This window comes from Bacillus sp. FJAT-27986 (assembly GCF_001685035.1).
GTDB lineage: Bacteria > Bacillota > Bacilli > Bacillales > Pradoshiaceae > Pradoshia.
Genome location: NZ_MAYV01000017.1, coordinates 57,672 through 115,342 on the forward strand (window position 1 = coordinate 57,672; position 57,671 = coordinate 115,342).

General features: G+C 38.3%; 50 protein-coding genes and 1 pseudogene (1 of these 51 only partly in view). 18 read left to right on the plus strand and 33 right to left on the minus strand.

Going from position 1 to position 57,671, the window contains the following annotated elements; genetic code table 11:
- From A8L44_RS14815 to A8L44_RS14865, 11 genes are all read right to left on the minus strand, one after another.
- Nucleotides 1–586: the 5' portion of a DUF368 domain-containing protein gene (locus A8L44_RS14815; RefSeq protein WP_066108029.1), read on the minus strand. Its footprint begins 215 nt before the window's first position; only the first 586 of its 801 coding nucleotides appear in the window; its start codon is at nt 584–586; the stop codon falls past the left edge of the window.
- A gap of 221 nt (nt 587–807) precedes the next feature.
- Complete coding sequence (locus A8L44_RS14820) at nt 808–1,788, minus strand: quinone oxidoreductase family protein (protein WP_066108032.1); 981 nt, start codon at nt 1,786–1,788, stop codon at nt 808–810.
- A 19-nt stretch (nt 1,789–1,807) separates the two neighbouring features.
- The gene (locus tag A8L44_RS14825; protein WP_441294138.1) at nt 1,808–2,617 is read right to left on the minus strand and encodes an enoyl-CoA hydratase/isomerase family protein; all 810 of its coding nucleotides are present in this window, start codon (nt 2,615–2,617) and stop codon (nt 1,808–1,810) included.
- On the minus strand, nt 2,602–3,369 hold the full coding sequence (locus tag A8L44_RS14830) for an SDR family NAD(P)-dependent oxidoreductase (protein WP_066108035.1): 768 nt from the start codon (nt 3,367–3,369) through the stop codon (nt 2,602–2,604). Before A8L44_RS14830 ends, A8L44_RS14825 begins: the two co-directional genes overlap by 16 nt.
- Before the next feature lies 1 nt (nt 3,370).
- On the minus strand, nt 3,371–4,117 hold the full coding sequence (locus A8L44_RS14835) for a 2-phosphosulfolactate phosphatase (protein ID WP_066108038.1): 747 nt from the start codon (nt 4,115–4,117) through the stop codon (nt 3,371–3,373).
- 1 nt (nt 4,118) lies between these two features.
- Nucleotides 4,119–5,189, minus strand: a complete 1,071-nt coding sequence (locus tag A8L44_RS14840; RefSeq protein WP_066108040.1) for a phosphotransferase family protein — start codon at nt 5,187–5,189, stop codon at nt 4,119–4,121.
- Between the two features lie 32 nt (nt 5,190–5,221).
- Entirely contained in the window at nt 5,222–5,620 is a 399-nt protein-coding gene (locus tag A8L44_RS14845; protein ID WP_066108042.1) for an acyl-CoA thioesterase, read from the minus strand.
- A 134-nt stretch (nt 5,621–5,754) separates the two neighbouring features.
- Nucleotides 5,755–6,324, minus strand: coding sequence for a TetR/AcrR family transcriptional regulator (locus A8L44_RS14850; RefSeq protein ID WP_066108045.1), 570 nt, complete (start codon nt 6,322–6,324; stop codon nt 5,755–5,757).
- Between the two features lie 36 nt (nt 6,325–6,360).
- The gene (locus A8L44_RS14855; protein ID WP_066108549.1) at nt 6,361–7,971 is read right to left on the minus strand and encodes a long-chain-fatty-acid--CoA ligase; all 1,611 of its coding nucleotides are present in this window, start codon (nt 7,969–7,971) and stop codon (nt 6,361–6,363) included.
- A gap of 33 nt (nt 7,972–8,004) precedes the next feature.
- Nucleotides 8,005–8,784, minus strand: a complete 780-nt coding sequence (locus A8L44_RS14860; RefSeq protein WP_066108048.1) for an SDR family oxidoreductase — start codon at nt 8,782–8,784, stop codon at nt 8,005–8,007.
- Nucleotides 8,762–10,009 carry an acyl-CoA dehydrogenase family protein gene (locus A8L44_RS14865; RefSeq protein WP_066108049.1) on the minus strand — a complete coding sequence of 416 codons (1,248 nt, stop codon included), beginning with the start codon at nt 10,007–10,009 and terminating at the stop codon, nt 8,762–8,764. The genes A8L44_RS14860 and A8L44_RS14865 overlap by 23 nt, the downstream gene beginning before the upstream one ends.
- Before the next feature lie 187 nt (nt 10,010–10,196).
- On the opposite strand from A8L44_RS14865, the gene A8L44_RS14870 reads away from it, so the two are divergent.
- The gene (locus tag A8L44_RS14870) at nt 10,197–10,949 is read left to right on the plus strand and encodes a DUF975 family protein (RefSeq protein WP_066108052.1); all 753 of its coding nucleotides are present in this window, start codon (nt 10,197–10,199) and stop codon (nt 10,947–10,949) included.
- 104 nt (nt 10,950–11,053) lie between these two features.
- Here A8L44_RS14870 and brnQ read toward each other — a convergent pair whose 3' ends face one another.
- On the minus strand, nt 11,054–12,406 hold the full coding sequence (brnQ, locus tag A8L44_RS14875) for a branched-chain amino acid transport system II carrier protein (protein ID WP_373925501.1): 1,353 nt from the start codon (nt 12,404–12,406) through the stop codon (nt 11,054–11,056).
- 383 nt (nt 12,407–12,789) lie between these two features.
- Nucleotides 12,790–13,482: a GntR family transcriptional regulator gene (locus A8L44_RS14880; protein WP_066108055.1), complete on the minus strand. Its 693-nt coding sequence runs from the start codon at nt 13,480–13,482 to the stop codon at nt 12,790–12,792.
- A 937-nt stretch (nt 13,483–14,419) separates the two neighbouring features.
- Here A8L44_RS14880 and A8L44_RS14885 point away from each other — a divergent pair.
- Nucleotides 14,420–18,826 carry a S8 family peptidase gene (locus A8L44_RS14885; RefSeq protein WP_175354308.1) on the plus strand — a complete coding sequence of 1,469 codons (4,407 nt, stop codon included), beginning with the start codon at nt 14,420–14,422 and terminating at the stop codon, nt 18,824–18,826.
- Nucleotides 18,827–18,969: 143 nt separating this feature from the next.
- Here the strand turns inward: A8L44_RS14885 and A8L44_RS14890 are convergent, their stop codons facing one another.
- On the minus strand, nt 18,970–19,479 hold the full coding sequence (locus tag A8L44_RS14890; RefSeq protein WP_066108060.1) for a GNAT family N-acetyltransferase: 510 nt from the start codon (nt 19,477–19,479) through the stop codon (nt 18,970–18,972).
- A gap of 250 nt (nt 19,480–19,729) precedes the next feature.
- On the minus strand, nt 19,730–20,425 hold the full coding sequence (locus A8L44_RS14895) for a CPBP family intramembrane glutamic endopeptidase (RefSeq protein WP_066108063.1): 696 nt from the start codon (nt 20,423–20,425) through the stop codon (nt 19,730–19,732).
- Between the two features lie 87 nt (nt 20,426–20,512).
- Between A8L44_RS14895 and A8L44_RS14900 the strand changes: the two genes are divergently transcribed.
- Nucleotides 20,513–21,253 carry a MerR family transcriptional regulator gene (locus tag A8L44_RS14900; RefSeq protein ID WP_066108066.1) on the plus strand — a complete coding sequence of 247 codons (741 nt, stop codon included), beginning with the start codon at nt 20,513–20,515 and terminating at the stop codon, nt 21,251–21,253.
- A gap of 257 nt (nt 21,254–21,510) precedes the next feature.
- On the plus strand, nt 21,511–22,695 hold the full coding sequence (locus A8L44_RS14905; RefSeq protein WP_066108069.1) for a M20 metallopeptidase family protein: 1,185 nt from the start codon (nt 21,511–21,513) through the stop codon (nt 22,693–22,695).
- Between the two features lie 58 nt (nt 22,696–22,753).
- On the opposite strand, the gene A8L44_RS14910 is transcribed toward A8L44_RS14905, so the two are convergent.
- From A8L44_RS14910 to A8L44_RS14920, 3 genes are all read right to left on the minus strand, one after another.
- On the minus strand, nt 22,754–23,515 hold the full coding sequence (locus tag A8L44_RS14910; protein ID WP_066108072.1) for an SAM-dependent methyltransferase: 762 nt from the start codon (nt 23,513–23,515) through the stop codon (nt 22,754–22,756).
- A 220-nt stretch (nt 23,516–23,735) separates the two neighbouring features.
- Nucleotides 23,736–24,845: an NAD(P)/FAD-dependent oxidoreductase gene (locus A8L44_RS14915; protein ID WP_066108075.1), complete on the minus strand. Its 1,110-nt coding sequence runs from the start codon at nt 24,843–24,845 to the stop codon at nt 23,736–23,738.
- Nucleotides 24,846–25,183: 338 nt separating this feature from the next.
- Nucleotides 25,184–26,290, minus strand: a complete 1,107-nt coding sequence (locus A8L44_RS14920; protein WP_066108078.1) for an NADH-dependent flavin oxidoreductase — start codon at nt 26,288–26,290, stop codon at nt 25,184–25,186.
- A 462-nt stretch (nt 26,291–26,752) separates the two neighbouring features.
- Between A8L44_RS14920 and A8L44_RS14925 the strand changes: the two genes are divergently transcribed.
- Entirely contained in the window at nt 26,753–27,685 is a 933-nt protein-coding gene (locus tag A8L44_RS14925; protein ID WP_066108081.1) for an aldo/keto reductase, read from the plus strand.
- Between the two features lie 5 nt (nt 27,686–27,690).
- Nucleotides 27,691–28,203: a GNAT family N-acetyltransferase gene (locus A8L44_RS14930; RefSeq protein WP_077248170.1), complete on the plus strand. Its 513-nt coding sequence runs from the start codon at nt 27,691–27,693 to the stop codon at nt 28,201–28,203.
- Nucleotides 28,204–28,257: 54 nt separating this feature from the next.
- Here the strand turns inward: A8L44_RS14930 and A8L44_RS14935 are convergent, their stop codons facing one another.
- From A8L44_RS14935 to A8L44_RS14945, 3 genes are all read right to left on the minus strand, one after another.
- Complete coding sequence (locus tag A8L44_RS14935) at nt 28,258–29,892, minus strand: SulP family inorganic anion transporter (protein WP_066108084.1); 1,635 nt, start codon at nt 29,890–29,892, stop codon at nt 28,258–28,260.
- An 857-nt stretch (nt 29,893–30,749) separates the two neighbouring features.
- Nucleotides 30,750–31,877, minus strand: a complete 1,128-nt coding sequence (locus tag A8L44_RS14940) for a PQQ-dependent sugar dehydrogenase (RefSeq protein ID WP_077248171.1) — start codon at nt 31,875–31,877, stop codon at nt 30,750–30,752.
- Nucleotides 31,878–31,941: 64 nt separating this feature from the next.
- Nucleotides 31,942–32,376, minus strand: a complete 435-nt coding sequence (locus tag A8L44_RS14945) for a helix-hairpin-helix domain-containing protein (RefSeq protein ID WP_139063870.1) — start codon at nt 32,374–32,376, stop codon at nt 31,942–31,944.
- 154 nt (nt 32,377–32,530) lie between these two features.
- Between A8L44_RS14945 and A8L44_RS14950 the strand changes: the two genes are divergently transcribed.
- Nucleotides 32,531–33,121 (plus strand): undecaprenyl-diphosphatase, encoded by a 591-nt coding sequence (locus tag A8L44_RS14950; protein WP_066108088.1) that lies wholly within the window; start codon nt 32,531–32,533, stop codon nt 33,119–33,121.
- A 244-nt stretch (nt 33,122–33,365) separates the two neighbouring features.
- The gene (locus A8L44_RS14955) at nt 33,366–33,923 is read left to right on the plus strand and encodes an isochorismatase family protein (protein WP_066108091.1); all 558 of its coding nucleotides are present in this window, start codon (nt 33,366–33,368) and stop codon (nt 33,921–33,923) included.
- Nucleotides 33,924–33,974: 51 nt separating this feature from the next.
- Here A8L44_RS14955 and A8L44_RS14960 read toward each other — a convergent pair whose 3' ends face one another.
- Entirely contained in the window at nt 33,975–34,904 is a 930-nt protein-coding gene (locus tag A8L44_RS14960) for an EamA family transporter (RefSeq protein ID WP_066108095.1), read from the minus strand.
- A gap of 161 nt (nt 34,905–35,065) precedes the next feature.
- Here A8L44_RS14960 and A8L44_RS14965 point away from each other — a divergent pair, with 161 nt between their 5' ends.
- Entirely contained in the window at nt 35,066–35,548 is a 483-nt protein-coding gene (locus tag A8L44_RS14965) for a C40 family peptidase (protein ID WP_066108561.1), read from the plus strand.
- 130 nt (nt 35,549–35,678) lie between these two features.
- Here the strand turns inward: A8L44_RS14965 and A8L44_RS14970 are convergent, their stop codons facing one another.
- From A8L44_RS14970 to A8L44_RS14980, 3 genes are all read right to left on the minus strand, one after another.
- Nucleotides 35,679–36,368 (minus strand): class I SAM-dependent methyltransferase, encoded by a 690-nt coding sequence (locus A8L44_RS14970; protein WP_066108565.1) that lies wholly within the window; start codon nt 36,366–36,368, stop codon nt 35,679–35,681.
- A gap of 243 nt (nt 36,369–36,611) precedes the next feature.
- Nucleotides 36,612–37,646 carry a S66 family peptidase gene (locus tag A8L44_RS14975; protein WP_066108097.1) on the minus strand — a complete coding sequence of 345 codons (1,035 nt, stop codon included), beginning with the start codon at nt 37,644–37,646 and terminating at the stop codon, nt 36,612–36,614.
- A 349-nt stretch (nt 37,647–37,995) separates the two neighbouring features.
- Nucleotides 37,996–38,871 (minus strand): DUF1186 domain-containing protein, encoded by an 876-nt coding sequence (locus tag A8L44_RS14980; RefSeq protein ID WP_066108100.1) that lies wholly within the window; start codon nt 38,869–38,871, stop codon nt 37,996–37,998.
- A gap of 147 nt (nt 38,872–39,018) precedes the next feature.
- On the opposite strand from A8L44_RS14980, the gene A8L44_RS14985 reads away from it, so the two are divergent.
- Nucleotides 39,019–39,360, plus strand: a complete 342-nt coding sequence (locus A8L44_RS14985; RefSeq protein ID WP_066108103.1) for a DMT family transporter — start codon at nt 39,019–39,021, stop codon at nt 39,358–39,360.
- 2 nt (nt 39,361–39,362) lie between these two features.
- A complete protein-coding gene (locus A8L44_RS14990; protein ID WP_066108107.1) occupies nt 39,363–39,680 on the plus strand; it encodes a DMT family transporter in 318 nt (105 codons plus the stop codon).
- Between the two features lie 69 nt (nt 39,681–39,749).
- On the opposite strand, the gene A8L44_RS14995 is transcribed toward A8L44_RS14990, so the two are convergent.
- Nucleotides 39,750–40,643, minus strand: a complete 894-nt coding sequence (locus A8L44_RS14995; RefSeq protein ID WP_066108110.1) for a TetR/AcrR family transcriptional regulator — start codon at nt 40,641–40,643, stop codon at nt 39,750–39,752.
- Nucleotides 40,644–40,830: 187 nt separating this feature from the next.
- Between A8L44_RS14995 and A8L44_RS15000 the strand changes: the two genes are divergently transcribed.
- The gene (locus A8L44_RS15000; protein WP_066108113.1) at nt 40,831–42,342 is read left to right on the plus strand and encodes a DHA2 family efflux MFS transporter permease subunit; all 1,512 of its coding nucleotides are present in this window, start codon (nt 40,831–40,833) and stop codon (nt 42,340–42,342) included.
- An 18-nt stretch (nt 42,343–42,360) separates the two neighbouring features.
- On the opposite strand, the gene A8L44_RS15005 is transcribed toward A8L44_RS15000, so the two are convergent.
- From A8L44_RS15005 to A8L44_RS15030, 6 genes and pseudogenes are all read right to left on the minus strand, one after another.
- Nucleotides 42,361–43,899: an ABC transporter substrate-binding protein gene (locus A8L44_RS15005; protein ID WP_066108117.1), complete on the minus strand. Its 1,539-nt coding sequence runs from the start codon at nt 43,897–43,899 to the stop codon at nt 42,361–42,363.
- Between the two features lie 387 nt (nt 43,900–44,286).
- Entirely contained in the window at nt 44,287–45,909 is a 1,623-nt protein-coding gene (locus A8L44_RS15010) for an alpha-glucosidase (RefSeq protein WP_066108120.1), read from the minus strand.
- Nucleotides 45,910–46,110: 201 nt separating this feature from the next.
- Complete coding sequence (locus A8L44_RS15015; RefSeq protein WP_066108123.1) at nt 46,111–47,997, minus strand: FUSC family protein; 1,887 nt, start codon at nt 47,995–47,997, stop codon at nt 46,111–46,113.
- A 199-nt stretch (nt 47,998–48,196) separates the two neighbouring features.
- The gene (locus A8L44_RS15020) at nt 48,197–48,880 is read right to left on the minus strand and encodes a CAP domain-containing protein (protein ID WP_066108126.1); all 684 of its coding nucleotides are present in this window, start codon (nt 48,878–48,880) and stop codon (nt 48,197–48,199) included.
- A 675-nt stretch (nt 48,881–49,555) separates the two neighbouring features.
- Nucleotides 49,556–50,206, minus strand: a pseudogene (locus tag A8L44_RS15025) (nitroreductase family protein).
- An 85-nt stretch (nt 50,207–50,291) separates the two neighbouring features.
- A complete protein-coding gene (locus A8L44_RS15030; protein WP_066108129.1) occupies nt 50,292–50,747 on the minus strand; it encodes a nucleoside deaminase in 456 nt (151 codons plus the stop codon).
- A 453-nt stretch (nt 50,748–51,200) separates the two neighbouring features.
- Here A8L44_RS15030 and A8L44_RS15035 point away from each other — a divergent pair, with 453 nt between their 5' ends.
- The gene (locus tag A8L44_RS15035) at nt 51,201–52,103 is read left to right on the plus strand and encodes a cation diffusion facilitator family transporter (RefSeq protein WP_066108132.1); all 903 of its coding nucleotides are present in this window, start codon (nt 51,201–51,203) and stop codon (nt 52,101–52,103) included.
- Nucleotides 52,104–52,235: 132 nt separating this feature from the next.
- Here the strand turns inward: A8L44_RS15035 and A8L44_RS15040 are convergent, their stop codons facing one another.
- The gene (locus tag A8L44_RS15040; protein ID WP_066108136.1) at nt 52,236–52,826 is read right to left on the minus strand and encodes a methyltransferase domain-containing protein; all 591 of its coding nucleotides are present in this window, start codon (nt 52,824–52,826) and stop codon (nt 52,236–52,238) included.
- 407 nt (nt 52,827–53,233) lie between these two features.
- On the opposite strand from A8L44_RS15040, the gene qoxA reads away from it, so the two are divergent.
- The 5 genes from qoxA (at nt 53,234) to A8L44_RS15065 (ending at nt 57,580) form a co-directional block, all read left to right on the plus strand.
- The gene (gene qoxA, locus A8L44_RS15045) at nt 53,234–54,166 is read left to right on the plus strand and encodes a cytochrome aa3 quinol oxidase subunit II (protein WP_066108139.1); all 933 of its coding nucleotides are present in this window, start codon (nt 53,234–53,236) and stop codon (nt 54,164–54,166) included.
- 33 nt (nt 54,167–54,199) lie between these two features.
- Nucleotides 54,200–56,146 carry a cytochrome aa3 quinol oxidase subunit I gene (gene qoxB, locus A8L44_RS15050; protein WP_066108144.1) on the plus strand — a complete coding sequence of 649 codons (1,947 nt, stop codon included), beginning with the start codon at nt 54,200–54,202 and terminating at the stop codon, nt 56,144–56,146.
- On the plus strand, nt 56,143–56,739 hold the full coding sequence (gene qoxC / locus A8L44_RS15055) for a cytochrome aa3 quinol oxidase subunit III (RefSeq protein ID WP_066108148.1): 597 nt from the start codon (nt 56,143–56,145) through the stop codon (nt 56,737–56,739). The genes qoxB and qoxC overlap by 4 nt, the downstream gene beginning before the upstream one ends.
- 1 nt (nt 56,740) lies before the next feature.
- Nucleotides 56,741–57,022, plus strand: coding sequence for a cytochrome aa3 quinol oxidase subunit IV (gene qoxD, locus A8L44_RS15060; RefSeq protein WP_066108151.1), 282 nt, complete (start codon nt 56,741–56,743; stop codon nt 57,020–57,022).
- A 249-nt stretch (nt 57,023–57,271) separates the two neighbouring features.
- Complete coding sequence (locus A8L44_RS15065; protein WP_066108154.1) at nt 57,272–57,580, plus strand: hypothetical protein; 309 nt, start codon at nt 57,272–57,274, stop codon at nt 57,578–57,580.
- The last annotated feature ends 91 nt before the right edge of the window (nt 57,581–57,671 follow it).

Sequence of the window (57,671 nt, forward strand, 5' to 3'; positions counted from 1 at the left end):
CTACAAGTATAATAATTGTAAAGTTTAAATCTGATAAAGCAGAAATAACAGTTGAATAAACACCGAGCAACAATAATATAAACGAGCCACTAATACCTGGAAGCAGCATAGCCATACTTGCAAGCCAGCCGGAAAAGAATAATCCAAGCCCAGATAAAAGCGTTACATCAGATATAACAACAGATTCATTCGGCTTCAGGAAACCTAGTGCTGCCATCATGATCGCGACCAAAACGACAACCACAAAATGCTTTCCTGTAAAGTGTTTTTTCACCTCTGCCTGTCTTATAATAAATGGCAGTACACCGATGATTAACCCTACAAAAAAGAATTGTGTCGGTTCATGATGATGCTCCAGCAAATAATCAATCAATCGGCTAAACGTCAGTATAGTAAACCCCATACCGATTGCGAGTGGCAATAAAAAGCCCAGATACCTTCTCCAATCACGGCTAAAAAAGCCACTGATTGATAATAATAAGCGATCATAAATACCTAATATAAACGCTATGGTTCCTCCACTTACACCGGGAATTAAATCACTGATTCCCATTAACATACCACGATATATGTTTTTCCATTCCATTATCTTCAGTCCTTATTTTTTTATTTCACTATAATAGTTTACAAAATAAGAACTAGTAAAAACAATGGCACATAATACAAATTTAATGATGCTTCTTTACTTCACTATAATAGATATAAAACATATCAATATAGCAATATCAAATAATGTCACATTTATACTTACTCTTATTACAATAACAACCATGCTAGAACTGCATGCTTTGCGAGAATGTCATCACCTTAACGACGAACCTGGAGTAATACCTTTCCTATTGTCTTCCTCGATTGTAGCAACTCATGTACCTTCGCTGCTTCCTCAATCGGATGGACTTCACCTATTATTAATTTTAATTTTCCCTCTTCTAAGAAAGAAAAAAGATCACGCATGCTCGGCAACAGCAATTCTGGTTTTTTCATAATTTGTGGAAGAAAGAATCCAATGACCGACTGGTTTCTCGCCATTAAGGATGAGGGGTGCATGACGGCCTGTTCTCCGCTTGCGACACCATATATTACTAATCTTCCGAACGTAGCTAAACATTTCAGTGTATCTTTAAAGACGTTTCCACCTGCCATTTCGAGCGCAACATTGACTCCACGGCCGTTTGTCGCTTCCAGCACGTCTTTATACCAGCCTTCTTTTGTATAGTTGATACAAACATCAGCTCCCAGAGAACGTGCAAGCTCCAGCTTTTCTTCTGTGCTGGCAGTTGCAATTACTTTACCGGCGCCCATTAATTTAGCCAATTGGACTGCTAAAGTCCCAACTCCTCCAGCTGCCGCATGAACGAGAACGGTTTCATCCTCTTGCAACTGCCCCATTGTTTTTAAAATATGGTAGGCACTCAACCCTTGTAGCGGGAGGGAGACCGCTTCTTTTAAATCCAGTTCTCCTTTCAGGAGGATCACGGACCGAGCGTCTGCAACAGCATACTCAGCATATCCTCCAGATTCAATCAGCGTGACCACTCTTGCTCCAATATTTACGTTCGTCACTTCTGAGCCAGTTTCGACTACAATCCCGGCAACTTCTGCTCCTGGCACAAAAGGGAGCTTGGTTGGTACAACATATTGGCCTTCGCGTCTGGCAGTATCTGCATAATTCACACCAACTACATGTATTTCAATTAATACTTCATGTGAACCAGGTTTCGGCCTATCTAATTCGACCATTTTTAATACTTCTGGTCCTCCGTACTCAGTAAATTGAATGGCTTTCATAATACATACTCCCTTTCTCTTATTTGCCGGTAAACTGCGGCTTTCTTTTTTCTTTAAATGCAGATACACCTTCTTGATGATCCTCCGTGGCTATCATCATCGTTTGAGTGATGCGTTCTCTCTCCAGGACATCTTCGATAGTGGCCGTAAAAGAATAATCAATCAGTTTTTTCATTTGCCCATATGCTTTTCCTGGACCATAGGATAGCATAGTCGCATATTGAATCGCTTCATCACGCAAAGCTTCTAAAGGTACAAGTTTATTAATAACCCCAAGTTCATATAAACGTTCTGCTGGTATCGGTTCAGCTGAAAAGAAAAATTGTTTTGCTAAGTGCGGACCAACTAAGCGTGGAAGGAAATAGGAACCTCCTGCATCCGAAATAAGGCCAACCTTTGAAAAACTTAAAGCGAACTTACTCCCCTCAGCGGCCACAATCAAATCACAGGCAAGCGCCAAATTAAAACCAGCCCCTGCCGCAAAACCATGTACCGCAGCAATAATAGGAGTTTCAATCTCCTTCATCGTTAAAATACATTCATTTATGACTCCTAAATACTCGTAGGTAGTAGCTGCTGATTTGGTTCCCATCGTTTTTACATCTCCGCCGGCACTAAACGCCCGGCCAGCTCCGTTTAAAATAATCACTTTCACATTAGGATTTTTATCAGCTTTTTTTAATTCACTAATTAGTCCTGTTATCATTTCCGGACTAAAAGCATTCAAGCTTTCAGGTCTATTTAATGTTAATACTAAAACTGAACCTATCTCTTTTATTAATAAGTGTTCCATCATCCATCTCCCTTTCTCTTTTACGTGATCATCCATCCCCCATCGACCAGTACATCTGTACCAGTCATGTATGAAGCTTCACTCGATGCTAAAAAGGCAATAACATTGGCTATTTCCTCACTGGTTCCTACTCTTTTCAATGCTGTGTTGCGTTCAATTGATTTAACAAACCTTTCATTCGTTAAAGACCATTCTGTCAACGGTGTTTCAACAAATCCAGGTGATACGGAGTTTGCACGGATACCATATGGGGCCATTTCAAAAGCAAGTGCCTTCGTAAAATTCAACACAGCTGCTTTTGCAGAACTATAATGAGGTATATGAGCAGCAGCCTTATGGCCAGATAGACTCGCTATATTGACAAATGCCCTATTACCTCCACGGTTAGCGTGCTCCATCATAAACTTTCCAAGTATTTTTGAAACTAAAAACACACTCTTCAAATTCACTTCCTGAACGATATCCCAAGCCTCTACGGCCGTATCCATTATTTTTGATTGCACTGAACCACCTGCATTATTGATGACCACATGCAAGTCCATAAAATGATCCTCAATAAAATCTAACAACGCGGTTACTTCCTCTTCTTTCGTAACGTCGGCCGCAAAACAGGTTGCCTGGATATGATGGCTTTGATTATTAATTTCATCAACAACACTTTCAAGCTTTTCTAAGGTTCTTCCAACTAGAATGACATTTGCTCCTTCTTTAGCCAAACGCAGAGCTGTAGCCTTTCCTATCCCGCTGCCACCGCCAGTGATCACGGCAACTTGCTCATGAAATCGCATCCTATACCTCCTTTTTTACCGTTAATATAACGCGATTATTTTTAAACACAGGAACAATCTCATAACATCCACTTGTACTTGATAACAGAAGATCTTCCTTTAATCCGTATTTGGTTAATAGCAATCCAACTCTGGATGCCGCCAGAACTGAGTATGAATTAGATGGATGGCTGTCATAAAAAGCCAATGCAGCTTTTCCAGCGTCATTCAGCTCAATCCCTTGATTGGTTCTGCAGGTTATATTTGCAATTAAATGGCCGGCACCATAGAAATCCTCTAGGCTGAATTCTCCTGAATTTCCTGAACAAATCACGACAATAGTTTCATCCTTGCTATCATTCAGTATCGCCTGTGCCACGGCAGCATTATTAAGCAAGGAGGATATATACACTAGATTTGCATATGCCGCTTTATGTAGAGCCACTGTGCCGTTAGTAGTTGAAAGAATCAAGGTTTTACCATGGATACGCGTGCTAATTTTAACCGGTCCTGGATAAAAAAATCCATCGATTGGTTCTGCATGTAATTCCCCAGCCATCAAGGCTTGTCCGTTCTCAAATTGTCTGCTTACTTTAATAGCTTCGTCCTGATTTAGAACGGGAATAACCTCTGTTGCTCCATTCTGCAAAGCTGTTACAATCGTGGTTGTGGCCAGGAGAATATCTAGTACAACAGCTATCTTGTTGCCTGAGGCCAGTTTTTCTGGTGATATATCTTCCTTGGTCAGCAAGACATGAACTTTCAGCATCTTATTGATTCCTTGTAAGTGAATAAGCATGCTCAATCAATGTTTTTACATACTTATCAAAGCTGGCAAATCTCGGATCCTTTGTTTGGCCATTATGATAACGATAGTAGATTTGCTGACAAATCCCCGCTAATTTGAAATAGGCAAATGTTAAATAGAAATTCATATTGGAGACATCACGGCCGCTTTGTCTTGCATATTCTGAAATAAATTGTTCCCTTGTATAAAATCCATCCCGAATCGTAACAGATGGCTTCCCCAGTCCTTTCTTCAATACTTCAGAATCGTCCCCCTCTGCCCAATAGCTCATAGCTACTCCAAGATCAGCGAGCGGATCCCCAACCGTCGTCATTTCCCAGTCAAATAGACCGACCATTTCCGTTCCATCCTCATTAAAAATCGCATTGTTCAATTTATAGTCATAATGAATAATTGAAGCATCACATGAAGCTGGAATATGATCGACTAACCACTTTTCTAATTCTTGTATATGTGGAATATCATCTGTTTTTGCTCTTTCATAACGTGCTATCCATCCATTTGTCTGTCTTTCCATAAAACCATCAGGCTTGCTGATTTCCTTTAATCCAGTTTCCTGATATGAAATGCTATGAAGCTGAACAAGCCGTCCTACCATTTCCCGAGATAAGTTTTGAAAGAGTTCACGGGAAGGTTTAATGCCTTCAGGGACAGAAGTATCAAATACAATACCTTGCTTTCGTTCCATAATAAAAAACGGACTCCCTACAACATGTTCATCATCTGAGTAAAGGATTGGTTTTGGAGCCGGACTGAAAAGAGGATGTACTTCTGAGAGGATGCTGTATTCCCTTTGCATATCATGGGCTTTTGGAGCTACAGGACCTAGCGGTGGTTTCCTTAAAACAGCTTCCCATGTTCCTATTTTCAATTGATAGGTTAAATTTGAATGACCTGCCGAGAATTGTTCAATTTCCAGGTTTCCTTCTGGCAAATCGTTAATCTTACTCCGCAGAAATGCTTCAAGTACATGCTGCTGCAATTCTTCTCCGCTTCGTACGGGAATCGTATCTTTACTAACTCTTTGGGTCATGTCTATCCCACCTCTTTCAAAAATCGGACTCATTAAACAGCTTCGACCAGCCTCAACAGTTTCTCTTTTAGCAATTCAGGAATCGGTTCACTTTCCTGTTTGTCAAAATTAAACTGAACAAGGATGGCAGTCCCTTTGGCAATCGGGTTACCGGTTTGGGCACAGTAAATATCATGTTCAAGCTGAAAGCTCTTTGTCCCCACTCTGGATACAGTCGTGTTAATTTTTAATATTTGATCAAAATAGGCTTGAGAGAGGAAATCACATTTAGTCGAGGCCAAAATGAATGACCAATTTCTTATTTTCAAATCCAGTTCCATTTCTTTCAAAAAATGAAGACGAGCTTCCTCTAGATAGATGAAATAACTTGTATTATTCACATGACCAAGTGCATCTGTTTCCGAAAAACGGACGGTTACCATAGATTCCATAGCGGCCTCCTTTTACCCATTTACAGTATCCTCGCCATATTTACACCCTGCTTATGCCTCAGAGATATTCGTAATCTTTACACCAACCAGCTCCAATTAGACAATTTTATTCAAAAAAAGGGAGTCGTGATTTCCTACTCCCCTTTTTCAATTCCTTTCATGATCATCTCTACAAACATGTCTGCTAATTCATGTTCAGAAATGACACCTTCAGGGTTAAACCACTGATAGCTCCAGTTCAGAATTCCAAGAATACCAAACGTGATAATGGTAGGATTTATATCTGAACATAACTCCTCTGTCTTTATTCCCTGTTTAATTAAATCTTCAATATTAAAGCGAAATTGATCACGCTTTGGCAAAATCTCTTCAAGCTTATCTTCGGATAATAGTTTTATTTCCCGGAAGAACACCTTTGCACTTAAACCTTGGCTTCGAATATCACTCACTAGTAAATACGCTATATCGTGTATTTTTTGTCTACAGGTTTTCCTCGAGGTATTTAGGATCGCTTCCTGTCTTTCAATTAATCCATTAATATAATCGAGATGAATATTCATCAATAATTCTTCTTTACTTGCAAAATAGTAATAAAAGGTTCCCTTAGTAACACCCAAAGAATCAACAATATCCTGTATGGATGTTTCTGCAAAACCCTTTTGTTCAAATAAAGAAATGCTGGTGTTCTTAATTTTTTGTTTCATCATCAAGACCCCAGTTCGTTTATATTCACGTCACCCTTACTTTGTTTTGACTTCTTCCCTCAGAGCCCGGCGAAGTATTTTTCCGACATTTGTTTTTGGTAATTCATCACGGAATTCTACTATTGTCGGCACTCGATAGGACGCCATATTATTTTTACAGTATTCTATAATCTCTTTATCCGTAGCTGACTCATTCGCTTTTAATACTAAAATTGCTTTGACTGTTTCTCCGCGATACTCATCCGGAACTCCTATTACAACAGCTTCCTGTACAGATGGATGTTCATACAGGACTTCTTCTACATCACGAGGGTAGATATTATAACCGCTTGCAATGATTAGATCCTTTTTACGGTCAACAATCGTTAGATATCCATCTTCATCAATCCTGGCAATATCTCCTGTATATAGCCATCCATCGCGGAGAGCAACAGCCGTTTCTTCAGGCATATTCCAGTAACCTTTCATAATCTGCGGACCTTTGACAATTAATTCTCCCAGTTCGCCAACAGGGACTTCCTCCGCCCCTGTTGCTACATCCACGATTTTACAATCCGTAGATGGAAAGGCAATTCCAACCGTCCCAGGTTTACGAACACCAAAATCCGGATTGCAATGTGTAACCGGCGATGCTTCTGAAAGACCATAGCCCTCCAAAATCTTAGAATCCGTTTTAGATTCATATTCCTTCATTAATTCCATAGGCATAGGAGCACTTCCACTATTGGAAATTTTAATGCTATCAATACCATATTCCTTTGCTTTCGGATGAGCGTTGATCGCCACGTACATGGTTGGTACGCCAGGGAATATAGTTGGCTTCTCCTGTTTTATCGTTTGAAGGACCTCTTCAAGATCAAAACGAGGAAGCAAGATGTTTTCACTCGCCATTAATATGCAATTATTCATACAGGCTGTCATACCAAATACGTGGAATAATGGGATGACAGTCAGATACCTTTCATTACCTTTATCTACAATCTGTTTATAAAATTCCTTTGTTTGATAGATATTGGCCACTAAATTACGATGAGTGAGCATGGCTCCTTTCGATCTCCCCGTAGTGCCACCTGTATATTGGAGCACAGCAACATCATGACTCGGATCAATAACTACTGGCTCTACCGGCATGACTGTTTCAGAGATAAATCGCTCAAATGTCCAATCATCTCCAAATTCTGCCCCGGATGGCTGCAGACTTACTACAATAATATTTTTGAGATTCGTAGTAGATTGAACCGCTTTAACAGTTTGATAGAATGCATCCATAACAACAATCGTTTCAGCCTCGGAATCCTGCAATATATATTCCAGTTCCCTGGCTACTAACATGGGGTTGATTTGAGTGACAATTCCTCCCATCGATAGGGCCCCATAATAGGCAATCACATACTGAGGACAGTTTGGCAGCATTATTGCCACCCTGTCACCCTTTTTAACATCATTATTCTGAAGTGCTGCGGCGAAGCGATTTGATGTCCCTAAAAGTTCCTGATAGGTCATTTTTCTTCCAAAAAAAGATAGGGCATTGTTTGTGGGGTAATGGATTGTCGTTTCATGAAGAATGTCTGGCAGTGTTTTGTTCGGAATTTCGATTTCAGATGCAATACCTTCCGGATATTGTGTAAGCCAAGCTTTATTTTTCATATTTTCCATAGTCAAATCTCCTTCATCTTTTATTTAAACCATGGCGTGTTTTCCGCCATCAACTACCAATACCTCACCTGTTATATAATTCGATGCAGCAGAAGCCAGGAATAAAGCAACTCCTTTTAGGTCTTCATCATTTCCAAGCCTTCCAAGCGGTGTCATATATTCAATTGCATCTTTTCCGCGTTCGAGTAAAACCTGAGACATTTTGGTTGGGAAAAACCCAGGTGCGATTGCATTAACATGAATATTATGTTTACCCCATTTCACTGCCAAATCCTTTGTTAAAGTAAGGACAGCTCCTTTGCTAGCATTGTACCCAACGGTATCCATCATGTCAGCATGAGTCCCACCGAGCCCCGCGACTGAAGCAATATTGATTATTTTTCCTCGCTTCTGTTCCATCATCACCTTTCCCACTGCCTGGGACATCAGGAAGGTACCTGTCAAATTAGTATTGATAACCTTATTCCAGGCTTCAAGCGGCATATCCAATGCAGAAGCTCCCCATGAGGCACCGCTATTGTTGACAAGAATATCAATATCCTCAAATTTATCTAGTGTTTCTGAGACGACACTATGAATATCTTCCGGATTCGTGATATCACATTTTAAAGCCAAGGTTTCAACTCCATATTCTTTTTTCAGATGGTCTGCCACCTCGGTGCAAGCCTCAATCTTGCGTGAACATAGAACAATATTTGCTCCCGCTTCTGCCAAACTCTGTGCAATCTGGGCTCCAAGCCCGCGTCCGCCTCCTGTGATAATCGCTGTCTTACCGGTTAAATCAAACATTTGTAAAACGTTCATGATTAGCTTGTTCCTCCCCCAGATATTTTTTAAGCTCAAGCTTGGCAATCTGGGCACGGTGAACTTCATCGGGTCCATCAGCTAATCGTAATGTTCTTGCATTTGCCCAATGAGCTGCCAAAGGATAATCCTCTGAAACTCCTGCTGCCCCAAGTCCCTGTATAGCCCTGTCGATAACCTTCAAAGCCATATTTGGAGCAACGACTTTGATCATCGCAATCTCGGTCTTCGCTTTTTTGTTCCCAACCGTATCCATCATATAAGCTGCTTTTAGAGTTAATAATCTTGCCTGCTCAATTTCAATTCTTGAGTTTGCAATCCACTCCTTTATTACTCCTTGATTAGATAGCGGCTGTCCAAAGGCAGTTCTTTTTTGTATACGCTTACATAATATTTCAAGCGAACGCTCTGCTGCCCCAATCAGCCTCATACAATGATGAATTCTTCCTGGACCCAGCCTTCCTTGTGCAATCGCAAATCCCTTTCCCTCTCCCCAAATTATGTTCTCAGCAGGTACCCTAACGTTTTCATATGTAATTTCTCCATGTCCATGAGGGGCATGATCATATCCAAAAACGGGAAGCATTCTTTCAATTTTTACTCCTTTTGAATCAAGAGGTACTAGAATCATAGATTGCTGTTCATGCCGATTTGCCATTTTGTTCGTCTTCCCCATCACAATTGCAATTTTACATCTTGGATCTCCTGCACCTGAAGACCACCACTTGCGACCATTAATGATATAGCCATCTCCATCTTTTGCAATACTTGCTTCAATATTCGTAGCATCTGATGAAGCGACATCTGGCTCAGTCATTGAAAAACAGGAACGTATTTCACCAGCTAATAAAGGCTTAAGCCATTCCTCTTTCTGTTCAGCAGTCCCATACCTTTCTAATACTTCCATATTACCTGTGTCAGGAGCACTGCAATTAAACATTTCAGGGCCGATTAATGAGCGTCCCATTATTTCACATAAAGGTGCATATTCCAAATTGGTCAGACCAGCACCATATTCACTCTCAGGCAGAAATAAATTCCAAAGCCCTGCATTTTTAGCTTTTGATTTTAAGTCTTCCATAATCGGAGGCACCTGACTCCACCGTGATTCTTGCTCATTTAACTGAACCTCATATAATCCTTCATTAGGATATACATACTCATTCATAAAATCACTTAACTGTCTCTCCAAGTCAATCACCTTACTCGAATAGGAAAAATCCATTCCTTCACTCCTTTCACATACTGACCGGTAGGTATTGTTAATTACTCCCAATTATACTTGATGCTCTTTTAAATTCCAACTAATTATCCAAAAATTACAAATACTTATATAGTTTTACAAATTCAGTCAGATTATATTATTCTTATAAATAGTAATAAACACACAGGAAGAAGGAAAGAGTTGTAAAATGAATATCAAACTGATTAAAAACACAGCCAAACAAAAATTAACTGGCTACTGGGGAATTGCGATAGGAGTTTTTTTCATAACTCTCCTTGTTAGCAGAGTTGCTGAATCATTTCTTTTTATTCTTGCATTTTTCTTTATATCAAGCCCATTGGCTGTAGGATATCAATGGTTCCACTTAGCCATAAAGAGGCAGCAAAATCCTTCTATTGAAACACTATTTGATGGTTTTAAATTGAACTATTTCAGGAATGCCTTAACAAACTTTTTAATCTTTTTATTTACCTTACTCTGGTCAGTTTTATTAATTATACCCGGCATCATTAAAGCGTTAGCCTATTCTATGACTTTATTTATCTTGCGTGACCGTTCCGATTTAACCGCTCTTCAAGCGATTACAGAAAGCCGACGAATCATGAATGGTAAAAAGAAAGATTTATTTGTACTATACCTATCTTTTTTACCATGGTTTATTATCCCTATCGTATTAATTTTTATCGGAATCGTATCTATTGCTATTGGTGCTGATACTGTAAATGATGGAGTATATTTAAGCGGCATGGCAAGCCTGATTATCGGGTATATCACAATCTTGGGTATTGCTATATACCTCGCACCTTATATAACTACTTCATTAGCTGTCTTCTATGATGATTATGTAAAGCCATCAGAAGGATCTCTTATACAGAATCCACTGCCTTCTACTCATAATTCTGCTGCCGATCATATCGACCTTGCTAAGCGTGTAGAATAAAAGATAATCCCAGCTCCATCATAGAGCCGGGATTATTTTCTTTATTGGTAAAAAAGTAAATTATAAAAGCCAGCGGTGTCTCACGCTGGCTTTACATGTACTAACTAGTCTTTCTGCATATCTGGAACTTCATTCATTATGGGAGCAGACTGTCTCATCATACCAATCGGATAACCAATAATAGCGCCCAATATGGCTGGTGCAATCCATCCTAATCCCACGGAGTAAAGCGGTAAATAAGCAAATAAATTATTGATTGCTTCTATTTGCAGACCCGCTGCATTAAAACCATCAAACAAACTAACAATAAAGGTTAATGCCAAACTGCAAATATATACTTCTGAAAAACCTTTAAATACATTGTGCATGAATGTAAGGAAAATCAAGCATATAGCCAAAGGATAAATAGCTGTCAGGACAGGTACTGAAATAGCCACTAAGTCGGCAAGTCCCACATTGGCAACTAATGCACTGAATACCGATAAAACAATAGCATATGTTTTATAGGACCATCTCGGAGCCAATGTATTAAAGTAGGCCGCACAAGCCGTCACAAGACCGATACTAGTCGTTAAACACGCTGCAATAACAGCAAGTCCTAAAATTAATCTTCCATAAGAACCAAAATAATAATGAGATGCTGCTGCTAATATCGCACCCCCATTATCAAATGCACCAATCTCTTCCACACCGGTAGCACCTAAATATGCTAGCCCTGCATAGATTACCGCAAGTAAACCGGCTGCAATGAAAGCAGATTTCATAACACTTGTCATCATTTCTTTTTTGCCATGAATCCCTGTTGAACGAACTGCATTAATAATGATAATTCCAAATACGAAGGATGCCAATGTATCCATTGTTAGGTAACCTTCCTGGAAACCCTTAAAGAATGCGTTTTCTGTATATTGTTCAGCCGGAGCTGTCAGGCTTCCCATTGGATTAAACAAAGCTGCTAGAATCAATAAAGCGATAAAAAATAATAATATTGGTGTTAACATTTTACCAACTATATCTATAATTTTTCCTGGTTTTAATGCAAAGAAACAAGTAATAGCAAAAAAGATTACAGTGAAAAGCGCCATTGCTACTGTGCTATTCATATCACCGATTAAAGGTTTAACACCAATTTCATATGAAACCGTTCCTGTCCTCGGCATCGCAAATAAAGGCCCGATTGCTAAGTAAAGAACTGTAGTAAATATAATAGCAAACATTGGGTGTACACGTTTAGCCATCGTATATAAATCGCTTTGGCCAGAATACCCAATTGCCAATACTCCTAACAGAGGCAATCCCACCCCAGTTATGATGAAGCCAAATGTAGCTTCCCAAACATTTGACCCTGACATTTGTCCCATTAATACTGGGAATATTAGATTTCCAGCCCCAAAAAATAAGGCAAAGAGCATAAAGCCAATCGCTAGTGTTGTAGATTTACTCTTCATATTACCCAATTAAAACCCTCCGTTTCTATCTGGTTGAACATTTTAAATTTTCTAATAATTCTAACATCTTTTAATATAACATTACCCATTTTAACACATTTGTCAAGATTATTCAGACATTTCGCCCTATTTCTCAACTTTCCCACTTTTCTTCTAACATTCACCGTTTTTCCTATATCGGTGATTATAGTAACTGTCCTCTATATTTGCAAGGGTATTAGAGAAACTAAAGTAACGGTAAATTTTATCAATCTATTATATTTAAAGGGGGGAAAACGTACATACATCCAATTTAAGTTTATATTACCCTTTTAAACAGTAAAAACCCTTATTCCATGAATAAGGGCTGATCGAATAATCCAATATACCATTGATGATAAGGACATATGAGATTATTCTACAAAGTATTCAGCATATTGGCTATCCGGTTCCAGCAAACTATTCCAATATTTCTCTGGTCCTAATATATGGTGACTAACAGCCTCATCTATTTGATCAACTTTTTTATTTTCAATAATATCAATAATGTTTTTATGTTGTTTAATAATATCTGTATAATCATATTCGATTTCAGATAGCAATCGGATTCGATTATAATGTGTACTTAACCGATTTATTGCATCCCAGATATGATCTTTTTCCTGATCTTTATAAAATAGGGAGTGGAATTCCTGATCCAATTCATGAAAAGTTCTTTCCATTCCTTTTTTTCCTATAAAATTTTCTTGTAAACTGATAACTTTCTTTAACTCTAATAATGTTTCATCAGAAATAGATTCGCAGGCTAACTTAAGAACCTCTTTTTCTAGTACAGAGCGCATAAAGGCCGCCTCTTTAACCAATTTATAATCAATTTTTGATATGTATGAACCGACCTGCGGCCATACTTCAACCAAATGTTCCTCTTTTAATTTTCCGATTACCTCCCTGATTGGAGTACGAGAAATCCTTAATTCATTAGCCAGCTCAATTTCACTGATTGCTTGTCCTGGTTTTAATTCTAGAGACATAATGCCATTCTTAATAATTCTGTACGAATAATGTTTATTATTTTCTCCAGGTAATTTGGGTGTCACTGTTAACATCATGATTTCTCCCTTATATAAAGCGTATAAATATTCTCTACCAACATCAGCATGTAGCCAGTATACATGTTTTATTTAATTATCATCAAATTTCATTAATTTTTCAAGCAATTCAAAACAAAAAAGCTGAAGGGCCTTGGTCAGGAGCGAGGAGCATAAGACAAAGGCACGTAGGGGATGTACTTCCCCCCGCAGTGGCTTTGCTTATGTCCCGAGCTCCTAGGCCCTGAAGCTAGATTGAATAAAAAGCTGAAACGACTGCATCAAGGAACAAAGACTAAATACGCCACATCGTGTGGCAACGTCTTTGTGACCAACATCCTGTTGGCCTCCGACAAGCATAAGACAAAAGCACATAAACCATATTCTACATCAGTTATGTCAGTATCCTCTAAATATCCTGCTATAGTTCGACATCTTCCAACAATAAACATAGCCTATTTCTTTATCTAAATAAATTAAAACTACCGATTCTGAATATTTTTCTGGGATAAAGGTGAGAGTTGGATTCACCTTATTTCATATAAGTAACAAAATATCCCACCTTAATCCCCAGTCTTTTTTTGAATAAGACAAAGAAAGACTAGTAATTAAATAGCTTAATAAGTCAGATGGCTTATTTTTATTATAATAGTATATTAAAATTCTTCCTCCCTCCTTTTTCATACAACTATCTCCATATGAAATCAGGTATAAGTATATTCTTTTCTAATCATTTCCTAATTAGAATGACACCTACAGCTGTAGCCAAACTACATCCAATGATTCATTTTCAATTTCCATAGTATACTTGCGACATTTAGTGACAGCATTTGTTTACTTCAATTCGTTATGGTAGAAATATCAGCAGGATTACATAATTCGATATTACTTAACAGGGAGGTGAAAAAATACTTGGCATATTGGCAATTTAATAATCTAGTATAGGGAGGAATACTTGTTGAAAACAAAGAGAAAAAAACTGTCGTCACTCATTCTAACATCTATGCTCATTCCATCATTGCTCTTAACTACAGGATTTACGTCTTCACCATCTTCTACTGCTTCCTCAGAATCCATCCATAGTTCAGCAAAATCTACGATTATACAGAATAGCAGTAACAAAATCTCCAAAGATCTTCAAAATGAGTTTAAGGAAGAAGAAAAAGTCACCTTCTTAATTAAACTTAAAGAGCAGGTCGACACTGCCAAGGTAGCAAAAGAAGCTACTGCTACTGCGAAAAAACAAAAGCTTTCATCAGCCAAGACGACCTTGACTAAACGATCTTCCATCGTTACAAATCTTCGCGCAACTGCTGAAGAAACTCAGCATGAGCTAAAAAACTATTTAGAAAAACAAGAAAAAGCCGGTAATGCTGAAGATATTCAATCCTTCTACATCGTTAATGGGATGGCTGTAACAGCTACAAAAGAAGTCATGGAACAAATTGCCGCATTTCCTGAAGTAGAAAAAATTTCACCGAATGAAACTGTACACCTTATAGAACCCGTTAAACAATCCAAAGCTGAAAAGCCATTAATCGAGTCTAATATTAAAGAGAAACCGTCCAAAATAGAGACAAAGGCAGAAGCCTCCTCAATTGAATGGAATATTGATAAAATCAGCGCTCCTCAAACATGGGCAATGGGAATAGATGGAGCTGGAACAGTCATTGCCAGCATAGATACTGGTGTGCAATGGGATCATCCTACCCTAAAGACAAAATACCGTGGGTACAACCCGGCTGATCCGGACAACCCGAACCATGAATTCAGCTGGTTTGACGCTACTTCTACAAACAGCTCATCAGCATTTGACGATAACGGTCATGGTACCCATACAATTGGAACAATGGTTGGATCAGAACCAAATGGTGCTAACCAGATTGGTGTAGCCCCTGGCGCTAAATTCATTGCTGTTAAAGCATTAAATGCAGCTGGCAGTGGGACTCAAGCTGATTTACTAGAAGCCGGTGAGTACGTTTTAGCGCCTAAGGACGCGAATGGTACTCCACATCCTGAATATGCACCTGATGTCGTAAACAACTCATGGGGTGGCGCAGCAGGATTAAATGAATGGTACCGTCCGATGGTTCAAGCATGGAAAAATGCAGATATCTTTCCTGAATTTTCTGCAGGAAATAGCGGACCAGGAGCAGGAACTGTAAATGCTCCATCCAATTATCCTGAATCTTATGCAACTGCCGCAACAGATCTCAATAATGCTTTGGCAAGCTTTTCTTCAAGGGGACCTTCTCCATATGAAGGCGTCATAAAACCAAATATAGCAGCACCAGGTGTAAATATTCGCTCAGCTATACCTGGAAACGGTTATGCTTCCTATAATGGAACATCAATGGCCGGGCCTCATGTGTCTGCAGTAGTTGCCCTGCTTAGACAAGCTGATTCAAGCTTAACGGTTGATCAAATGGAAGAGATTATGGAATTAACAGCAACACCATTAACTGACAGCGCTTATCCAGAGTCACCTAACTATGGATATGGTCACGGTTTGGTAAATGCTTTTGATGCTGTCTCTTCAGTTGTTAGTGGTTTAGGAAAAATTAAAGGAACTGTCTCCAAGGATGGTGATGATACTCAAGCACCTGAAATTGAAACAGAGCCTGTGACTACTTCTTATAAAGAAATGGACCTTCCTCTTAGCGCAAGCGCTACGGACGATGTATCCGTAACATCTGTCGTTTTGAAATATAAAAAAGCAGATGGCAGCTGGACTGAAGTCGCTGCGGAACGTGTAAGCGGAGATTATAAATCCGGTGAATACGAAGCAACCATACCTGGTGCTGATTTAACCGGTGATTCAACAGAATACCAATTTATCGCATATGACTTTGGAGGCAATTCAAAAGAAACAGCTGTTTATCCAGTAGAATTACTTCCGGGTATTACAGTTGGCTATGAAACAGATTTTGAACAAAACCCAATCGGATGGACATCTTACGGTACAAATAATTCATGGGAATGGGGAGTACCAACAACAGGCCCTGGCGCTGCATTCTCTGGTGAAAAGGTATATGCAACTAACCTGACAGGAAACTATGCAAACAGCTCTAATATGAGCCTGGAAATGCCACCAATTGATCTTCCTGAAGGAGCCAGCTACTTACAGTTCAAACAATGGTTTGATTTAGAAAGAAACTATGACTTTGGGCATGTATTTATTTCTACTGATGGTACCAACTGGACACAGGCAGCTCGTTTCAACCAAACATCCGATGGTTGGATTGATGGCGAAGTCAACTTAAGCGAATATGCAGGACAACGTATCTATATTTCCTTCAATGTTACAACTGATGGATCTGTCCAGAAAGCTGGATGGTATTTGGATGATGTCAAATTATCGGCAACTCCTATCCAACCTTCGTCAAAAGCTAAACATGGTGTGAAGAAAGATACAAAAGCTACTGATACTAAAATCAAAGATACAAAAGCTAAAGACCCTAAAGACGACAAAAAAGCAGCAAAAGAAAAAGTAGACGCAGCAAAAATCAAACCAATATCTGAAAAAGATAGTTCAAAAAATGAAAAACCTAGCAATGAAAAACCGGGACCACTACTTTTACCAATTCAAGCAGAGGTAACCGTTCTTGAAACTGGCCGTTCTGTTTACACAAACCCACAGGATGGATCCTATGAATTAACGCACGCAACAGGTGATTACACTGTTCAAGCAGAAACATATGGATTCCAATCTCAAACACAAACAGTACGTGTTGAAGATGATGGAGTTGCTACCGCAAACTTTACACTACAGGAAATTCCTAAAGGTACTGTCAGCGGTACAATTACAAATAAAGTAACAGGAGATCCTGTTGCAGGCGCCACAGTTTACCTTGTGGAGGATGCTGCCATTACTCCTGTGACTACAAATGAAGATGGCGAGTATTCCATTACTGCATATGAGGGTACCTACACACTAAAATTTGTTGCACCATCCTACTACAGTTCCGAAACAACTGTAACCATTGAAGCTGGCGAACCTGTCGTTAAAAATGTTGAGTTACGTCCATTCATTGGCTATGCAGGTGAAATTAAGTATGATGATGGAACAGCTGAAAATGCCAGAGCCTACAACGCTGCAGGCAATAGCTGGGCTGTTAAAATGTCCCTTAAAGAAGGGGAAGACCAAGCTCTAGTAACTGGTGCGCTTCTTCGCTTCTGGGATACGGAATGGCCAGTCCCAGGCGGTACTGAATTCCAAGTATCCGTTTATGATGCCAGTGGTGCAAACGGCGGTCCTGGTACTAAATTGGCAGGTCCTTTCAACGAGACAGCTTTACGTGACGGCACTTGGACACATGTTGACCTTGCTGAACACGGCATCATGGTAGAAGGTGACTTCTTCATTGTCTATACACAAACAAAAGCAAATCCTAATGCACCTGGCTTGGCAACTGATGAGGACGGTCCAAATGCTAAACGCAGCTGGCAAGGTGTAAGCGGTGCATGGTCTCAATCACCAGAGGCTGAAGGAAACTACATGATCCGTGCGACCGTCAACTATGAATTACAAGTACCATCCATCACTTCTCCTAAAGATGGAGCATTTACGAATAAAAAATCTGTGACAGTTGAGGGTAAATCTTCTCCTGAAACAACCATTGATTTATTCAATGATGGAGAACAAACTGCTACTACGGAAACGAATGCAAGTGGCGACTTCTCAGTTGCAGTCGAGTTGAAAAATGGTGCAAATACACTGACTGCTAAAGCAAAAACTGATGTCGGTTCAACAGACCCATCTGAACCAGTTACGATTACACTTGATCAGGATAAACCTGAACTGACTATTACTTCACCGACAGATGGTTCTAAAACAAATAAAGAAACCGTCACAGTTACAGGAACAATTGCTGATGCCAATCTGGATTGGGTTAAAGTAAATGGTCAAACTGCAACTGTAAGCGACGGGAAATTCAGCAAGCGTATCCTTCTTGATGAAGGTATCAATGAGATTACTGTTCAAGCTAAGGATAAAGCAGGCAACAGCATTAAAAAGATCATCACAATTGATGCCAATTATACGGCACCTGAACTTTCCAACATACTTCCTGCTGAGGACAAAGTATTGGAAAGCGGCGATTCTGTCAAAATCGAATTTGATAGTGAACCTGGGCTAGACGCTACCTTCTCAATCCTTGCTCCAGTCACAAACCTTGGCGTCTCAAATGCACTTGAGCTTCCAATGCGTGAGACATCGGAAGGACACTATGTCGGCTACTATACTGCCACTAAAAATATCAAAGCAAACGGGGCAGCCGTTCAAGTAACCGCAGAAGATGACTATGGCAATAAAACGATTGAAAGAGCGGAAGGATTATTATATATTAACGCTCCGCAGTAAACGATTAAAGCACAAGTGCCGATGCACTTGTGCTTTTCTTTTTTGAGCAGTTCTAAAATAGTTTATACTTAAACTGATGATTAAGATATAAAACACAATCTTATTTTTCATATACATTCTTCCCTTTTCATCAAAAATTACAGTTATATCTTACGAACATATCTTAATGAGATATAGTTTTCTTCCTTGGTATTTCCGTATCCTCTTTGTTCATTATTGAAAATGAATCCTCTTGCTTCATAGAAAGGAATTCCTTTTTGATTTCCCTTTGCTACAGATACCCATTGCTCAGTTGCATGAAATTCCTCTTTTTGTTGTTTTGTAAGAACATCTAATAACCTTGTCCCAATTCCTTCATTACGTCTATTGGGGTTAAGATATAAGACAAAGACCTCCCCAGAAGTCTTATCGATCATACCGCCTCCAATTGCCCCAATGACTTTGTTCTCCTCAACAGCAACAAAATAGCCACCCCATTCTACCCCAGTTTCACTTACTTCCTTCAGAATTCTTTCATGATTATAAAACTCTTTTATAACTCTCTTAATATATTCTTCAGATCGTAATTCGTTATAAGTTGCCCAGTACCCATCACTGCATACTTTCGCAATCCCCTCAACATGACTTGCATTCGCTTTTAAAATATTAACCACTTTCCACACCTCCAATTTCCCCTGTTCCGAAGATTCCCTCTACAAATTCGAGCTTTTACTACCATTTATAATTCAACATAAAAAGGTATTAATCCTTTTTGAATGAATACCATTCATCTCACCTGTTGATATATCCCTATGAATCTAAATTAATTGTTCAATATCGCCTCAAATGGCCATTACTTAATAGTATCAGCTTTGGAAACCTGGATAATTACACGGTATCTTTCAACTCTCGGGAGCAACCTCCTTAACTGAAGCTTGTCAGCAGAACCATAATCCCATTAGTCAAACCGTGAATGATAACCGCTGGCCAAATTGAATTAGTTCGTTCATATGCCAGCGCAAAAATGATACCACTGAAGAAATTTACTGGCATCACATTATAGGTCGGAATATGTACGATCGTAAAAATGATTGAACTAAGTAAAATGGCTCCAACAAATCCTATCCGTGTACGCAGCCAGCGATATAAAAATCCTCGATAAAAGATTTCTTCATATATTGGAGATATAATAGCTGCGGAGATAAAAGCAATTAAAAAGGTGAATAAAGTTACATTTTGCTGTAAAGCCTCTGTTTTGTTATTCTCCCACGAATTACCTATAAGACTAGTAAACAAGATTATAATCACCGAACCAACTAATAAAATAGTTGAATACAGAATAATAAGCTTCCAAACTTTCACATTAAATGATTTTATCCCTACCTCGTTCCAAGATAATTTTTTCGGATTAAGAGCAATATAATAAACACCTGAAATTAAAATAATGGCTATTATTAGTCCAATTAATGTCCCTGAATATAAATCATTCTCGAGCCAATTGGTAATAATTGGTTTAAATATCAATTTCACAAAACCAATTACAAACACAAATTCCAAAAGGATTAATAATATGAATTCCTTTAGCCCCCAATCATCTTGTTCTTTCCAGTTCATTTTCATCCGATAGCCCTCTCCCTATATATGGTATAATCCAACTATATTAGATGACGTTACGTCACCTGCAAGTTTTTTTCAGGAGGAAATGAAATGAAACAATGGACGACAGGAGAGGTAGCTAAGCAGCGAAATATATCCGTTCGCACCCTGCGTTATTATGATCAGATTAATTTGCTTACCCCTAGTTATAAAGCAGATAACGGGAGGAGATCTTATTCAGAAGATGATTTATTCAAACTTGAAAAAATCATTATTCTCAAATCCCTTTCACTTCCGTTAGAAACTATTCGCGATATATTAGACAGTCTATCCTTCCAACAAATTCTCATCTCACACTACAATTATCTACAAGATCAACTCACGAATATTCAAACAAGCATTTCTAATACTACATCATTAATTAATATGAGCGAGCTGCAAGAATCCTTATCATGGGAAGATGTTTTAAAACTGGTTCAAAATTCACAAAATAACTCAAAAAAATGGATTGATTACTTCCATCAGGATGAAAAGCTACTTTTACAGAAATCCATACCAAATCTAAGCAGCAATGATAAAACAACGCAACAGTATATGTTCTTACTAAAACAAATTGAGTATTGTATTCAAAACAAAGTTAAACCCGAATCTGAAATAGGAGCCCAAATTGCTTCTGATTTAATTAAACTATCAAATGATACATTTCAAGGGAATGAGGAATTAATGAATCAGTTTTGGGAAATCAGAAAAAAACCCGCAGAAGAAACAGGCTTATACCCAATTCCTAATCATGTACTAGAATTTGCAGAACGATGCATTGCTTATTTAACAGATTTAGAGACTAGCCATTAGATTTGTCTCCCTCGCTTGTTTATTCAAGGCTTAGAGTAAACTCTATTTGCTATGCTGATAATTAATCTATGTTATTTTCGGCTTTTATATATAAAGTTAATCAAATCTAGAGACTCTTTAGATCTCTATTTATTTTCTTAACCCCTTTACTAAATTTATGAACTTTATTCCAATTTATATTGAAGAACGGTAATATAAACTGCCTGCAATGCACAAAATACGAAGAAACAAACTATGAAGGCATGCAGGAGGTATGTATGAATCAATTCTTAGAAAATGCACGGGCTATGAAAGAGGAATTAATCAAATATAGAAGAGAAATTCATCAAAATCCTGAAGTAGGCGACCATCTTCCTCAAACCACGAAATACGTAATGGAGAAGTTAAAGGAATTTGGCTATGAACCAAAAGAAATCTGTGAAAGTGGGATTGTAGCACTGGCAGGGAAACCTGATGCAAAAAAAACATTTCTTTTGCGGGCTGATATGGATGCTCTGCCGATTAAAGAGGAGACAGATTACCCGTTTAAAGCAACAAATGGAAATATGCACGCCTGTGGGCATGATATGCACACAACTATGCTACTAGGAGCTGCCAAATTATTAAAACAATATGAGAACGAACTAGAAGGATCCGTTAAGCTCGTATTTCAGCCAAATGAAGAAGGCTTCAAGGGCGCAAAATTAATGTTGAAGTCGGGCGTTTTGGAGAATCCAAAAGTGGATGCAGCAATGGCCTTACATGTACATTCCGGTACACCAACTAATACGGTATTATATGGGCTTGGAACCGCAATCGCAGGTTGTACAATCTTTAGAATTACTGTTAAAGGTGTCGGGTGTCACGGAGCCATGCCTGAAACCGGCGTTGACCCAATTAATATTGCAGCGCATATCTATACCTCCATCCATGAAATCATAGCAAGAGAAATCTCAGCAACCGAATCGGTGGTTATCACGATTGGAAAGTTTCAGGCAGGAAGTACACATAATGTAATCCCTGACCAAGCCATCTTAGAAGGTACGATTCGTTACTTAAATGTGGATTTAGGAGATTTCATTTACAAAAGGATGGAGAAAATAGTAACATCAACAGCTGAAATGTTTAGAGGTGAAGCTAAAATAGAGATTGTTGCATCTGTTCCGCCCTTAACGAATGATAAAGACTTGGCCAATCAATTGTCCTCTTATGTGAGTGATGTAGTCGGTAAACAATCTGTCATCTCTTTTGAAGGCGGAGGCATGGGTTCTGAAGATTTCGCTTCGTACTGTTATGAAGTACCTACCGTTTATTTTTTGCTGGGAGCCGGCACAAAAGAAGAGGACCCTCATTATGGACTTCCCATGCACCATCCACAGGTAGTTTTTAATGAAGATATCCTACCAACCGGTGCCGCCATGCATGCTTATACGGCAATGATGTGGTTAAAAGCGCATCAATAGAGAACGCAGTAAGAGTGTGGCAAAGTTCTTTAAACGATGCCACACTCTTTTAAATCTATTATATTTTATAATATTTAAATATAGCTGTTAAAAAACCTTCCTCAGCAAATACACCATTCATTGAATCTGTTTGTCTCATGTTTCTTATTTCGATTTCCTTCAGATCCTTAAATATGTCTCTTAATTTTTGATCTGTAAACCCCAAACCTCCCTTTAGGCTCCAAAATCTATACACATCCCAATCGGTTATATCTGATCCGCCATACTTCCCATTTTCAAGAAAACACGTAATGCCGAACAAGCCATCTGTTTTTAGTGCTCTTTTAACTAAATTATTATAGGTACCCCTCCGATGAGGTGCTATATGATGAAAGCATCCTGAATCAAACACAATATCATAGCTTCCTTCATCAATAGCTAATTCAAATATATTTTTATGTATAAAGTTAATTGTTAATCCACTCTCTTTAGCCCGCTCTTTTCCCCATTTCAAACTTTCTTCAGATGAATCTACGGCATCAACATGACAACCTTTTTCAGCAAAAAAGACTGCATTTCTCCCGGGACCACATCCCAACTCCAATACTTTACTCCCTGGAACAAACAAGCCCTTATCGAAATACTCTACCAAGTTTTCATCAGGCTGATTAGAAAAAAAAGGTACATTCCGATCACGATTTAAATAAAATTGATCCCAATCAAACCTGGTTTTTTCTTTTAATAATTGGTCCATCATCTTCAGCAAATCTTCATGGCTATAAATAGTTTCCACTACTTTTTCCTGCCTCTCTAAATTTATCAACCAATCACATATTACCATTTTATAACAATCCAGCATATTAGACTACATTACTATTAGCAGTCATTTGGAATGATAAATACATTTGCACGTAAAAGCCAGGGAGTATAGCATCCTTTTAATGAACGTACAATTCGTCTATATAAAAATGCCAGCTTCAGAAAGTGATGGTTCACCTGGGAGTCGAATAATTTTCTATTTTGAGTATGACAAAGGGTCCATGATAAACATGGACCCTTTGTTAAGCAAGAGCACCTTCTGGATTATAGGCGGATATATCGATATCCGTTTCTTGCCCGACTATTAACTTTGAGAGCTGTGAAGCGATAAATGGACCCATCGTCAGACCTGATGCCCCTAGGCCATTTATGACATATAGATTAGAGTGATGCGGCATGCGGCCGAATACTGGAAGAAAGCCTGGCGTAAAAGGCCTGAAGCCAACCCTTGTTTCGACCAAACCCGCATTCGCAAGACCGGGAGCAAGCTTAGTTGCTTTAGTTAGTACTTCCAGTACACCGCCTGCCGTTACCCCGGTATTCATCTCTTCATCGTTTTCGTGCGTAGCACCAGCTATTATCCTTCCATCTGGAAAAGCAAGCAGGTATTGATCGTTAGGCGGAATAATTACCGGCCAATCATGTGTGTCAATATTGTGCAGCTGTAAATGACAAATCTGCGCTTTCTGAAAGCTGACTTGCATCTGATATCCTAAGGGTTCTAATAATTGACCTGCCCAAGCCCCAGCAGTAACTACGACCTGGTCAGGCATCCATTCTTCATTGCCAGCTGTCACAACGATTCGTTCTGCTTTCATAGAAAGCTGTGCTTCGGCTGATACGAATCGTGCATTGTATTTCCTAGCTGCCCTTTGCAAGGCATTTCGTAAAGCCCGTCCATCAACGCGCGCAGCACCGCTGATATGTACCGCTCCATATCCTTCAGTAAGCATAGGAAATAACCGTTTTGCTTCGTTTTCGTTAAGAAAGCTTATCTTGCCCATCTCCGGTGCATCCGTTTTTCGCATTTCAGCACGTTGAAGCATCGCATCCAGTTTTTTCGGATCCTCATGCAGACTCAATGCACCTACACGGGCATAACCTGTTTCAGTTTCTCCATCTTGACGAAGTTCTTCAATTATTTCTGGATAATAGCGAGCACCACCTTTGGCCAGCTGGTACCAATCTTTATTTCGACGCTGGGACAGCCATGGACAAACGATCCCCGCTGCAGCATCTGTCGCTTGTCCTTTATCAAAACGATCGATCACAGTTACCTGTAAGCCCGCCTTGGCAAGCTTATATGCGGTAACCGAACCTGCTATACCTGATCCAATTATTGTTATATGCATATATACCGAACATCCTTTTCTTCATTTAACTACAATATACCATAGCACAATCGGCCTTTTCTCAGTTTTATGAGTGAATGGGACGCAGTAAAAGTGACCTGAACATTCTCAAGACGGACCACATTGATGAGGATAGACTTACTTTGAATTTGAGAAGTGACAGGTTAGTTGCAGCTCACTCAATCAATAAAATAAATCATGAATTAGCAGAAAAAAAGCCTACAAAAAACCTCTCATATAAGAGGTTTTTAAAAGCAATCCTTCTATCTGTTTATACTCAAAATCTCTTTATGGCATAAGTACCAATGCTGAATTTTCCCTTTATTGGCTATCTCCTGCTATTCTTTTGTCGGAACCCAGCCTTTTGTCTGCAGGATGATGTTCCAAAGCGGATCCGGAAGGCCGTGATGATCTTCACGGGCAGGATCAATTAGGCGGATGATTTCGTCTTCGCGTCCTTCTTTGAGCTTTGTAACGAATTCCGGGTCGATTAACAATTCACGTCCCATGGCAATCAATGGTACTCCCGTATCTTTGGCTGCAGCCACGTCTTCGGCAGAGTACAAGGATCCAACACCGATAAGAGGCATTCTATTATTGATGCGTTCCTGGATCAAATCAATGCGTTTGGCGCTCGCATCCGCACCGCGGCGAGCTGTGGAATGGAAGTCCATTAAAGAAACATGCAGGTAATCTAATGGCTTTTCCACTAGAGCATCAATCAGCTCAAGTGTTTCTTTCATCGTTAATCCAGGAGTTTCCGGTTCCTCAGGAGAGAAACGATAACCAACTATAAAGTCTTTGGAGCCGTGTTTATCAACAGCACTTCTGACTGAGTCGATGACAGCCAAGGGGAAACGCAAGCGCTCGCCCCATTCATCTTCACGGCGATTGGAAAATGGAGAGTAGAATTGTTGGATAATATACCCATTTGCACCATGAATTTCGACGCCATCAAAACCAGCTTCGATAGCACGTCGAGTTGCTTCGCCGAAATCAGCAACGATTTGCTGTACTTCTGCAGTTTCCAGTGCACGTGGTGTAGCTGCACCTTCTTTTTCTACAGCGCTTGGAGCAACTACATCCCCATTGGGTACAAGATCTGCTCCTGATTCCCGTCCACCGTGGTGAAGTTGGATGATTGCTTTAGCTCCTTCGCCTTTTATTGTATCTGCTAACTTCTTCAGACCTGCTATATATGTATCGCGTACAATGGATGGCTGTCCTGGGAACGCCTTTCCGTTATCGGATACATTTGTTGCAGCAGTGATGACTAAGCCGATATCCTTGGAACGCTGCGCGATATATGGAAGCTCCTGATCGGAAATCGTACCATCAGGATTAGAAGAGTAATGTGTCATTGGAGCGAGTATGAATCGGTTTTTCAGCGTAACGCCATTTGGCAGTGTAAAGCTTTCAAAAAGAGAAGCGTATTTTTCATTCATGAACTATTCCTCCTTTGTATGACCTTTATTCTAGTGAGTTACAAAAAGGGTAGCAAACATAACGCTCATTCGTAAGCAGGTTATGATTTGTAACAAGTAAACATGGAAGAAGCTAATCATTGGTTTGCTGGGTTCAGCAGTTAATGATTTCGGATTATGAATTCGTCCAAATTTATTGCTTTTATATTGATTCAAATTCCCCCTCGAAAATTTAGTTACTTATTCGTAATAAATTTAATATCTTTTTCATCTAAATGATATTGATAATCGTTATCATTTGAATTATACTAATGGTAGAACACATCATAAAAGCCATAGAACATAAATCCCCCCTCTTGCATAAAGGCCCTAAGATTATCTCTTAGGGCCTTTAGCTATTTATCTATTTCTAAACCCTATCATTTCCATATACTTCCTTACCTTTGCTATGATTGAATCATTACATGTTAAGGGGGTTTTTTTATGAATAACAAAATTCAGCTAGGTAAAACAGACTTACTTGTAAATCCGATAGGTCTTGGAACTAATGCAGTTGGAGGCCACAATATCTACCCAAATCTCGATGAGGAAACAGGACGGGAAATCGTACGGACTGCCATCGATTATGGCGTGAATTTTATTGATACTGCCTATATTTATGGCCCGGAACGGTCAGAAGAATTAATTGGAGAAATTGTTAAAGAAAAAGGCAATCGTGAAAACCTTGTTATAGCTACAAAGGGGGCTCATAAATTCATTGAAAATGATGTTGTAGTTGATAACTCCCCTGCATTCCTTATTAAAACTGTGGAAGAAAGTCTAATGCGTTTACGTACAGATTATATAGATGTCTTCTACATTCATTTCCCAGATCAGAATACACCAAAGGATGAAGCAGTCGGCGCCTTAAAGGAATTAAAAGATGCCGGGAAAATACGTGCAATCGGAGTATCCAATTTTTCGTTGGAGCAATTAAAAGAGGCCAATAAGGATGGATACGTTGATGTAATCCAATCTGAATACAATTTATTTAAAAGAGATGCTGAAAAAGAGCTTCTCCCCTATACCGCCCAACACAATATATCCTTTGTTCCGTACTTCCCGCTGGCTTCCGGTCTTTTAACTGGAAAATTCACAAAGCATTCTACTTTTAGTGACGGACGTTCTCGTAATCCATTATTTCAGGGAGAACTATTTGAGCAAAACCTAAAAAAAGTAGAACAACTACGCAAGATTTCGAAAGCTAAAGACGTTGAAATCGCTCATCTTGTCCTGGCATGGTACTTGGCGCAGGATTCAATTGATGTTGTTATCCCTGGCGCAAAACAGCCGGAACAAGTCGTTGATAATCTTAAAACATTGGAAGTTATGTTATCCCATGAAGAAATCCAACAGATCAGTTCAATCTTTGAATAAAAATTATGATGCAAATGGTAAAGTGGAATCGAACAGATGATTTGCTTAAGCCAATCGTTTCTCTGTATCAACAAATATGGAATAGTAATACCGATGGTACAGAACAATTCAACCGACACATGGACTATGAAGGTTTCAGAGGATATGTATGCTTGGATGAAGAGGAAATGCCTGTTGGATTTGCCTATGGTTATACTTCTCTATCAGGCCAATATTATCGCGAACTATTGACAAGCCATTTGAAATCCGACTTATCCAATGAATGGCTGGCAAATTGTTTTGAGTTCGTTGAATTATGTGTTCATCCATCCGTGCGCCAAAAAGGAGTCGGATCACTATTACATGATTCCCTAATGAAAGACATACCTTTTGATACAACTATATTAACAACCCAACAATCCAATCTGGCTGCACGGAATCTATATGTTAGAAAAGGATGGATTGTCATTGATGATTCCTTCTTCCCTAATGAAAAGACAAAAGAACGGTATCTAATATTAGGTAAAAAGCTATCTTAGCTTGCATCAAAAAAAGGAGAGTAGCCTACTCGGCACTCTCCTTCCATCTTTATATTAACCTTGTATTTGATTAATTTTTGCAAGCGCCTGGTCAGTACTCCAGAATATATTGTCTTCTCCAACAACATCCAGAATACCACCTCTTTCAAATCTGCTAAGAACTCTCCGCTGTACTCCGCTAAAGATGATTTTTACACCTTCTTGTTTCTTTAATTCACAGAATTCCACCATAGCTTGTACTCCTGAACCGTCAATGGAGGATACTCCACGCATAGAAAGGATCATAACTCCTTGATTAATGTCTTCAAGGCGCTCAGTCAAAGAGCTCACCGTTGCAAAGAATATAGGACCGGTGAGATAAACTACCCGAATATCTTCGTATGTCTGATTTGATTTTATCCCTTTTCCTTCCAATTTTTCGATATCAACTTTACTGACATTCATTTCTACGTCGGCACTGTTAATAACAAACAATATGGCTGAAAGGACAATTCCTGCAACAATGGCAACCGTTAAATCAAACACAACAGTAGCTAGCAATGTTAGCAAAAATTTAAAGATAGCGCCTTTGAATTTGTGAGAAAAGATATAATGAATACTTTCCCATTCATTCATCCGCCATGCCGTCACAATCAAAATACCTGCTAATGCAGACATCGGTATACTCGACATAATTGGGCTGAGGAGAAACATTGACAAAAGCAAACCAATCGCATGGAAAATCCCCGTCAATCTTGTTACCATACCAGCTTTAATCGCTACACTCGTACGGGCAATCGCAGCAGTAGCCGGAACACCGCCAAAAAATGGGATAATCATGTTCCCAATTCCCTGTGCAACTAGTTCCCGATCCCCATTCATTTTTTCTCCAACCATGCGACCGGCAGATGCTCCGCATAATAAACTTTCAATCATTCCTAATGCCGCAATACTGATTGCCGGCCATATCAAGGCTTCTATTTTAGCGAGGGATAAATCACTAAATACCAGTCGATTTTCCGGAAAAAATGTTTTCGGTATATCTCCCACGACCGCAACCGGTAATTTTAAAACGGTATTAATAATTAAAACAATCAGTAAGGCTGCTAAGGATGACGGGATTATGGCGTTCCATTTTTTCGGCCATACAATCATCGTGACAACTGTTATAATACCAATTAATAATGTAGCAAAATCAGGATTAAAACCATTCTCTATATAAGACATGATTTGGGCAATTGGATTCTCTCCGCTCGATTCGACTCCAAAAAAGTTATCTACTTGTCCCATCGCTATAATGATAGCAATTCCTGATGTAAACCCCGTTATAACTGGCATCGGTATGATAGAAACGACACGGCCAAATTTCAGTAGACCGGCAATCACCAGTAGGATACCCGCCAGCAAACAGGCAATAAATACTCCATCAAGTCCATACTGGGCAACAACAGCAATCAATATAGCAGACATCGCTCCCGTTGGTCCTGATATTTGATAGGACGCGCCTGATAGCATACTGATAATTAATCCTGCAAGAATCGCTGTAATTAATCCAGCAGCCGCATCCGCCCCACTGCTCACCCCGAACGCTAGAGATAAAGGAAGTGCAACAGCGGTTACTGTAATACCAGCCATAATATCTTTGCGTAGCTTTTCAGAATTATAGCCGGCAAATTCATTATGCAAATCGTGAATATATTGTTTAAGCATGCTGATTCTTCTCTCCATAATAATATGATAATAATCGCAACCTTATTATTATACTGACCTCAGATAATGAATTCTATTAACAATCAATTCCAAATTCACCTAGTATAAAAGAAAATGGTATATATCGAATATTAACGTATATTTATTCCCAAAAAATTTAGAGAATACTATATCGTAACTTCTATACAGCACTCCATTTAGGATATATAAATAAATCCAAAAGTTTACAAAATAACCTATAATTAAACTGTAAAATATTGTAGAAATAATTTTTAATCCCATTAGAAAGAGTGAGTTACTCTGTATAAAAAAGTCTTCAAATGGCAAATTGGCCATCGTTTCTTCTGGAGTTTATTATCAATTAGATTTATCTGGATATATTTAAACTTAGGTTCACTGTTCTATGTTAAAAGTGAATTTTCTTCATCGAACAAAGTGCTGAAACAGCTGGATTCTATGAATCAACATGTCCTCGTACTCTATCAGTCTTTAATTGACCAAGAGACCGGACAGCGTGGGATGCATCTCAACTCCCTCTTCATCTCTCCTTTTTATCTATTTTAATGCAAAAAACACTTCATTTTTAGAATGATTTCTTAAATATGAAGTGCTAATCGATTCTCGGATATCCCAAATACTGTTTAACATGCTAGTCCCCCTATCTAAAAAAGCCCAAACTAAAAAGCATTTCTATCCTCTTCTACTAAAAAGATAGAAATGCTTAAAAAACGTTCCCTAAAACTTAGGTTTACTACTTTTCACACCTCCCTATCTCCACGTAGGTGTTGTAGTGTTAAAAAAGAATGGTAGGTCTCCTGACTTAGGATCTTCACTTTTTCCATATTCGTATAGATTAGTCAAATACCCGTTTTAGGAATCAACCTGATGATGCGGTCATCCTTGTCTGATGGATTCCCCCTGCCATCCCTGTTATTCGTCATCATATATAAGGATCCATCCGGTGCTTCAATGATATTCCTGATGCGCCCATACTCATCTTTAAAAAGAGATTCAATCCTTTTCACCTGTTTGCCCAATTCATCAAGTTCTACCTTAAGCACCTGCATGCCACGCAGATTGGCAACCAACAATTGGTTTTTCCATTCACCCTTGGAGACAAATGTCATTCCTGAAGGAGCCCATGTTTCAGTTGCGCTTTGGGCTATCGGGGTTTCCATTCCCTCTTTTGATTCATCCCCCTGAATAATTGGCCATCCATAATTTTTCCCTGCCTCAATCAAATTGATTTCGTCATGTGCTGATTGACCATGTTCCGAACTGAATAGGTCTCCAGTAACAGGATGCCAGGCAAGTCCCTGCGGATTGCGATGCCCGTAGCTATAGACTGGCGATCCCTTAATTGGATTATCATCCGGTATGGAACCATCAGGATGGATTCTAAAGATTTTCCCGCCCATGCTTGTCCTATCCTGGGCTAAGTCAGGTTCATATCGATCTCCTGCTGTAATATAAAGCATCCCGTCTGGCCCAATCTTTATTCTCCCACCATTATGATTTGTATCTCCAACAATTCCATCAAGAATCACTTTATCAATCCTTGCTTGATTGTCATCTACTAAAAGACGAAGAACGCGATTTTTAATTTTCTCATTTTCTTCATAGGAGTGATACGTATACATAAAATGATTCGTTTGGAAATCAGGATCAAGTGCCAGTCCAAGTAATCCTCCCTCCCCTTCACTGATAAAAGGCGCTGGCAAAGACAGGAGAGGTTCTTCCCTTACTTTCCCATTACGGATTTCTCTTATTTGGCCAGGCCGTTCCGTAAAAAATATTCGTCCATCATCGGCTATAACCATTTCCCATGGTACATTGAGACCTTCAGCAACGACTTCTATCTCATATGGCTGCTTTTCATCTGTCTCAGTCTGTTTAACAACCGTGTCATTTTTCTCTTCCTTTGAACAACCAAGCAGAGCCATCATAATCAAAAAGGGGGGTAACAAGCGAAATATTTTTTTCATATTGGCCTCCTATTTATATGGGCTTTTTCAATGATTCTTCTAAAGAGGTCATACAAGGGGATCACTACTTTTCAGGGCGAGTAGGAGGATATCCCTGAGTATTTCGATATGCCTTCCGCTCGTCCGTAAAATCAGACCATACTAACACACAATTCAATTCATTGGCATGATAAACAATACAGCGGATTTGATCTTCCACACATGGATCGACACGGCATCCAACCAATTCTTCATAGCGGTCGAATAATTCTGCAGGATTTTCATTTCTAACGTCGTTTACAGAATAGAATCCCAGTACTTGTACCATCATTTTAGATGCACCCAACCCGATTGAAGGGATTTCCTGAAAGTCTAACAGACCTTTTAACTCCTTAGCCCGATCTGTAGAACAATTCAGTATGATTTTTAATTCTTCTGTTGTTTTCGTTGGTATTTGGTCTATTCGAACCTTGTTTTTACGAAGATTACTCCGTTCCGTCCCCGATAATGGCAGTTTCATTTTTAGCCTCCTCTTATTCTTAGTTTTGTTAAATTTTATCATAATCCTTTCATACAGCTAAACGATATCGTCTAGAATACAAATACTATATAGAATCTCTTGAAATATTTAAGTAAATTATCCATAATAGAATAACTTGGGAGGAAATGAAAAAATGACTAATTCTGAAGCAAATATCACATTATTTCGTGCAGTCAATGACATTGGTAAAGAGTATCCGGACATCAATCCACTTTTTATTTTTTTTGCTGAATATACAGTATACTGCTTAATACTGGTTCTGTTGTTTTACTGGCTAACTCGTAATACTAGAAATAAATTAATGGTTGTCAGTGCTGTTATTGCTTTTTTTATCGCCGAAGTAACGGGCAAGTTAATTGGTATGATTTATTCACATCATCAGCCATTTGCCGTTTGGTCCGATGTAAACAAGTTAATTGAAAAAGAGGTTGGAAATTCTTTTCCGAGTGATCATACGATTGTATTCTTCTCAGTTTGTATAACCATTGCCCTCTTTCGTAAACGATTCTGGTATTTATGGACAACACTTGCACTCCTTCTTTCTATTTCCCGAATCTATGTAGGAGTCCATTACCCCGTTGATATTTTAGTAGGTGCACTTCTTGGAATAGGTGCGGCTTTGCTCGTTCACAAAATTATTCCTAAACAAAAATGGATTAGACAATCCATCGCTCTATACGAAAAGGGCGAAAGCTATCTGTTTAACCGAAATAAAAGTATTTAATCAACGTTCATTACAGCAATACAGCCGCCGACTAGATCGGTGGCTTTTTTATTTTTGCGTATCTTTTTAAAAGAAGCTATGTTAAGGTTTAATTGTCTGAAAATTACATTTATTAATTTTTAGGCATTATATTATCAAGGAGGTTAATTATATGAATATGGGACTATATCACAACTCAAAAAAAACCAAGGGGAATACAGCTAAATAAAAGAGCGCTTCCCCAAATTAGAAAGGGGAAAATCAGTTGAATCAACTATTATTAATTATTGATGCACAACAGGAACTAATAGATGGGAATCAAGACATGAGGGCTGTTTTTAAAAAAGAACAGCTTATTCAAAATATTAATTTAGTAATTAAAAAGGCAAAAGAGGCAAATGCCACGATAGTTTGTGTAAGAGATCTTGATATAGCCGGAGGTAAAGGGAAAGGATTTCAAGTTCATGATGAAATTCATCTACCTGTGGAAACAAAATTCTTTGACAAAGCAGCAACGAATTCCTTTCACGGAACTGGACTATTAAATTATTTAAAATCTAATGAAATTAATCATATTGTTATAATGGGCTGCGAAACACAGCATTGTATTGATAGTGCAGTCAGAACCGCTACTATTAATGGCTTCGATGTCACTTTAGTTGGTGATGGACATTCCACAATCGGCAATGACATTTTAAGCCCGGAACAAATCATAAACCATCATAATAAAACACTTCATGGCCATTACAATATAGAACATTTTTCTATTGTAAGAAACGCGGAAGATCATTTATTTCATCCCAGCCATGATTCGTACCGATAAACAGCAACAGGATCCCAATTCTTAAACAAATTGGGATCCTGTTTGTTTTACTCAATGATTATCACTGGATTTCTTCCCTGCCGGTTTATCAAAAAGGGCTAAAATGAAGACGGTACTGATAATACAGATTGTACCAAGCCACTCGGCTATTCCAAACGTAACATGCAGCCAAAGTATGGATACAACCGCTGCAGCAACTGGTTCCACAGATGCCAGCACACTTACCTCTGTAGCTCGAATATATTTCATACTTTCCAAATAGCATATAAACGGAACAATCGTACCAAATATAATCACAAAAATAACAGCAAGTATTGCATAAAAGCTCCAATCTCCCTGAAACTCCCATGGAGGATTATAAAATGAAAAGCAAATTCCTCCTATTAGCATTGCCCAGCCTAAAACGAGAGTTGAACCCCATTTAGGAAGCAGCTTACGCGGAAGCAAAGTATAAAATGCCAGAGCGAATGCCGAACCAATTCCCCACATCAAAGCACTAACCGAAATGGATAAACTATGCATATTTCCTTTAGTTGCAATCAAAAATGTCCCTAATATGGCCAAACCTACAACAAGGATTTCTTTATTTGTAGGCAACCTTTTTGAAATTAAGGCAAAATAACAGGTAATGATAACGGGTGTTAAGTACTGTAAAACGGTGGCTGTAGCCGCATTGGAATAATTGATAGCCATAAAAAATGTGTATTGCACAGCCAATAAACCTAAAATGCTGAACAATAAAAGACTTATTGCGTCTTTCCTGTCCTTCCAAATAGCACCTATCCTACTCTTTACTTTTAAAGAGGCTAGAATCAAGAGAACCACCCCAGATACAAGCAAGCGAATACCCACAACCCATTCCGGGGTAAATCCGGCATAATGAAATAAATACTGCGCTACTGTTCCGCATACTCCCCATAATATACCGGCAGTTAATACCAGTAAAATTCCTTTAACTCTTGTATTTTTCAATAAAATCATGCTGTTCCCTCATATATTTCATAGTTTACAGTGCTATTATACTTTTATTTTCACAAAAAAGGGGAGGTTAAGCAGGAAGGTAAGAAAGTAATATTTGAATCATAAAATGCTCTGCTCAATAATAAGATATCCTTGTGTCAAAAAAATCTTTGAAAGCAGGGATGTTAACGTTAGCTTTACATGCAAGAAAATCCTCTATTCTGTTTGCCGTCGTAACAGCCGTTCTTCTACTCTTTTCAACTTTCTTCAGCCCAATGCATGCTGATGCAGCACAGTCTAAAAGTCAAAAGGCGGTTGCTTATTCAAAAAAAATAACGAACAGTCCATATAAATGGGGCGGAACAACACCAAAAGGGTCCGATGCCTCCGGTTTCACACAGTATGTATTCTCAAAAAGCGTTGCAAAAAAATTACCACGTACCAGTGCCGATCAATATAAAACAGGTACTTCCGTTGCCAAAAACAAATTAAAAGCCGGGGATCTAGTATTTTATAAAACGGACGGGAAAAAGGTATCATTTGTTGCCATTTATATCGGCAATAATAAATTCATTGGCGCTACATCAAAAGGAGTTAAAACACAAGATATGAATCTCGATTATTGGAAGAAACGTTATGTAGGAGCAAAACGAGTAGTTAATTAAAGAATTGGATTAGCGAAGTAAAAACTCTTTTTCTTTAGAGAAAAAGAGTTTTTACTTTTGATCAACCTCTATACACTTATAGACTGAACCACTCAGTACAATTTCACCCACATCAGCCAGGTGTTCTGTTTCATACGTTTTTATTTTTTATACACGAAAATGCCAGCACAACTGGAATTCTAAGCCTTCTTTTATATTCTTTCTCATCGGTAAAGTTATCACGCACAGGTGTACCTTCTCGCAAATCAACCACTGAAAATCCAGAACTGATAAGCGCTCTAAAATACTGTTCGACTGTTCGATGATATTTCACCACGATTTGTTCAATCCAAGGTTCTTTTCTTTCCCCCTCCAGGAAATAGTCATCCACAATCCAATTTTCACGTCTATCACCTTTTTTTTTACTAGTAAAAGATGCGGTCGTAAGAGGATGCTGAACACTGAAAACAAACTTACCTTCCTCTTTTAAAGACAAATCGATGTTTTGAAACAAAGCATCAATATCAGCTACATAATGGATTGCAAATCTGGAAGTTACAATGTCAAACTTTTCTTCTCCGTATGTATATGATTCCATCGTATGAAGATGCACGCTTCCATTCACTTGTGATAGGTTCCTCTTAGCTGCTTCCACCATTTGTTCAGAGCCTTCTATTCCACTGTAGGACGCTGCACCGCGTTCTACTAAATCTTTGCCGAAGGAAGCGTCACCGCAGCCCAAATCTAGTATATCTTTATTTTGAAAATCTTGTATTAGCTCATACATGATTGGAGTTTCAATAGCATTATTGGGACTATCTTTCCTACTTCTTCTTTTCATATAATCCAAAAAAAATCTTCCTGATCATAAACACTAGGTCCCCTATATTCCATACATTTCCCCCTATGAAGTTCTTAACCTACCCTCTAATGGCATATTTATCTGCTTTCAATGAAGAGCTATGGAATATTAAAAGGAAGGCTACTCAACCTCCCCCTTCTTAGAAGATTGACCTCTAAAACTCCTATTTCAGCTTTAGTTACCTTCATAGTCCCTGCTTCGGGAGTGTGTAAACCTCGAACCTTAATTCACACCCGCTTCAAGTATGCTAAATGTTTTTCTTTCACAATCCAATTCAGCCATAGCCCCGAGAGGAATAATACTCATTGGAGCCGTATGTCCAAAACTCATATTATATAGAATCGGCAAATCCGTTAACTTTAGCTCATCCCGTACCACACTAAGGATTGCTTCCTTATACTCATCGTAATAACAATCATCATATGGCTTGGAAAATAATAAACCCTTAGCATTTTGCAGAATTCCCTGCGCCGCGTAATTTCGCAGCCATCCAAGAAACAGATCCGGGCTCACTTTCACTTCTGATGTCTCAAAAAATATCAGTTTATCCTTCCATTCATCAATTGCAGGCCACACTACAGTCCCTTTAAGCATTTCCAGCACATCCATGCATCCTCCTAATAATTTCCCCTTATGTATTCCCTCTCCCTGTAATAACTCATAACCGCTATGCGGTGATGTTTTTCTTTTACGTGTCCAGTTTTGCTTTTCCCAAGGGATAAATTCACTTGTCCATTCAGATGGCGGTCCAACTTCGCCAATAGGTTCACCAGAAAATAAAACCCGTTTCACCCAATGATTCGTATAATCAAAAGCCTCTACATTCTCTGCAAATTCAGCCAGAATCGAAGGACCATAATAACTCATTACCCCTGCCTTATAACAAATAAAATGCGTGACGGTAGAGTCAGAATAGCCAAGGAAAATCTTTGGATTATTTTTGATTACCTCATAATCAATGTATGGCAGCATTCGAATGCTGTCATCTCCGCCAATACAAGAGAATATCCCCTTAATCGATGGATTTTGAAAGGCATCCATCAAATCGCGTGCCCGTTCTTCTGGATGATTAAATACATACTCTGATCCCTTTAATGTATGAGGCAGCTCAATAACTTCTAAACCAAACTCCTCCAACCGTTTTTTCCCTATCTGATAACGCCAGCGAATATCTGGATCTCCTGCCCCACCCCAAGAAAAACTGGCAGTAGCTATCCTGTCACCGCTACTTAGTCGATCTGACTTCTTCAAATCCATCTCATCCACCACTTTCTCTAACATTTCTTTAGCTTAGTTGAATTATATTATAAAAAATCCCAAATATATAAATAATTGTTTATTTATTATATTTCTAATAGTAACCTTCCATTTTCCTATAAGCTTAAATGTAGGAATAAAGTGTGACGAACGTATTGAAACTCTGAAAAATTACAATAATTGTACAATATTAACTCTCAAAGACCTGAAACAGCATTATAGTAAATAGCTCCTTTAATCTTCCATCAAAATCGTAGAGTAAGTTCCCTTTTAACGCATACAAAATACCCCCATATGTACACAAACCCAACTTGTACATACGGGGGCTAAAACCCATAAAGTGTATAAATCAAGATTTCCCACAGCATTTCTTATACTTTTTCCCGCTTCCGCATGGGCATGAATCATTTCTGCCCACTTTTATGCTTCTGGAAGCCTGTGAATTTCCGGGTTGATAATGACCAGCCCACCAAGTGAACTCTTCATGAACATTTGTAATGGGCCGGCAATCATCTGCATATAACGGATCATAGTTCCTAAATTGCTCCTCCACATCATCGAGCGACATATCAAGGGCATTCACTTTCTTTTGGGCAAAAACCTCTGCGATATCATCATATAAATCTCGGAAATTTAATACCATACATGAATCAATTAGAATGGTATACATATAACCTGATTCATCTACCAAATCCCCCTGCAGTAGATCATGATAGTAATATTCAACCATTTCCCTTGATATACGTTTTTGCAGGACAAGGGATGTAATTGCTTGAATTCCAGTAGCACGAATACACTCATCCAAAGATTGATCATCAATTAAATCAAATAATGCATCCAAATCCGGCATGGAAGGGATATTTCCATCCATAACTATTTCACCGGGATATGTATCAGCAAGTATACGGCCAGCCGTTGTAACCAGGTAATCATCATATAATTCCAATGCATTATCATCCGGTAATTTTAATGTTTGTAAAAATGGATAAAATGCTTCTCTGATGTTTAACTGTCCCAACAAAACAGCTGCATAAATATGGTCAATTCGATCGGGTTCACTAAGAAACAATTCTGGTTCCTTGCGAACCAAATCTAATATACTCAATAGTTCAGGAATAGCATCCTCACGAATCAATAGAAGATCAAGTTCCTCTTTCGGATAGGTGTCGTCTATATAGCGAATTTTTTTTACTAATTCCTTGGTCGAAATAGTTGGATCATCCATCTTATTTCACCCCCGTACCTTTCTTATATAATTAGTTTATCAAACTCTTTCTCGATTCTTCTACTCGCAAACCAATTTTATAATTGCTAAAATGAACAACAGTACAAACAATCTACTATATTGTTATATCACTAGGGAGTTGTTTTGATGAACAGACATTGGTTAAAGGTTATTATAGGGGCCTTCTTTGAAATCATCTGGGTAAGCGGTCTTAAAAATGCAGACAGTATATGGATGTGGCTGATTACACTTGCTGCAATCTGTATCAGCTTTTATATGATGATTGATGCAAGCCGCTACCTGCCGGTTGGGACGGTATACGCTGTCTTTGTCGGATTGGGAACAGCTGGAACGGTTATTGCGGAGATTCTCTTCTTTGATGAACCGTTAAAAATAGAGAAAATAGCATTAATTCTTCTCTTATTAATAGGTGTGATTGGTTTAAAAATAGTGACTGATGAAGACACCTCCAAAAAGGAGGCTAACTAATAATGGCCTGGTTTGCACTGGTTATCGCTGGATTTTTAGAAATATTTGGGGTCGGCATGATTAATAGATTGAATAAAAATAGGGATCTCTTATCTCTGCTTCTTTTGATTGTCGGTTTTTCGGGGAGCTTTTTCTGTCTATCATTCGCAATGAAGACACTTCCCATGGGTACTGCCTATGCTGTATGGACTGGTATTGGTGCCAGTGGAGGAGCATTAATTGGCATGCTTTTATTTGGAGAAGCGAAAAGCTTAAAACGAATTATTTTCATATTACTCATTTTAATCTCTGCCATTGGTCTTAAATTTGTATCAAAATAGCCCATAACAAAATGACTCGCCCAAAAAGAGCCATGCTATGGCAAACTACTTGCTAACATGGCTCTTCTATTACTTATTCAACCATTCCATGATGATTTCTCTAAACCTTCCATAGCAGGAAGTACCCCTCAAGATAGAATCATGATTTAATGAAGCAATCATATTTTTAACTAAGTAATGTCGCGGCTCTTTATTATGCAATAGTTCATCTTGCAGGAATTCGATTATTTGTAGCTTTTCCGCACGAAACTCAGCATCAACAACCTCTTGTTCAAGGTAAGTCTTTAGTTGGTTAACGGATTGGATTAAATCGTAGCAAAAATCCCTGTTTCCTTTTGGACCCCCCGGAATAAACATAGTTAACACTTCCGGTTCTATTAAAACAACATCATTCTTACTTACATCATCAACAATCACCTTTATGCGATCTAAATAATAACGAATTGCTTTTTTCGCATCAAGATCTCCTTTTGCAATACTATAAAAATGCATGTGGTGTTGGACCATGGCGGATAGAATAATTGCACAATCTAACAAATACGGTTTCTTCTCCACCCCAAAAATATCGACAAGGCGGTTGTGAATCCAATTTAAATATAACCATCTCGTTTGTTTCAAATAATCTTTTAGTTCAATATCATTAGATACCATTACATCTTCAATAAGGGCAAATAATTGATTATGCGAATGTGATTTCCTTTGTACATAAAGTTGCTCTATAAAGATGTCTATATTACTGAGATCCCTCCCAATAATTAATTCATCTCGCTGTTGGTGATACTCTTCAAGGAAGGAATCGTATACAGCTTTGAAAAGTTCACTTTTAGAAGGAAAATAATTATAAAATGTTCCTCTGGAGATCCCGCTATCTTCAATAATTTCTTGAATAGACGTATTTCTATATCCCTTTCCAATGAAAAGTTTCTTTGCATGGCTGATAACTTGCTTTTTTCTTACGTTCATAACAACTCAATCCATTCCTATGACTTCAGTTATTTGAGTGTATATTAGCTTATTTTTAGGGTAAATACAAATTTATATATTCTAAATTATTTTAATTGCTAAACGAAAAGAAAGAGAGTAATATAATCAACATGAATTATGAGTCTAATAATTAAACATATAGTATAAATCAAAAGGAGAGAAGTACATGACAGCAACAGAAAGACAACAAATGCGTCCCAATTATGGGATTATAGCCATTCTTTTAGCCGGTGCATTTGTATCTATATTGAATTCAACATTATTGAATGTTGCCCTTCCGTCCATGATGGCGGATTTTAAAGTTGAGCCAACAACGATTCAGTGGCTCGCAACAGGTTATATGCTGATAAACGGAATTATCATTCCATCAACAGCGTTTTTAATTCAGAAGTTCTCGGTTAGACACTTATTTATAACCGCGATGATTCTATTTACAATCGGAACAATCTTTTCCGGATTTGCACCGAGCTTCGCATTATTATTGGTTGGAAGAATGATTCAAGCAGCAGGCTCTGCCATTATGATGCCCCTCTTAATGAATGTTCTTTTAACGAGCTTCCCAATTGAAAAACGTGGTGGTGCGATGGGGATTTTAGGGCTTGTTATGATTTTTGCCCCTGCAATTGGTCCTACATTATCAGGGTGGATTATTGAACATTATGAATGGAGATATCTGTTCTATATGATCATCCCGTTTGCCGTTATTGTTTTACTACTATCGATTTTTAAATTAAAAGATAAGAAAGAAAAAAGTAACGCTTCATTGGATGTATTATCCGTTATTTTTTCAAGTGTCGGATTCGGAGGGTTATTATATGGATTCAGCTCGGCGGGTAGTAAAGGCTGGGATGATGTTGAAGTATTCGGTACACTGATTGCAGGTGTAATTGGCTTGATTTTGTTGATTGTTCGCCAATTTCAACTGGAAAAGCCGATGCTCGATTTCCGTGTCTATAAATATCCAATGTTCTCCTTATCTTCAGCTATATCGATTGTTTTGAATATGGCGATGTTTTCAGCCATGATTTTAATGCCAATTTACCTGCAAAATATACGTGGTATATCCCCATTAGATTCTGGTTTATTAATGCTTCCAGGTGCAATCATTATGGGAATTATGTCACCAATTACAGGTAAATTATTTGATAAATTTGGCGGTCGGATTCTTGCCATAATCGGTTTAACCATCACAGTCGCTACAACTTATTTCTTCAGTCAATTAACAACTGAAACTACTTATGGAACATTAATTGTGATGTACTCTGTTCGTATGTTCGGTATGTCAATGGTCATGATGCCGATTATGACCAACGGGATGAATTCATTGCCTGCCCGATTAAATCCACATGGTACAGCTATGAACAGTACACTTAATCAAGTATCCGGTGCAATTGGTTCCGCCTTACTTGTTTCCGTTATGACATCACGTACGAAAATACATGCGGAAGAATTGGCAGAAAAAGCAATGAGTAAGCTTACCGGTCAACCAAGTCCAGAAGAAATAGCTCAATTGGAGGCACAAATCTATACTCAAGCAACAGTAGATGGGATTAACGATGCATTCTTTATAGCGACATTTATTGCTGTATTGGCTCTTATCCTTGCCTTCTTTGTTAAACGACCAAAGAGAGCAGACGAACAAATCAACTTACAAAAAACACAAGACCTCTCCCAGTAACAGGAGAGGTTTTCCTTATTATTCCCAAGTCCATTCTTCTATATTATTTAACAAAGATAGAGGCTGTTCATTTGATTGAAATGCCAGCTCTCCTAAATTTAATCCTTTCTTTGTATAGTATAAATGATCTGGATGGACCAACCATATCCACGGTAAATCCTTCGCGGTCTGCCTCAGAATTGATTGCCATATTTGAAAATCACCGCTAGCAAGCGCTCCCTCAACCAACTGATTCACTTCAGCAGATATATGTAAATTCATCCTAGTATTACCTTCATGAATCCTATGATACAAATCGATTGGACTATGATTACCCACACGCATAATGAATGGATTATTAAACTTATTTGAATTGATTTTCTCCTCATTCTGACCAACCACTTCTACTGAGATTCCAATTTCAGCTAATTGTTGCATAAGTAATGTCGCCATGGACTGCGCTATAGGGTCAGACTCCAGAAACAAAAGCTTAAACTTCGCTTCTATTCCCTGTTTTTCCAACACACCATCCTCATCGTTATCAATCCATCCCGCAATTTTCAAAATTTCTTTAGCTTTGTCGATATTATTGTCTTCAAACTCTGTTTCTTTGTAGCCCCACGGAAGCCGATCAGCATCATGATAGGCTGCTTCTCCATATCCATAAAGAACTTCATTTATGAGGTGATCACGCTTAACTGTTAAATTAATTGCTTGGCGGATGGACCATTCACTTGTTACCCCATTGCCAGTTTCTTTGCCAGAGGCATCTGATTCTAGTGGGGCAGTAGTAAAGGAGATTCCATACTGATCACTACCTTTAAAAGCTTTGATATCCATTCCATCTATTACGCCCACATTTGCAAATGCCGGAGATGTTTGAGCGACATCTACCAGACCTTTTTGCGCCGCTGCATAGGCTTCTTCCTCATCCATAAAAAGAATGATGACCCTTTTAAAAATAGGTTTTTTCCCATAATATCGCTCATTCCTGACAAAAACCGCCTGCTCTCCTACATTCCACTCCTCCAGAATATAGGGACCTGATCCAATTGGATTCAAAGTGAATAACTCATCATACTGATTCTCAGGGACTATTCCAAGCTGAGCAGCTGTATAACTAAAGGTTGACAAGGGTTTCTCTAATCGAAAATGGATAGTGTATTGATCTATCACCTTGGCTTCTTTTAACAAAGATAGATCATACCATCCATTGTACTTAGCAGTATTAAAGGTAAAAGCTACATCACTCGCTTTCACTTGTTCCCCATTCGAAAAATAAGCATCATCCCTAATTTTAAATTCCCAGGTCATTTTATCTTCACTGACCTGATATTCATCAGCTAAATCATATGTAATTCCCATATCCTTATCAAAGGATAATAAAGTACTTTGAATTAAAGGAGAACCGTTTGCCCTTGTATACAGAAAAGGGTCGAATCCTTTAATCACATTCGGAGACAATGCCACAGTTAATTCTTCCTTATTGGCTTCGGCTGTTCCCACCCCTGCTCCCATATTAAAATATCCGCTGGTCAAAATTATGGTGATGATAATTCTTTTTACGATTATCTTCATCTTTATCCCCCGTTAAATAACGGCATTACTTAAATAGATACCAAGTAGCCACAATAATAATAAGTATTATGTACATACACCTCTAGTTAATTCTATTTATCAAAAAGATACAGGTTTTGAAACCATTCCTTTTATTTCCCCCTTAAAATCCAATCAGCATAACTAATGAAACATACCTGATGATCTAACTAATATGAATAGTCTAAAAAGTGCCAGGTATGTTTTGGGTTCTATCGTCTTTATCTTCTTTTTGATTCTCGGAGCTCCCCTCCGAATGGTTCGGAACTACATTTTCACTTTCAGAACGACCTTCTGAATCATTCGGAGTCTTATTTTAATTATCTTTTGTTTGTTCTATATTGTTGCCGTTGGAATCAATTATCCCAGCTAAGCTTTTTTTAAATAAATACGTACTTCATAGGCATTTAATTTTGTGCTTGTCGTTTCATTATAGTTAGAAATCAGAATAGATGTCCCCTGCAAATCCATTTCACTGTTCAGCTCAATATGTATAGTGTTCGGCTGAACATTAGAAACAAAGTAAATCGTCTCATCAGCGTAGCTTCTTTTGTATCCATAAAGATGAGAATGTCCTTTAAATAATTCCTGATAATCCCCATATACAAAGACCTTGTGCTGACTCCGCAGCTTGATCAGCTTTTGATAAAAATAAAAGATTGATTCAGGATTATGCAATTCATTGTTCACATTGATTGATTTATAGTTTGGATTAACTCGAATCCACGGTGTACCTGTTGTAAATCCCGCATGTTCTTCATTGGTCCATTGCATCGGTGTACGGCTATTGTCTCTGCTTAATGGCTGCAAATCTCTAAGAACCGTATTCGGGTCCCATCCCTTTGACACCAACTCAGCATACTGATTTTTCATCGCAATATCGTTATATTCGTCAATAGAAGAAAGGCGAATCCCTGTCATTCCTATTTCCTCTCCTTGATAAATATAAGGCATACCCGGCAAAGAATGCAGCAACGCAGCAAATAGTTTGGCTGATTGAACACGATACTCTTTATCATTACCATATCTGGTTACCACTCTTGTATGATCATGATTATTAATAAATTGTGAGTTCCAGCCTTTCTCTTTCAATCCTTCATACCAGCGCGCCTGAATCTCTTTAAATTTCTTTAAGTCCCAGGTTGGCATTTCATCACAAACTTCAAAATGAAACAAGGTATTCAGTTCATGGCGGTTTTTATCCACATATAATAACCCTTGCTCCGGCGTCACGAAGGCTACCTCCCCTACGGTTAACACATCATAATGACGGAATACCTGTTCATTCATCTCCTGCAAATAATCATGAACTTTGGGATGGTTGGCCAAATAACGAATATCATCCGGATCGTCTGCATCCGGAAAATCCTCCGGCTTCGCAAGCAGGGCAATTGCATCTAGCCTAAATCCATTAATCCCTTTCTTTAACCAAAAATTTAGAATTCGATATATTTCTTTACGGACTTCTTCATTCTCCCAATTCAAATCGGGCTGTTCAGCTGCGAATGAATGAAAATAATACTGACCAGTCCGTTGATCATATTCCCATGCTGACGGGGAAAAGTAAGAACGCCAATTATTGGGAGGGTTCACTTGGTCTCCATCTCTCCAAATATACCAATCTCTTTTTGGATTATCTTTGCTGGATCTGGATTCTTTAAACCAATCATGCTCATTTGAAGTATGATTTATGACTAAATCCATAATAATTTTTAGATCTCGTTTTTGTGCTTCCCTCATTAATTCCTCAAAATCCTCCATACTGCCCGCTTTCGGCATAATGGAATAATAATCGGAAATATCATATCCATTATCTTTATCAGGAGAAAGATAAAAAGGATTGAGCCAGATTACATCTGCACCCAACTCTTTTATATAATCAAGCTTCCTCGTTACCCCTCTTAAGTCTCCATATCCATCCCCATCACTATCATAAAAGCTTCTCCAATAAACCTGGTACACGACACTTTCTTTCCACCATTGTTTATCCATCTCTCCCACCTCATAAAATGAATTATGTGAAGCTTATCTTTCTATTATTTTTCATTAGTTAAAGTAGAACTTTTTCTCTACCATTTAAGAGCATACATCTCATGCTTCTTCTTGTTCCTCAGCAATTTAAATAAGAAAAGTTGAGCTTGTATGCCCTTTCATTTTTATTTTTAGGATATCGCAATATTTAATATAGAAGTTCTATTTGAAGTAAGCCTGCTTTCTAAATCCTTTTAATATTCGCAGTGCGTCCTTTAACAACACGTATTCTTCCAGGGAATTAGAAAGCTGAAGTCTGTCATATAATTGACCAGCCTGCTCATTTACACAATCCCCTTCTAAAGCCAGAATCGAATCGATCTTTACTAATATTTCTCTCATCAGATGGACATCTACATCCTCCCTTTGCATCCGCAAGAACATATCATAAATGGCATGATTCAAACGGCGCTGAGATGATAGAAAGTTTTCCATTTCTTCAAGCTGCAGCATTTGATTATTTAAAAGTATTCTTTCCTCTATTAAAGCGGAAACGGCAAATAAATGATTGATTGTATGTGCATTATTTCTTTGGTTTAAATAAGCGGACACTTCACGCTGCAATTCCTTGGATACCTGTTTGTAGCTTTTCATCAAATCTCTTGTACCCTTTTCCAGCGTATGTGGAAGTAATAAACGATTTGCAAGCATACCAATACCTATCCCTATCAGTACAAGCATAACTCTTCTCAGTGACAGGAGCGTCGGGTCGCCCGTGAGAGCAGCTGTTCCAAGAGCAGATATCGTGACAGTCAATACGACATTTCTATACTTCACCGCATAGCCATTCAAATACCCAACCAGCAAGACCAGGAAGGAGCGTATAGTCGTTTCATGAAAAATACTAAATAATAGTACAAAGATAGCCGCTCCCATTAAAGTGCCGATCACGCGTTCCTTGAAGCGATATTTAGCTGTCTCATAATAAGGTTGCGTCACAGAAAATATAGTAAATAAAATCCAGCGTCCTTCATTGATGTTAAAATAATCAACGATTAAAGCAACAGCTGCAATAGTGATACCCAATCGCAGTGCATATGTGAAACGAGCTGAATGTCGATTAATGTCCTTTAAAAATTGATAGGTATTCCGGTAGCCTCTAGGAATCTCTACCACACTCTCAACCTTGTTCAGTTCAGATGATTCACTGGTATGAAGGTACCTCAATAATTCACGCAATAATTTCAACGTACTAATCATTTCGACTATGTATGCGGATTCATGTTTGTTAAGCGCTATGTTTAGATTATTCAATGAATCATCAGATAAGCTTGACCCTTTATTGGCGTAATCCCTCATCTGTCTCAATTCAAAATTCAGAGCATCCAAGACATCCTCTGGGTAGTCACTTGCAGCTTTGCGGTTTAACATCAAATGCAGTTTTTCAAGACAGACCGAAATCTTCAAACGAACTCTGCCTTCGTGAGTCAGATAATAACCCTTGACACTCCGAAAATAAATCACCTTCCTGAACTCGTTGATATCAGACAGAATGATGGAATCCAACTCTTGATCAGGCTGGTTATCTCGAATACGATTTAACTTTTCTTGCAAATGGCTACATACCTGCAAGAAATAATGATTGCCCCTTTTAGATAATTTCCTTCTATTAAATACCCATTGTACCATCATGATAATCAAAGCCCCTGCAACCAGAGACATTAGTCTCAATGGGAATTCCTCCAACGGAACTGGATCGGTCAAAATGAATAAATATTGCAAACCAACCGCAATATGGATAGGTCCTTTTATGTTAGATGTGAAAAAGTATCCTACAATAAACATAGCGATAAAGTTTACTAAAATTCCTACCCAGGGATTGATCAAGGCCAGTTGACCAAATATTCCTTGGGACAAATTGACTGCCAAAATCAGCATGAAACTCTTCCATGGGGATACAGTAAAATCCCTCTCTAAATACATGAGCAGAGCAACCACAGTCGTGACCCCAATCAAAACATTATGCTGCCCAAACACAGCCTCAAAGCCTGTCACAAAAAGGATAACAAAGATAAATATCAATGTTTTTGATATGATCAGCTGCTTCATAGCTTCCCTTCCTTACCTATAAATTGCTATACCGGAATATTAAATCACAGTATAACATACTATGCTGCCAGGAAAAAAACACAGGAAAAGGCTTTCTAGCTTGGAACATTCATTAATGCTAATAAAAAAATGTCCCAAAAGATAAGTTTTCACTTCCTTTTGGGACAGTCTATATAAAATCTATATTTATAGTACTCTCTTATTTGCCTATAAACATTTGTGTCCAGTAGTTGCCGTTCTCCACATAACCAATTCCGATATGTGTATAGCTGGAGCTTAAGATATTTTTTCTATGACCGTCACTATTCATCCACGCATTTACTACTTCTTCTGGCGTGCGTTGACCCATAGCAATATTTTCAGCTGCCGCTCTATAAGAAATGCCAAATTGTTTCATCATATCAAATGGAGATCCGTAAGTTGGGCTTGTATGACTGAAATAGTTATTCTTCTGCATATCCTCTGATTTGATACGCGCTACTTTACTTAGCTCTGTATCTAGTGTTAAAGGTTTTAAGCCTTGTTTTTCACGTTCCGCGTTAGTAAGTTCTAGTACTTCCTGCTCATATGCACTTACTTCATAATCGTTTGATTCTGTATCATTGGAATCAGAATTATCTTCTTCCACAGTTGGAGCATCCGTACTTGGTTTATTTTGTTCCACGGCATTGTTTGAACCAGAATCCGTATCCTGACTTGGTTTATCAATAGTTGGAAGTTGAACAGATCCCCATGGGAATTTAATAATGCCTCCGCTGATCATCACTTTATATGAAGTTGTTGTATTCGGTTTAGAAGATACACTGGCTGCCTCCGCTCCTGTTATAGCTGTAATGGAAAGCGCTGCGGCTGCTGCAATTGTAACGATAAGTTTATGTTTCATTGGTAAATCTCCTCCTGTCATGATATTTGTTTAATCGACAAAGACATCGTAACATGAGTTTTTTGTAACATTTGAACCATAAACTACCAGACAGCTCGAGATAGGATAATAGACATCCTTCTCACATAGCGCGCACCTAACTTAATATATTGATATATCAACAGTCCTGCTTAAATCTCTCTTTTTTCCATATTCCGGATATCAAGTCCCTTTTTTTGTAAAATCCCCACTTTTATCCTATAAAATAATTATTGACAGGTATTTAATAATCGAGGATTCTTTACTGATACTACAGGTATGTTACAAGCATTGCAGTTATTTTTAAATAATGTTGAGTATACCCGTATTGCAGGCATGGTATGGGGAATTTAAATATATGAGGTTTCCTATACAGTGCTTTTATAAAACAGATGGAGAAAACAAATTGTTTTCTCCATCTCTGTTATTCTGACTTATTCGTTGAATATAGCAGGGGAATTTCTATATAGCAGACATCTAGTAAGCGACACCATAAACTTTACAATCAAATCCTTAAAGGTTAACTAACTACTTTAAAGAATAGTGACAGTTACTTAAATATACAGGAGACTGTCGCAGAATATCCCTTTATCATAGTCAATAGAAAAGGAGCAGGTTATTACCTGCCCCTACCATACACATTCATTTGTGACCTCTTTATTTCCATTCGACAACTTTGTCTACTGCAAGACGCATAGTCGGGAATCCATTATCAGCCGCCTTACCCATGGTCATAATCATGACCGGAGCATGTCGTTCTTGATCCAATCCAAACACATCATTAATACGGGTTTTATCGAATCCCGCAATAGGATTGGTATCATATCCGTGAGCACGAGCCACAAGCATCAATTGCATAGCTACATGGCCGCAGTCGGTCATGACGATATCTCTGCGATCCTGTTCAGTTAGTGAAGCAATCCATCCTAAAACACCTTCAAGCTGGCGTTCTTTATATTCAGCAGGCATATACCCAAGCTCTACATTTGCGCTATAAATCTCATCAGCTTTTAATGTATTGTGCAAGTCGCCAAAAATTGCAATCGTCACCGCTGATGTATCAATTTTTTTATGATTGGTCGGTGAGGCAATATCCATCAATTTTGCTTTTGCCTCATCGCTTTCTATAACAAGAAAAAATCAAGGCTGTAGATTCGTTGAAGATGGTGCGCTGGTTGCTTCACTGAATATTGCTGTCATCTCTTTATGACTGATTTTAACCATAGGATCGTAACTTTTTATGGAACGGCGTCCCATTAAGATTTTTCTGAAATCATTAGTTGGGATAACATGAGAACTATTGGACATGTTTATTCTCCTTTATGATTAGATTGGACTGGACGGTATTACATCAGGTCTTGATTAAAAAATTTATTCAGTTTCCGAATCACTATTAATATATAACTCTATTCTCGATTGCTTGATAGGCCTTGAATAATCCCTTACATTCTTCATGATCAACTCGCTGTAAATCATATGAACGCTTCCCATCAATCATTTTATAAAAGACATCATCTCTAAACCCTATTTTATCTGTATCCAATCGATCACATCCATAATAAACAGTCGTGATACCTGCCCAAAGGATGGCCCCTAAGCACATAGGACAAGGCTCAGCCGTTGTATAAAGCTCTGCTCCGGATAGGTCATAATGATTTTCATGAAGGCATGCTTCCTTAATCGCAACTATTTCTCCATGCATGGTTGGATCAAGCTCCTTAACCACCATATTATGGCCCTTTCCAATGATTTTACCATCCTTGACAATGACAGCTCCGAAAGGTCCGCCATGCCCTTGTTTAATTCCTTCATACGCTTCTTCAACAGCGGCTTTCATAAATGGATTCATACGCCTTAATACCCCCGTTATTTGATTTATCAATAGGATGCTGTATCTTCGGTGTAGACTCATAATTCAAATCTATTGTATTACTTGACGGTTAGTCAATATTCCCGTTAGACCTTACTCATAATCATCAATTGCTTTATCACGCCATTTTTGTTCAGATGGATAAAACATTTCCAAATAACGATTTTTAATCTTTTCCTCAGTCCATTTACTATCTGATCCTTGCACGTATAATCAGTTCTCATCAACTGGCAACCATTCATTATCAAACGCAGGGATGGCACTCACGTCATTCATCAAAGATTTGAAAATGAATTGCATCAGCGTGAATTAATCGGGAAATAAAAAACAAAAGTATTCCAAATGATTAATTAATTGGAATGCTCTTTTTTATGGATTTATTCTATACTAATAAGTAATGGTGAATTCAATAAAAAACTTGAGGTGACCTTTTTGGAGAAACAAAAATACAGGGACCTTAAATTAGGTGAACGCGGAGCAATCCTAAGCATTGCTGCATACGTATTTCTTTCCATATTAAAGCTGATTGTTGGATATATAAGTGAGTCTGAAGCATTACGTGCAGATGGGCTGAACAATATAACTGACATCATTGCCTCAGTAGCTGTATTAATTGGTTTAAAAGTTTCCCAGCGGCCTCCCGATAGCGATCATGCATATGGGCACTGGAAAAGTGAGTCGATTGCCTCTCTCCTATCTTCTTTTATCATGATGACAGTAGGTATCCAAGTTCTAACGGATGGATTCCAATCCATTTTAAGCAGGGAAAAAAATATACCTGATATAACGGCAGCATACACGGCGATTTTTTCCGCCCTCGTCATGTACTTCGTCTATCGCTATAATATAAAGCTAGCAAAAAGAATCAACAGCCATTCCGTTAAAGCTGCTGCCAAAGACAATATTTCTGATGCGTATGTCAGTATTGGAGCAGCAATTGGCATATTCGGCTCCCAGCTAAATATGCCTTTCCTCGATACAATTACTGCCATACTCGTAGGGTTATTGATTTGCAAAACAGCCTGGGATATTTTTAGAGAAGCATCCCATTACTTATCAGATGGCTTTGATGAGTCTAAGATTAAAATCTATCAAAATTCCATTGACCAAATAGAAGGGGTTAAAGGAATTAAAAAAATTATGGGACGAAATTACGGAAATAATGAAGTCATTGATATCATTATTTTGGTAGACAACACGTTAAATATTAAAGAAGCCCATGATATTGCTACTCTTGTAGAAAAGGATTTAATGAAGGATCATGGAGTCTATCGTGTCCATGTTCATGTGGAACCATATGAAGAAAAAACAGAAAAAAGGCCAAGCCCAAATTAATGATAGGTATCCGGCTGTTTGCCCTAAAGAGCTACAAATTGGTTGTTTATATTACTGAATCTACCACTACTCCATAAACCTTCTGATATTTTATACGAAAAAAGGCATTCCAATGGGAACGCCTTTTTCAATTTAATAAGCTAGCCGGTAGATCAGTATTCTCTCAAACGGATTCGTTTCATTTAGAACAATCTCTTTGTGTAGTTCAAACACAGATTGATTTTCAAGAAAATATATATAATCCTCAGATGGATAATATAATATTAGGTGTACCTCGCGATATGTTTCTTCAACGGACAACAGAATGTTCGTTAGAACCTGGCGGAATATTTGTATCGTAAAAGGATTAAAGAAATAAAACCTATTATAAGTTGGTTGAATTTGAAACTCCTCTGCCAGACAACAGTGAAATTGAATTCGGTCTTTCCCCTTGTAATTATAGTTCTTGAGATTTTCCTCAGCTTCATTAATAAATTGTTCATTCATTTCTACCCCACTTACAAATGCCCCTGTTTTGTAATGAAGAAAAAAATTTAGCCTCCCCTTTCCGCATCCAAAATCGACCATATGATCATCACTATTAAGGTCATACTCATCCAATAACTTTTCTAAAACCCAATACGGAGTCGGCTCATATCGGTGATAATGCATAGAATTATAAAATCCAGTTTGATTACCGACTGTTTTTATATGTAATAAATCATCATAATCTTTTTCTTTCATTGTATAACTCCGTTTCACTTATCTAGATTATTCATAAGTTTAAGCCTTTTTGATACTGATCGAAACCCTTTTTCTATATAATAGGCGTTTTCAGATTTCACATCCTAGTATTCACATAAAAATGCTACTTTAAAGTGACAATTTTACAATAAATTCTAAGAATATAATTAATTGTTAATTTGTTCACAACTTTGTCAAAATTGAAGATTTCCATGTCTTCTTTTAGTTTCATATATTTGTAATTTTGAAATTCAGTTATTATATTGAAAATCAGGGGCTATGGAAAAAGGAAGAATTATACCTAAATAGCAGCAAGAAAGGGAAATTATAACTATCAAGGTGTGCAGATTTACTGAATTTCCCTTACATAGCTTGAATTTACTTATTACATTAGGAAGGGGAAAAATATGAATAAAAAATGGGCACTTTTGAGTTCCATGATGGCGTCTATTCTTATGTTAGCGGGATGTGACTGGGTTGTATTCGACACAAATGGTCCTGTCGCAAAAACACAATCCAATGCCATTCTTTTCTCAATGGCTTTAATGGCAGCTGTTGTGCTTGTAGTATATGTACTTTTTATCGTTATTTTATATAAATACCGAGCATCCAAAGCTCCAAAAGATTACGAGCCTCCACATATGGAAGGCAGCAAGGCGCTTGAAATAACATGGACAGTCATACCAATTATTATTGTAGCCGTTTTAGCTGTAGTCACAGTTAAAACTACATTTGAAGTAGAAGGAAAGCCAAAAGGCTATGAAGATCAAAAACCATTGGTTATCTACGCAGCTTCTTCAAACTGGAAATGGCATTTCAGTTATCCAGAGCAAGGTATTGAGACGGTTAACTATGTAAACATTCCAACTAATAGAGTAGTAGAATTCCGTCTATATTCTTATGGACCAATTACAAGCTTCTGGATTCCACAGCTCGGTGGTCAAAAATACGCCATGAGTGACATGGTAACAAAATTAAATTTTGTAGCTGAAACACCAGCTTCCATGATGGGAAGAAATGCAAACTTCAGTGGTGAAGGCTACGCCCATATGGATTTTGAAGCACTGTCTATGACTCCAGATGATTTCGAAGAATGGGTTAGTGATGTAAAAGCAAATGAAGATAAGTTAACAGAAGAAAAATTTGAAAAACTGCTTGATACAGCACACGTCGGCAGACAATCATATTCTTCTACTCACTTGGATTTCAGCCCTCCACCGGAAGGACATCATCATGGTTCTGAACCATCTCCATCAAACGAGAGCGATGAAGCAGACAACACGTTTGATGAAGATACAGAAAAAGGTAATTCCGAGCACGAGAATCATTCAAATCATTAAAATTAAAGCTTTCATAAGAAAGGAGTTACAACCTTGGATTGGGATAAATTTATAGTACATGGTGGCCCGTTAATCTATGGCGCAATGGTAAGTATTGTCGCTGTATCGCTGGCTATCGTTATCGGCCTGACTTATTTTAAGAAATGGCGCTGGCTTAAAGATGAATGGCTTACCACTGTTGATCATAAACGTATTGGGGTCATGTATATTCTCTGTGCTTTAGTTATGTTATTCCGCGGCGGTGTTGATGGTTTATTAATGCGTGGACAGTTAGCTAAGCCTGAAAACGGACTGCTTGATGCACAGCATTATAACGAAATCTTTACAACGCATGGCGTGGTTATGATTTTATTTATGGCAATGCCATTTATCATTGGATTAATGAATATTGTTGTGCCTCTTCAAATTGGGGCGCGTGACGTTGCTTTCCCTTATTTAAATGCTATCAGCTTCTGGTTATTCTTTGCCGGAGCAATGCTATTTAATATCTCGTTCGTTATTGGTGGATCACCGGATGCCGGATGGTCAGCCTACTTCCCGCTTGCAGGTATAGAATTCAGCCCTACTGTGGGGAATAACTACTACAGTATTGCGATTCAGATTGCCGGTATTGGGACGCTGCTAACGGGTGTTAATTTTATCGTTACAATTTTAAAAATGAGAGCACCTGGTATGACTCTATGGAAAATGCCAATGTTCACATGGTCTATTTTAATCACTAGCATCATTATCGTTTTTGCTTTCCCTGTTTTAACAGTAGCTCTTGCCTTAATGATGTTTGACCGTTTGTTTGGTACACAATTTTTCACTATGCAAGATGGCGGAATGGATATGCTTTGGGCTAACCTGTTCTGGGTATGGGGCCATCCTGAAGTATATATCGTTATTCTTCCTGCCTTTGGTATATTCAGTGAGGTTATTTCAACATTCGCGAGAAAAAATCTGTATGGATACAAATCAATGGTGTTCAGTATGCTTGCCATCTCTGCCCTATCCTTTACTGTATGGGTTCACCATTTCTATACGATGGGTCAAGGTGCCATGGCAAACAGCTTCTTCTCGATTACTACGATGTTAATCGCTGTACCTACAGGAGTTAAGATATTTAACTGGCTCCTTACGATGTATAAAGGAAAAATTGAAATTACCACGCCAATGCTGTATGCCCTGGCATTCATACCAATCTTCACCTTTGGTGGAGTCACAGGGGTTATGCTAGCGATGGCAAGTGCGGATTATCAATATCATAATACAATGTTCTTGGTAGCCCATTTCCACTATGTTTTAATACCGGGTACAGTGTTTGGGGTACTGGCGGGTATGTATTTCTGGTTCCCTAAAATCTTTGGATTCAAATTAGACGAGAAATTAGGAAAAATCGCATTCTGGATTATTTCTATTTCATTCAATGTCACATTCCTGCCTCTATTCGCATTGGGACTTAAAGGGATGAACCGAAGAATGTATACGTACTCTGAAGAAACTGGGTATGGACCATTGAACCTTATCGCATCATTAGGTGCTGTAGGTTTAGCAATTGGATTCATCGTTCTCGTTTATAGCTTCTACTGGAGCTTCCGTTATGCTCCAAGACTAAAAGGAGACTCAGATCCATGGGGTGGCCGTACATTGGAATGGGCAACGAAAACACCTGTTCCAGCCTATAACTTTGCCATTACTCCTGAAGTGGATTCTGTAGATTCCTGGTGGGATCACAAAAAAGGTACACATAATCTGTTCACACGAAAAATCGAAGAAATACACATGCCTAGCAGTGACTTTAAACCGTTTCTAATGGCAGTGGCCTTCTTCTTCTGGGGATTCTTTATGGTATTTAGTATGTGGATTCCAGCCATTATCGCTGCGGTTCCAATTATCTATTTGATGTTTGTACGTTCCTTCAATGATGATCATGGGTTCCATATATCTGTGAAAGAAATTGAAGAAGAAGAAAGAAAATTGCGAGGTGAGACAGAATGAAATTAGATGCCTCTCAACCATTGGAATATAGTACTGAACAAAATCAGCTTAAGATACTGGGCTTCTGGATTTTCCTTGGAGCAGAGATCGTATTATTCGCTACACTGTTTACTGTCTACTTTGTACTGGAAAATCGTACAGGTGATGGGCCTTCCGGGAGCGATATCTTCGCTCTTGGTGGGGTTTTAGCTGAAACCTTTATTCTTTTGGCAAGTAGTTTTACGATTGGGATCGCGATTCACGCTATGCGGATGGGCATGAAAAAAGCAATGATGGTTATGTTCTCGATTACGCTTGTCCTTGGATTAGCCTTCCTAGGCATTGAAATTTATGAGTTCTTCCATTATGTACACGAAGGAGCTTCCATCCAAACAAGCGGCTTCACTTCTGCATTACTTACATTGCTTGGAACACACGGAGCCCACGTAACCGGAGGAATTCTATGGGGAATCGCTATTCTGATTCAAGTGAGCAGACGCGGAATTAATCACCTTACTGCCAATAAAGCATTTATTTTTTCACTGTACTGGCACTTCCTGGACGTTGTTTGGATTTTCATCTTCAGCTTCGTCTACCTGAAAGGACTGATGTAAAATGGCTAAGTTATTCCCTAAAGAGCATATCATAGGATTTTTATCATCCATCGCTCTAACAGTGGCAGCATTATTAGTTCTTTTCCTGGAGATATCATTTGGATTTAAAATGGCTATTTTGCTTATCACAGCTGGCTTACAAGCAAGTTTGCAGATATTCCTGTTCATGCATATTAATGAATCCAAGGAAAGAAGAACACTCTATACCAATATCCTTTATGCATTATTTGTAGCCCTAGTTACCATCTTCGGTTCCATGTTCGTCTTGCTTTGGGATTGGTAAAAATCGATACAGCTATACGAAACGGACAGCGAGTTCTAGTCGCTGTCCGTTTTTCTTATTATGAGTTTGCCAAAGTAAGAGCTCCTATGCCTACCATTCCCCTCATTCTGTTCGTCCCTTAATCCTATATAATAGATATTTCTCTATTACTCAAATTACCTGCATACCATACACATGCTTCTATAAACTACCATGTATTCATTTTAAAAATTCTTTTATGATGGAACTATATGAACCAGGAGTGATTGTATGAAAATATCTCTAATAAACAAGGATGGCATTATAAAAGAGGTCAAGCTTGGCTTCAGTTGGACTACTCTCTTTTTTGGAATATTCCCTGCTTTATTTCGCAAAGACTATAAATGGGCGATTATTATGCTTGGTATATCCATCACAATCAATCTTTTTCTATTTGGATTAGGCGCATTGCTAACAAGCGGCGTTTTCGCCTTTATCTATAATAAAATCTATATTAAAAACCTAATTACAAACGGCTATCGCCCTGTTTATGCTGCCGATCGAGAAATATTAATCAAGAAACAGCTATTAGCTGCTTAAAGTTATTGGTCCCTTAGCCTTAAGGGACCATTTCTATTACAACCCCATCTACTCATCTCTTTTCATTGGAAGAACCAATTTATAACCTCAA

Coding starts and splice junctions, on each gene's coding strand:
- A8L44_RS14860 (WP_066108048.1), bottom strand. CDS start 8,784: ATGAACGTTTTACAAATGTTTGATTTAACCGGTAAGACAGCGATTATC.
- A8L44_RS15020 (WP_066108126.1), bottom strand. CDS start 48,880: ATGAAACATAAACTTATCGTTACAATTGCAGCAGCCGCAGCGCTTTCC.
- A8L44_RS14830 (WP_066108035.1), bottom strand. CDS start 3,369: ATGCGATTTCATGAGCAAGTTGCCGTGATCACTGGCGGTGGCAGCGGG.
- A8L44_RS14910 (WP_066108072.1), bottom strand. CDS start 23,515: ATGGTAATATGTGATTGGTTGATAAATTTAGAGAGGCAGGAAAAAGTA.
- A8L44_RS14985 (WP_066108103.1), top strand. CDS start 39,019: ATGAACAGACATTGGTTAAAGGTTATTATAGGGGCCTTCTTTGAAATC.
- A8L44_RS15015 (WP_066108123.1), bottom strand. CDS start 47,997: ATGAAGCAGCTGATCATATCAAAAACATTGATATTTATCTTTGTTATC.
- A8L44_RS14935 (WP_066108084.1), bottom strand. CDS start 29,892: ATGCTTAAACAATATATTCACGATTTGCATAATGAATTTGCCGGCTAT.
- A8L44_RS14880 (WP_066108055.1), bottom strand. CDS start 13,482: ATGTTAACAGTGACACCCAAATTACCTGGAGAAAATAATAAACATTAT.
- A8L44_RS14970 (WP_066108565.1), bottom strand. CDS start 36,368: ATGAAAAGAAGAAGTAGGAAAGATAGTCCCAATAATGCTATTGAAACT.
- A8L44_RS14905 (WP_066108069.1), top strand. CDS start 21,511: ATGAATCAATTCTTAGAAAATGCACGGGCTATGAAAGAGGAATTAATC.
- A8L44_RS14840 (WP_066108040.1), bottom strand. CDS start 5,189: ATGACCCAAAGAGTTAGTAAAGATACGATTCCCGTACGAAGCGGAGAA.
- A8L44_RS15065 (WP_066108154.1), top strand. CDS start 57,272: ATGAAAATATCTCTAATAAACAAGGATGGCATTATAAAAGAGGTCAAG.
- A8L44_RS14820 (WP_066108032.1), bottom strand. CDS start 1,788: ATGAAAGCCATTCAATTTACTGAGTACGGAGGACCAGAAGTATTAAAA.
- A8L44_RS14900 (WP_066108066.1), top strand. CDS start 20,513: ATGAAACAATGGACGACAGGAGAGGTAGCTAAGCAGCGAAATATATCC.
- A8L44_RS15005 (WP_066108117.1), bottom strand. CDS start 43,899: ATGAAGATAATCGTAAAAAGAATTATCATCACCATAATTTTGACCAGC.
- qoxC (WP_066108148.1), top strand. CDS start 56,143: ATGAAATTAGATGCCTCTCAACCATTGGAATATAGTACTGAACAAAAT.
- A8L44_RS14995 (WP_066108110.1), bottom strand. CDS start 40,643: ATGAACGTAAGAAAAAAGCAAGTTATCAGCCATGCAAAGAAACTTTTC.
- A8L44_RS14865 (WP_066108049.1), bottom strand. CDS start 10,009: ATGGATTTTTCCTATTCGAGTAAGGTGATTGACTTGGAGAGACAGTTA.
- A8L44_RS14945 (WP_139063870.1), bottom strand. CDS start 32,376: ATGAAACTGCCATTATCGGGGACGGAACGGAGTAATCTTCGTAAAAAC.
- A8L44_RS14915 (WP_066108075.1), bottom strand. CDS start 24,845: ATGCATATAACAATAATTGGATCAGGTATAGCAGGTTCGGTTACCGCA.
- A8L44_RS15000 (WP_066108113.1), top strand. CDS start 40,831: ATGACAGCAACAGAAAGACAACAAATGCGTCCCAATTATGGGATTATA.
- A8L44_RS14965 (WP_066108561.1), top strand. CDS start 35,066: ATGTTAACGTTAGCTTTACATGCAAGAAAATCCTCTATTCTGTTTGCC.
- A8L44_RS14870 (WP_066108052.1), top strand. CDS start 10,197: ATGAATATCAAACTGATTAAAAACACAGCCAAACAAAAATTAACTGGC.
- A8L44_RS14845 (WP_066108042.1), bottom strand. CDS start 5,620: ATGGAATCTATGGTAACCGTCCGTTTTTCGGAAACAGATGCACTTGGT.
- qoxD (WP_066108151.1), top strand. CDS start 56,741: ATGGCTAAGTTATTCCCTAAAGAGCATATCATAGGATTTTTATCATCC.
- A8L44_RS14940 (WP_077248171.1), bottom strand. CDS start 31,877: ATGAAAAAAATATTTCGCTTGTTACCCCCCTTTTTGATTATGATGGCT.
- A8L44_RS14920 (WP_066108078.1), bottom strand. CDS start 26,290: ATGAATGAAAAATACGCTTCTCTTTTTGAAAGCTTTACACTGCCAAAT.
- A8L44_RS15030 (WP_066108129.1), bottom strand. CDS start 50,747: ATGAATCCATTTATGAAAGCCGCTGTTGAAGAAGCGTATGAAGGAATT.
- A8L44_RS14895 (WP_066108063.1), bottom strand. CDS start 20,425: ATGAAAATGAACTGGAAAGAACAAGATGATTGGGGGCTAAAGGAATTC.
- A8L44_RS14975 (WP_066108097.1), bottom strand. CDS start 37,646: ATGGATTTGAAGAAGTCAGATCGACTAAGTAGCGGTGACAGGATAGCT.
- A8L44_RS15040 (WP_066108136.1), bottom strand. CDS start 52,826: ATGAAAGAAAAAGATTATGATGATTTATTACATATAAAAACAGTCGGT.
- qoxA (WP_066108139.1), top strand. CDS start 53,234: ATGAATAAAAAATGGGCACTTTTGAGTTCCATGATGGCGTCTATTCTT.
- A8L44_RS14950 (WP_066108088.1), top strand. CDS start 32,531: ATGACTAATTCTGAAGCAAATATCACATTATTTCGTGCAGTCAATGAC.
- A8L44_RS14855 (WP_066108549.1), bottom strand. CDS start 7,971: ATGAAAAATAAAGCTTGGCTTACACAATATCCGGAAGGTATTGCATCT.
- A8L44_RS14980 (WP_066108100.1), bottom strand. CDS start 38,871: ATGGATGATCCAACTATTTCGACCAAGGAATTAGTAAAAAAAATTCGC.
- A8L44_RS14960 (WP_066108095.1), bottom strand. CDS start 34,904: ATGATTTTATTGAAAAATACAAGAGTTAAAGGAATTTTACTGGTATTA.
- A8L44_RS15010 (WP_066108120.1), bottom strand. CDS start 45,909: ATGGATAAACAATGGTGGAAAGAAAGTGTCGTGTACCAGGTTTATTGG.
- A8L44_RS14850 (WP_066108045.1), bottom strand. CDS start 6,324: ATGAAACAAAAAATTAAGAACACCAGCATTTCTTTATTTGAACAAAAG.
- A8L44_RS14835 (WP_066108038.1), bottom strand. CDS start 4,117: ATGCTGAAAGTTCATGTCTTGCTGACCAAGGAAGATATATCACCAGAA.
- A8L44_RS14990 (WP_066108107.1), top strand. CDS start 39,363: ATGGCCTGGTTTGCACTGGTTATCGCTGGATTTTTAGAAATATTTGGG.
- A8L44_RS14930 (WP_077248170.1), top strand. CDS start 27,691: ATGATGCAAATGGTAAAGTGGAATCGAACAGATGATTTGCTTAAGCCA.
- A8L44_RS14925 (WP_066108081.1), top strand. CDS start 26,753: ATGAATAACAAAATTCAGCTAGGTAAAACAGACTTACTTGTAAATCCG.
- A8L44_RS14825 (WP_441294138.1), bottom strand. CDS start 2,617: ATGGATGATCACGTAAAAGAGAAAGGGAGATGGATGATGGAACACTTA.